Below are 55149 nucleotides of genomic sequence, written 5' to 3'. Positions count from 1 at the left end.
TTGTTGATGACGATCCCCATCGCGTGGTCCGGGCTGTGATCGCACATCACGATGACGGTGCGGTCAAAGCGCGGATCGCCAATGCTCGGCGTTGCAATCAAAAGCTTGCCGCCGAGGAAGGTCTCGTCCACATCTGTCGAACTAGCAGGGGCCATGGCTGCCATGTTCCCCCCAAATGGGGGATGCGTCCAGCCGGGTTCCCGCTATCTTGCCGTGCGGATACCCGCCATTACTGATCCACAGGAGAATTGCCATGACCATTTCGGTCGGAGATCGCCTTCCCGCCGCCACCTTCATGACCATGACGGCGGACGGCCCGAACAAGCTGAGCACGGATGACGTGTTTGCCGGCAAGACCGTCGCCCTGTTCGCGGTGCCGGGTGCCTTCACGCCGACCTGTTCGGCCAAACACCTGCCGGGCTTTGTCGAGAAGGCCGCTGAAATCCGCGCCAAGGGCGTCGACACGATCGCCTGCCTGTCGGTCAATGATGTCTTCGTCATGGACGCCTGGGGCAAGTCCCAGAATGCCGGTGATGATGTCGTGATGTTGGCAGACGGCAATGGTGAGTTCGCCAAGGCGGTCGGCCTGGAAATGGACGGCACCGGCTTTGGCATGGGCGTGCGGGCACAGCGTTTTTCCATCCTGGTGAAGGATGGCGTGGTGGCCGAGCTCAATGTCGAGGCGCCGGGTGAATTCAAGGTATCGTCGGCCGACCACATTCTCGGCCAGCTCTAGGCCTTTCCGGCCGCCTCCCTGCGGGAGGTTCAACATAAAAACTGGGGGTTCGCATGGACTTTGGATTGATCGGTATTGGTGTCCTTTTCCTGCTGGCACTGTTCATCATCGCGTCGGTGATCAAAACGGTGCCGCAGGGCAAGGAATTTACCGTCGAGCGTTTCGGACGCTTCACGCGAACCCTCAAACCCGGCCTCCACTTCCTGATGCCATTTGTCGACACGGTCGGCTACAAGATGAACATGCGCGAGCGCGTGCTCGACGTGCCCAATCAGGACGTCATCACCAAGGACAATGCGACGGTTTCGGTCGACGCGGTTGTCTTCATCCAGGTGCTGGACGCGCCGCGGGCGGCCTATGAGGTCGATAATCTCGACTTCGCGATCATCAACCTGTCGCTGACCAATGTGCGGACGGTGATCGGTGCGATGGACCTGGACGAGACCCTGTCCAAGCGTGACGAGATCAATGCGCGCCTGCTCAGCGTCATCGATGCGGCCACCAATCCCTGGGGCGCCAAGGTCACCCGCATGGAAATCCGCGACCTGTCGCCACCAGTCGACATCACCGAGGCCATGGCCCGGCAGATGAAGGCCGAGCGCCTGAAACGCGCCGAGATCCTGGAAGCGGAAGGCTCGAAACAGTCTGCCATCCTGCGCGCAGAGGGTGAGAAGGAAGCCGCCATCCGCGAGGCCGAGGGCCGCAAGGAAAGTGCTTTCCTGGACGCCGAGGCCCGTGAGCGGGAAGCCGAAGCCGAGGCCCGCGCGACCCAGATGGTGTCGGATGCCATCAGCAAGGGCGATGTGTCGGCCATCAACTACTTCCTCGGCCAGAAATACATCGAGGCCTTCGGAAAACTGGCAACCAGTGACCAACAACGCACGGTCATCATCCCGGCGGAGTTCTCCAACATCCTGTCGACGATCACGGGTGTCGGTGAACTCGGCAAGGCGGCCCATGACGCGGTCTCCGAAGCGACCCGCAAGGGCGAGGTCTGATTTGGTTGAGAAGGAGATGTCATGATGGATCTGTTGTTGTCGGTCTTTGACCGCATGAATCTCTGGGCCTGGTGGGCGATCTCCGGCGTGATCCTGATCGCCGAACTGCTCACCGGCACCACCTATCTCCTGTGGCCGGCGGCTGCGGCCTTCCTGACCGGTTTTGTGGCGCTCGAAGTGCTCGGCGTGAGCTGGCCGGTCCAGCTGGTGGTCTTCGCCATGCTGTCGGTGGTCCTGCTGTGGGCGGGCGATCGCTGGGTCCGTCCGGCGATGAAGGCCGGTGCCGGCAGCGGGCTGAACGACCGGTCCTCCCGCATGGTTGGCCAGCGGGTCGTCGTTGTTGCCGACTTCGCGGCCGGTCGAGGCCGGGTGAAATTTGGCGACAGCGAATGGGCCGCCGAGACGTCGGACGGGAGTGATCCGGCAAGCGGTGCGACGCTGACCATTGAAGCGATCAATGGCGTGGTACTGACGGTTGTTTCGTAAGTGAAGTAAAGGAGCGAGCTCTGTGCATATCATATGACAGGGTTCGTTCAATTTTTAGCGTTTCGAGAAAGCGCATCGCAATTTCATCGGCCTACACCCCGCTCGCAGTCGTAACCAACAACGCCCGAGTGAGCGCCATGAAAAACGAATTCCTCTCCGCCCTTGTCTGTCTGTCCGCCATTGCCGCCCCCGTCGCCCTGAGCGCCCCGGCCTCTGCCAATAACGGCCCCGAGCGCGAAAGCGTCGAGCTGGTTGCCCCGGAATACCCGCGTGGCGCCGAACGTCGCGGCATTGAGGGCTCAGTTCGCATTGCCTATTCGATCGACGCTGACGGCAATGTCGTGAACGCCCAGATCGTCGAAGCCAGCCCGGAAGGCGTTTTTGATCGCGCCGCGCTTGCCGCGATCGAAAACTGGCGTTACGCGCCGGCCGCCGCCCAGACCGATGGTCACTCCCGTGAACTGGAATTCCGCCTCGGCGAGTAAGCTTGCTTAACCCAGCCGTGACTGAAGAGCCGCCCCGGCCCGGGCGGCTCTTTACGTTTTCTTGCCCATTTCCGCCGAGGCTGAACGTTTCGATTGCCAGTAACGCCAGCCACGGACCCCGTCATGCCGGAAATCTGCGAAGAAGATCGCCTTGCAGCGCTGCATGCGCTGGGTCTGCTCGACACCGGTGTTGAGGCGGGATACGAGGCGATTACCGATCTGGTGACAGCGGTGACCGGCGCCCGCATGGCGGCCGTCTCGCTGGTCGATCGTGACCGGCAATGGTTCAAGTCGGCCGTCAACCTGCCGGCCCGAGAGACACCGAGATCCTGGGCTTTTTGTCATCACGCGATCCAGCAGGATGATGTCTACGAAGTGCATGATGCACGGACCAATCCGTTGTTCGCGGACAATCCACTCGTTACCGGCGAACCCCATATCCGCGGGTATGCCGGCGTGCCGATCAGTCTCCCGACGGGGGAGAAACTGGGCACATTGTGTGCGATCCACGACGCTCCCCTGGCCCTGGATGAGAGCGCACGAAACCGCCTCATATCATTGGCGCGGATGATTGAGGAACTGATCCGGGAGCGCACGGATGCGCGTGAACACGAACGCCTCGCACTGGTTGCCCGTCACACCCACAATTCGGTCGTGATCACGGACCGTGATGGTGAGATTGACTGGGTGAACCCGGCCTTCGAACGCTTGTCCGGCTATGAGCTTGCTGAGGTCCGCGGTCGCTTGCCTGGCACGTTCCTCCTGTGCCCGAACTCCGATCCCGGCGCCATAAAGACGCTGGCTGAGGCGGTCCGGGACGGCACGGAATGCCAAGTGGAACTCGTCAACCGCGCCAAGACGGGTGCCGAGTATACCATTCTCATCGAGCTGACACCCATTCGGGACGAGGGCGGGCATTGTACCGGCTTCATGTCAGTCCAGACGGATATCACCGCGCAGATCGAGACGCGGGAACGGCTGAGCCGGGCGCTGCGCGAAACCCAGTCCCTGATGGACGTCATCCGGCAACACACTGTGTTCAGTGTGACCGACCCGGCCGGTGTCGTCACTGATGTCAATGACGCGTTCTGCCGACAAAGCGGGTACTCGAAGGAAGAAATTCTCGGCAAGACGCATCAGTCCCTGCTGAGCTCAGGCATGCATTCGGACGCGTTCTGGGCGGAGATGCGATCGACGATCAAGGCCGGCCGACCCTGGCGCGGGGAAATCTGCAATCGCAACAAGTCCGGCGAGCTGTTCTGGGTCGATTCAATCGTCGCGCCGCAGATGAATGCGGACGGCGAAATCGAGCGCTACATATTCATCCGCTTTGACATCACGAACCGCAAACACGTTGAAGCCGGTCTGGCCGCCAGCCAAAGGCAGCTTGAGGCATCGCTGGAACGACTCTCGGCGGTCACCGAATTGGGCGGGATCGGGAGTTGGGAAGTCGATCTCGACACGATGACGCCGATCTGGGACGACATCACTCGCAAAATCCACGAAGTCGATACGGACTATGTTCCGAACATGGACACCGCGATCGATTTCTATGCACCGGAGAGCCGCGGGCCGATCTCGGAAGCGGTTGCACATTGCATTGAAACCGGTGAGCCGTGGGACTTGGAGCTTCCGCTGATTACAGCGAAAAACAGGCGAGTCTGGGTTCGCGCGGTCGGTCGCCGGGTCCTCCGGGACGGGAAGCCGATCCGCTTGGTCGGCTCGTTCCAGGACGTGTCTGAACGTCGCGAACGCGAGGAAGAAGTGCGTCTCATATCGACGAGACTCGAAGTCGCGCTTGAGAGCTCCGGCATTGGCGTCTGGGACGTCTGCCCGCCAACCGGCGAATATCATTGGGATGATGGCAGTCGCCGCTTGTTCGGCATCGCCGACGATTCGCCCAATCCTGCGCCGGATGACTGGGTCAACGGGATACACCCGGATGATCGTGAGGGCGTATCGGCAGCCTTGGCGAACGCCTACGCATCCAAAACCCATGTCCGACGTGAGTATCGCTATCGCCGGTCCGATGGCGGTTACCGGCACATCCGCTCCTTCGGGGTCTATCGGGAGCGCCTTGATGCGCCGCCGATCATCACCGGCGTTCATATGGACGTGACGGCCGATATCGAGCAGGCCGCCGCCCTGGAACTCGCCCGCGAACGCGCTGAGAGCGCCAGCCATGCGAAGTCCCAATTCCTTGCGAATATGAGCCATGAAATCCGGACGCCGCTCAATGGCGTTCTGGGCATGACACAGGTCCTCCACATGACCGAGCTGACCGAACAGCAGTCACGGCATGTCGAAACCATTCGCAGTTCCGGCCAGGCATTGGCTGATCTCATCGACGACATCCTGGATATCTCGAAGATCGAGTCCGGCATGATCGAGCTTGAGCAGCGGGCGTTCGAGATGCCGGAACTGGTCGCGATGGTCAGCGATATCACGCGGTTGCGCGCGCAGGAGAAACAGCTCGCGCTGGATACGTCCCTGGCGCCGGACGTCGCGAAAGTTGTCGTGGGTGACGAAAAACGGTTGCGGCAAATCCTGATCAATATCGTCGGCAATGCCGTGAAGTTCACCGATAGCGGCCGGGTCAGCATCGATATTCGTGCCGGGGACGGCGATCTGGTCCAGTTTCGGATCAGTGATACCGGGCCGGGAATTGAACCGGGCCATCTCGCCAGTATTTTTGACCGCTTTGCCCAGGCCGATAATTCAATCACGCGCCAATATGGCGGCACCGGCCTGGGACTCGCCATTTGCCACGAACTGGTGACCTTGATGGGCGGTGAGATCGGGGTCGAGAGCGTGCCCGGCGAAGGCTCGACCTTCTGGTTCAATCTTCCCCTTCCGGCCGCCGACGATCAAGACTTGTCCAAGACGCCGGTCATGACTTCGCGTCAGACCGGCGACGACAATACGGGACGCCGGATTTTGGTGGTCGACGATGTGCAGGCCAACCTGATGGTGCTCACAGCCCTGCTGCAGAGCAATCAGTACGAGATCATGACGGCGGGCAATGGGCGTGAGGCCCTCGACCTGCTCGATGCCAACCGTTTCGACGCCGTGTTGATGGATATCCAGATGCCCGTGATGGCGGGAGATGAGGCGATCCGGCGTATTCGCGCGTCCGGGACCAGCCATGCCGACATCCCGATTTTTGCCCTCACCGCCGACGCGACCCGGGCAACACGGGAATTGTGCGCGCGTATCGGCGCAACCGGCTATTTCACCAAGCCGCTGAACTTGCCGGATGTGCTGGACGCCTTGCGGCGCGAGACCGCGGACGCGCCTGGCGCGGGGACAGGTGGCGGACAGTCGCGCTACGGCTAGCGCCCGCGCGCTTCGGCGAGGCCTTCGCGGGCGAGTTCGTCGGCGCGCTCATTGCCGGGATCTCCGGCATGGCCTTTCACCCAGCGCCAGTCGATCGTGTGCGTCCTGGTAAGATCGTCGAGCCGCTGCCACAAATCGACATTCTTGACCGGTTTCTTGTCGGCGGTTTTCCAGCCCCGCTTCTTCCAGCCATGGATCCATTTGGTGATGCCGTCGCGCAGATAGACGCTGTCGGTGATCAGGATGACGGAGCGGTCGGCTTTCTTGAGCGCTTCCAGGGCCTGGATGGCCGCCATCATTTCCATGCGGTTATTGGTGGTGTCGGCCTCGCCGCCCTTTAATTCCTTGCGGTGGCCATTCCATTCCAGGATCGCCCCCCAGCCGCCGGGGCCGGGATTGCCGGAACAGGCGCCGTCCGTGTGGATGGTGATGGTGCTCACAACGGGTATTTCCTCGCCATGTCATCAAGACCGGCCTCAATGATTTCTTCAAGGACGGCCATGTCGACATCGGCCAGCTTGTTGATGTAGAGGCATGATTTGCCGATCTTGTGCTTGCCGAGGCGGGCGAGCTTGTCGGAATAGTCGGCATAGCCGGGCATGATGTAGAGGACGAGATTGGCTTTGCGCGGCGAAAAGCCCGTGCGCATGAAATCGCCTTCGCGTCCACTTTCATATTGGTAGTGATACTCACCGAAACCGATGATGGACGGTCCCCACATGCGCGGCTGCCAACCGGTTATCCGTTGCATCACGGCCAGCATGGTTTCGGCGTCGGCGCGGCGGGTCGGGTTCTCGATGCTGGCAATAAATTCAGACGCTGATGTCGCGCTCGGCTGGGTCTTGTTCTCGGCCATGATGCCCTCCTCAGGCGACGACGCGGGGAAGTTTGAAAACAACATCCTCATCAGTGACGCGGATGTCTTCGAGGCTGATATCATAGCGCGTCCGGAAGGCTTCGATCAGCCCTTCGACGAGGTCTTCCGGCGCCGAGGCGCCAGCGGTGATGCCGACGGTGCGGATGGCGCCGAGACTGTCCCAATCGACATCGGCGGCGCATGAAACCAGGGCCGCCCGACGGGCGCCGGCACGCTGGGCGACTTCGACAAGGCGGACCGAGTTGGAGGAATTGGGCGATCCGATCACGAAGACAATATCGCTGCGCGGCGCCATCGCCTTGACCGCAGCCTGACGATTGGTGGTGGCGTAACAGATGTCTTCCTTGTGCGGCGCCTTCATGTCGGGAAAGCGCGCGTGCAGGGCCTCGACAATGGCCGAGGTGTCGTCGACCGATAGCGTGGTCTGGGTGACAAAGGCGATCCGCGCCGGGTCCTTCGGCTCGAAACGGCCGGCATCTTCGACGGTCTCGACCAGGCTGATGGCGCCATCAGGCAATTGACCCATCGTGCCGACCACTTCCGGGTGACCGGCATGGCCGATCAGGATGATTTCATCCCCATTGGCAAAATGGCGTTGGGCTTCAACATGGACCTTGGAGACCAGCGGGCAGGTGGCGTCGACATAGATCATTTCGCGACGTTCCGCTTCGGCCGGCACGGTCTTGGGCACGCCATGGGCCGAGAAGACGACCGGGCGGTCGGTCGGGCATTCATCCAGCTCTTCCACGAAAACGGCGCCCAAGGCCTCCAGCCGTTCGACGACATGGCGGTTGTGAACGATCTCGTGGCGGACATAGACCGGCGCGCCGAAGCGTTCGATCGCGCGCTCGACGATCTGGATTGCCCGGTCGACACCGGCGCAGAAGCCGCGCGGAGCAGCACGCAATATGGTCAGCGGGGGGCGGGGTGTCGCGGTCACGCTCATCTCTCCTTCAGCGATGGCGTTGCGGAAGCGGCATCTCCATCGTATGACCGTCCTAACAAAGTGCCCGGGTCCAAGCCAGCGGCCGGGTCTGTTTCCAGGACAGGTAGTACATAATGTCGTTCAAATCCGCGCGTTCTCTTGCCCTCATTGCCGCGATGTCCGGCTTGCTGTCCTCGTGCCAGAGCGTCACGAACGTGCTGGCGGACCCGGAACCGAATGCCGGCCCGTGCCCGTCAGCCCTGTCGCTTTACGATGCCCATCGTATCGTCGAGCTGCGTGATGGCGAAGTGGCATATGAGAATGTCGGATTTACCGGCGAAGTGCTCGCGGTGCGCTCCTTGTGCAGCTATTACGGGGAACGACCGATCCTGGCCAATCTGGAGATCGACTTCGGTTTTGGACGTGGTCCCGCAGCCCAGGGTCGCGAGCGCACCTATGAGTTTTTTGTCGCCATCACCCGACGCGACATGGCTGTGATTGAAAAGGAAATCTTCCCGATCCGGGTCCGTTTCGATGCGGATGAAGATCGGGTATTCCTGACCGAGACCATTGATGCCATCTCCATCCCGCGTGCCGATGAGGGCACGTCGGGGACCAATTTCGAGATCCTGGTCGGCTTTGAGCTGACCGATGAACAACTCGCATTCAACCGCTCCGGCCAGCGTTTCCGCGTGGCAGCCGGCCAGGACTAAACTCATGCCGTCTATTGCCGATCAGCTCAGCAGCGTGCTGGGCGACGCGTTTGCTTCCCTCGAGCTTCCGCGTGAGCTGGGCCGTGTGACGCCGTCCAAGCAGAACCCGGAAGTCTTTCCTTTCCAGTGCAATGGCGCCATGCCGGCGGCCAAGCAGGCGAAGACCAATCCGCGCGAACTGGCCACCAAGCTGATCGAGGCGCTGCACGGCATCCCGCAGATCGGCGCTGCCGAGATTGCCGGCCCCGGCTTCATCAATTTGCGTCCCGCCGATCATCTCTACGGTGAGCGCGCCGCCGAGATCGCTGCCGATGAGCGCGCGGGCGCGCCGCTGACTGATGCGCCGAAGACGGTGATGATCGATTTCGGTGGCCCCAATGTCGCCAAGCCGATGCATGTCGGCCATCTGCGGTCCTCGGTGCTCGGCGACAGCCTGCAACGTCTGTTCCGCTTCCGCGGTGACAAGGTCGTGTCCGACATCCATCTCGGCGATTGGGGCCTGCAGATGGGTCATCTGATCACCGAGCTGCGCCAGGAACAGCCGGACCTGGTCTATTTCAATGCCGATCATGCGGGCGACTACCCGTCTGAGCCACCGGTCAATATCGAGGACCTGGCGCGCCTTTACCCCCAGGCCTCCGCTGCTGCCAAGGCCGATCCGGCGCGGCTGGAAATCTCCCGCACCGCGACCGCCGAACTGCAGGCCGGTCGGGCCGGTTACCGCGCCTTGCTGCGTCATTTCATCGAGGTCTCTGTTGCCGCCCTGAAGCGCGATTTCGGAGCGTTGGGTGTGCATTTCGACCTGTGGAAGGGCGAGAGCGATGTCGATCCCCTGATCCCCGGCCTGGTCGAGGATTTCAAGGCCCGCGGCGTGGCCGAACAGAGCGAGGGCGCCTGGGTTGTCCGTGTGGCCCGCGACGGTGACAAGAAGGAGCTGGCGCCGCTCATCCTCGTCACATCCGGTGGTGCATCGCTTTATGGAACCACCGATCTGGCAACCATTCTCGACCGCAAGCAATCGGTCGGTCCGGACCTGACCCTCTATGTCGTCGATTTGGCCCAATCTGACCATTTCGAGCAGGTTTTCCGCGCGGCTGAAAAAGCCGGTCTGGCCGCCGAAGGCGCACTGGAGCATGTGAAATTCGGTACCGTCAACGGCACCGACGGCAAGCGCTTGCGGACCCGCGATGGCGGCACCTTCCGTCTCGCCGACCTGATTTCCAGCGCCATCGAACGCGCCGATGAACGCCTCAAGGAGGCGGGTCTTGCTGCCGATGTCGGCGCCGAAGAGCATGATCGGGTCGCCCGGATGGTCGGACTGGCGGCGATCAAGTTTGCCGATCTGCAGAATTACCGGACCACGAATTACGTCTTCGATCTCGACCGCTTCACCAGTTTCGAAGGCAAGACCGGCCCCTACCTTCTCTACGCCGCCGTGCGCGTGAAATCCCTGATGCGCCGGGCTGAAGAGGCCGGCGTGAAGCCGGGCAGGATCGCGATTGACGCCCAGGAAGAGCGCGATCTCCTGCTGGCGCTCGACGCCTTTGGTGCCGCCCTCGACCAGGCGATCGACAACCGCGCGCCCAACGCCATCTGCGACCATGCTTTCACGCTGGCCCAGGCCTTCTCGAAATTCTACGCCGCCTGCCCGGTCCTGGTCGCCGAAGACGACGCCGTGAAGGCCTCCCGCCTGGCGTTGTCGCAAGCCACGCTGAAACAGCTCGAGCTGTGTTTGCACCTGGTGGGACTCGAGGCGCCGGAGCGGATGTAACTCCACCCTTCCTTCTCCCTTGGGAGAAGGTGTCGCGCAGCGACGGATGAGGGGGATAAGCGACCTGTCCTGCGGACCTTCCTCCCCCGATCAGGGGAGGGCAGGCGGCGGATGATCGGCTAGACTTCCCGTCAACCCGGGAGGAGAAATGCCATGTTCGTCAGCCTGATTGTCGGCCTCGCCGGCCTCGCAGCAACCGAGTTTCCGGATGATCCGGAGCAGTATTCAGTCTGGATGCAGCAGGCCTGCCGGATCCAGCAGGTTGGACATTCCGGCGGCGAACCGGTTGATCACACGGAGTTTTGTGCCTGTTTCGACACCGCTCTGCGTGAAGCGGCCAGTCCGGCTATCTACAGGGTTTTCGCGCTGGGGTCGCAGGGTGCGGTCCGTGAGCAGGGCATGATCGAGGACTGGGAGGCGGCACGCGATACCGCTGCGGTCGAGGCGGCCGCCTTGCCGCCAACTGACCAGGCCCAGTTTACCTCACTGCTCCAGGGCGGGCTCGGTCGCTGCATGCACCTGTCCCATCAGGGCGAATAAACCGTTTTGTGACATTGACTCTCGGTCCCGGATTCATAGAGTCCGGCGCAATAGCAAAACCCGCCTGAAACCGGGTGATGCAAGACCAAACTCCCCGCGGGAGAGACCGGCGAATATGCCGGCGCCGAAGGCGCAACCGCCCCGGAAACGCTCAGGCCAAGGGACCGCGGGAGAGTAAAACGCTGGAAAGCGGGTGAGGGATCAGTCCCTTGCCCCACCGACGGAGCAAGTGCGGCCGGTCCCGATCGGGGGGCGTCCACGGCGCGCACGGAATCTCTCAGGTATTCGGGACAGCGGGGGCGATCAGCTTGCAGGCCTTGCCGGGCGTGCAGGATCGCACCCTTGCAAGGACCCGACATGACCGAAACCCTCCACAAGACACCGCTCCACGCCCTCCATGTCGAGCTTGGCGGCAAGATGGTGCCCTTTGCCGGCTATGACATGCCGGTCCAATACCCGCTCGGCATCATGGGCGAGCACAAGCATTGCCGCGAACAGGCCGGCCTGTTCGACGTCTCGCATATGGGCCAGGCGCGCTATGTTGGTGATGAGGCGGCGCTGGAAGCGCTGTTGACCTGCGACCTGTCCGAGATCGGGGCCGGTGAACAGAAATACACGCTGCTGCCCAATGAGCGTGGCGGGATACGCGACGATTTGATGGTCTCGCGTCCGGACGGCAATGGTATCTATCTGGTCGTGAACGCCGCGACCAAGGACGCCGATTTCGCCCATATCGAAGCGGCGACGGCTGGCAAGGGCATACTGACCCGCATCCCCGAGCGCGCGCTTCTCGCGCTGCAGGGGCCAGCCGCCAAGGACGTCATGGCACGGCTGTGCCCTCAGGCCTGCAAGATGGTCTTCATGCAGTGCGGCGTGTTCACGCTGGACGGTGTCGACGTGATGATGTCGCGCTCGGGCTATACCGGCGAGGACGGGTTCGAGATTTCCATTCCGGAGGCTGATGCCGACCGCATTGCTCGCCTGCTGCTGGCCCAGGATGAAGTCGCAGCCATCGGACTTGGTGCGCGCGACAGCCTGCGTCTGGAAGCCGGGCTTTGCCTTTACGGCCATGACATGGACGAGAACCGTACCGCAGTCGAAGCCTCGCTGATCTGGGCCCTGGCCAAATCGCGCCGCGAACGCGGCGATTTCCCCGGCGCCGACGTGATCGCAAAGCAGATCGAGGACAAGACCTGCCAGAAGCGGGTCGGCCTGACGCTGACCGGTGCTCCGGCCCGTGAAAGCGCCGAGATCGCCGACAAGTCCGGCAAGATCATAGGCATCGTGACCTCCGGCGGCTTCGGTCCGAGCGTGAATGGTCCGGTCGCCATGGGATATGTGGATCGCGATTTCATGGCGTCGGGCACCGAAGTCGACATCCTCGTGCGCGGCAAGCCGCGCGCCGCCACCATCACCAAATTGCCGTTCGTACCGGCGAATTTCTATCGGGGCTGAGGCCCGATCATCTTTCTGGGGCAGGAGATAAACCCATGACCACGCGTTACACCGAAGACCATGAATGGATCACCGTTGACGGCGATATCGCCACTGTCGGCATCACCGCTTTCGCCGCCGGCCAGCTGGGCGATGTCGTCTTCGTCGAGCTTCCCGAAATCGGCAAGACCCTCGCCAAGGGCGACGAGTTCGCGGTCGTCGAATCGGTGAAAGCCGCCTCCGAGGTCTATGCCCCGGTCGATGGCGAGATCACCGCCATCAATGACGCGCTCGAAGGCGAGCCGGCCAAGGTCAATGAAGACGCCACCGGCGAGGGCTGGTTCGTCAAGATCAAGCTGTCCGACGCCGCCCAGCTCGACGGCCTGATGGACGAAGCCGCGTACAGCGCTCATACGGCGTAAAGGATGACTGGATGGGGAAGCTCCGTCAGTTCAGCAAGCAGGTCCTGCCTTATGCATTGATGCTCTTCCTGTCGATCCGCTGGATCTGGGACGAGGACGCAACGCGTTTCCAATTGGTCTTTGCTGGCGCCGCATCGGCGATGCTGGCTTATATCGTGTTGAACGCAGCGATCGACGTGTTTGGACAGGAGCGCCTCGGGCGGGCCGGCCGGGCAGTCAAACGGGCGACCCAATTGAGTGTGGTGACGGCTTTCTTCGCTGCTGCTGCCGTCGGCGTCTATCTGTTCGGGGCCATGACAGTCGAGGCTGGCTGGTATGGTCTCGCGCTAACGACCGCAATCCTCATTCCCGTCATTACCATCACCATCGTCCTAGGCGGTCACAAGCCGATCCTTGATTGGTTCAACTCTCTGCGCAGGAAAACCTGATGCGATACCTCCCCCACACAGATACCGACCGCAAGGCCATGCTCGATGCGATCGGCGTGGCCTCCATCGACGAGCTGTTCACCGATGTGCCGGAAGCGGCACGGCTGGATGGTCTGGTCGACCTTCCGACCAAGCAGGGCGAAATGGCGGTCGAGCGCGCCATGTCGGCCATGGCGTCGCGCAATCTTGCGGCCAGCCAGGCGCCGTTCTTTGTGGGGGCGGGCGCTTACAAGCACCATATCCCGTCGACCGTGGACCATCTGATCCAGCGTTCGGAATTCCTGACCGCCTATACGCCCTACCAGCCGGAAATCTCGCAGGGGACGCTGCAGACCCTGTTTGAATTCCAGACCCAGGTGGCGCTCCTGACCGGCATGGATGTGGCCAATGCCTCCATGTATGACGGCTCCACGGCCTGCGCCGAGGCGGTCATGATGGCGGCTCGCGTGACGCGGCGGAACAAGGCTGTGATGGCCGGTTCGGTGCATCCGCATTATGTCGAGGCGTCCCAGACACTGGCCAAGTATTCCGACGTCTCGATCTCGGTGACGGACGCGGCCCCGGCCGATCTCGACGCCGTGATCGCCGAGATCGACGACACCACCGCCTGCGTGGTCATCCAGACGCCGGACATTTTCGGCCGCCTGCACGATCTGCGGGAAGTCTCGCGCATCGCCCATGAAAAGGGTGCGCTGGTCATTGCCGTCTTCACCGAAGCGGTGTCGCTGGGCCTGGTTGAAGCGCCGGGGAATATGGGTGCGGATATTGCCGTGGGTGAGGGCCAGTCGATCGGCGTCGGCCTCAATTTCGGCGGACCCTATGTCGGCCTGTTTGCCTGCAAGGATGATCGCCGCTTTATCCGCCAGATGCCGGGTCGCCTCGCCGGCGAGACCATCGATGCCGATGGCCGCCGCGGTTATGTGCTGACCCTGTCGACCCGCGAGCAGCATATCCGCCGCGACAAGGCGACCTCGAATATCTGCACCAATGCCGGCCTGTGTTCACTGGCCTGGACCATTCACATGACGCTCTTGGGCGAAAAGGGGCTGACCCAGCTCGCCCGTCTCAATCACGAGACTGCCTGTGAGCTGGCCGATGCGCTGGCCTCGATCCCGGGTGTCGAACTGGTCAACGAGACCTTCTTCAACGAGTTCACCCTGCTGTTGCCGAAGAATGCCGACCAGGTCGTCAACGAATTGGCGCGCTTTGGTGTGCTCGGTGGTGTGCCGGCCAGCCGCCTCTATCCGGGCCGGTTCGAGAATTACCTGATCGTCGCCGCCACTGAAACCAACACGCCGGAAGACATCGCCGTCTTCGCCAAGGCCCTCGCGGGAGTGCTCTGATCATGTCGATGAACACCCAAGGACGTCCCACCCGCATGGCCGAGAACATCGCCACCGGTGGATACGCTGACACCATTTCCGGCAGTCGCGGCCTCGACCAGGCCGAACCGCTGATTTTCGAGCGCGGCGCGCTGGATCGCTGCGGTGTTGACCTGCCGGAACCCAAGGGGCTCAAGCCGCGTCTGGGCGGTCTCGAGCGCAAGGATGCGATCGGCCTGCCCGGTCTCGCCGAGCCGGAAACGATGCGCCACTATGTGCGCTTGAGCCGGAAGAATTACGCCATTGATCTGGGCCTTTACCCGCTTGGCTCGTGCACGATGAAGCATAATCCGCGTCTCAATGAGAAGGTCGCGCGCATGCCCGGCTTTGCCGATGTGCACCCGCTGCAGCCGGCCTCGACGGTGCAGGGCGCCTATCAGGTGATGGGCGAGCTGGCCCATTGGCTGATGACGCTGACCAACATGCCCGCCGTCGCCCTGTCGCCGAAAGCCGGCGCCCATGGCGAGTTCTGCGGCATGATGGCGATCCGCGCCAAGCTGGACGCCGATGGCCAGACCGGCCGTCGCCGCATCCTCGTTCCCGAGAGCGCCCACGGCACCAATCCCGCAACCGCCGTGCAGTGTGGCTTCACGGTCGACGAGATTCCGGCGGACAAGACCGGCCGCGTCGACATGGAAGCCTTCAAGGCCAAGCTCGGCGATGATGTCGCCGGCATCATGCTGACCAATCCCAACACGTGCGGGCTGTTCGAGCGGGATATTCGCGAGATTGCCGATTTGATCCACGAGGCGGGCGGCTATTTCTACTGCGACGGCGCCAATTTCAACGCCATTGTCGGCCGGGTCCGCCCGGGTGATCTCGGCGTCGATGCCATGCATATCAACCTGCACAAGACTTTCTCCACCCCGCATGGCGGCGGTGGTCCCGGTTCCGGCCCGACCGTGCTCTCCGACGCGCTGGCGCCCTTCGCGCCTGTGCCTTACGTGGTTGCGACCGAGAAGGGCGGCTGGGATTTGGTCGAGCACATGGACGAGGCCGAGGGCACGCCCTTTGGCCGCATGGCCGCCTTCCACGGCCAGATGGGCATGTTCACCCGCGCCCTGACCTACATGATGAGCCATGGCTCGGATGGTCTCAAACAGGTCGCCGAGGATGCCGTCCTCAACGCCAACTATATCCAGGCCCGCCTCAGCCATGTCATGACTGTGGCCTTTGAAGGCACCTGCATGCACGAGGCCCTGTTTGACGATCGTTTCCTGAAGGATACCGGCGTCACCACACTCGATTTCGCCAAGGCGATGATCGATGAGGGCTATCATCCGATGACCATGTATTTCCCGCTGGTCGTCCATGGCGCCATGCTGATCGAGCCGACCGAGACCGAGTCGATGAGCGGTCTCGACCGCTTCATCGAAGTGCTCGAAGCGCTCGCGACTGCGGCCAAGGCCGGTGACACCGCCCGCTTCCTGGCGGCTCCGGTGCATGCGCCGACCAAACGCCTCGACGAAACCCGCGCCGCCCGCCAGCCGGTGCTGCGCTGGACGCCGTTGGAACAAGCGGCCGAGTAACGATTCCGGCATCCGGGACTGCGACCTGTGCGGTCCCGGATGACAGGGCGCTGCGAAACCGATTAATTTATGCGCATCGTCTGAGCCGCAGTCGGTTCCGGCGATCAGGGTGGGGTGGACAGTCCTGTCCTGTAAAGCCGGTTCACGAAACCGGTGCGCAGATGCAACATCTTGCCGCCGACTGATGAGCGCGCCTGAATTTCGGCGCTTTTGTCTCGCATTGGGGTGATGTTTACGCGTTTATGGTTGTCTGTTCGTCCGCGCGCCCCATATCGGTGGTGCGCCCCGACGAACGGGGTTGGAGATGGTCGCAGCGATGAATGAGAGCCTCAATGGCTGGGCCAGGAGCCACCCGATCGGTGCGTTTGTCGTGCTGATCATCCGTGGCATCTGCATCGCGATCGGCCTCTTGCTGATGGTGATCTCGGTTCCCGTCGCGATCCTGACACCCTTCCCGCTGGTGCCGATCGGCGCGTTTGTCGGCTTGCTGGGCCTTGTCCTGGTGGCAGGCGCGTCCAAGACGCTGCACACCAAGATCACTGAACTCCTGCGCCGGGTTCCCTGGCTGTGGAAGCGCGTGCGCTGGGCCTTTGGTGAAAAGGAAGCCGATCCGGCCGAATAGCCGGTTCGCACTCAGTTCCAGTCCATCCGGAAGAAGGAATGTGCGGTGCGGGCCAATCGCTCCGGCACCTCTGCTGTGGCGACATGGCGCGACCAGTTTTGCGCGGCCGCCAGGATGTCATCGAGCATGGCTTTCAGGCGCGCCGGCTTGATGTCGCCGAAGCGGCCAAAGCGCAGCAGATCGTCCAGCTCAAATCCGTCCGTCTTGCCCGACAGGGACATCTGGTGCTGTGAGGTCCAGTCGCCGGACGGGTTATAGGCGTAGACCACGTCATAAGCCGGCGCGAGGGACCATTGCCCGGCCCGGTCCATCAGGAAGGCGATGTTTTTCACATGGTCGTCCTGGTTGCGGATGACGATGTTGAGCAAGGCGCGGCGAACCATTTCCTCGCGCGTCTGATGGCCAAGCCCGAGCATGCGGATCGTTTCGATCGCCTGTTCATAGCTGTAGGCGCGCGGCTGGTTGAAATCGAAATGGCGCATCGCGGCGAGTGTCTGCATGTGCAGTTTTCCGCCCGTCTTTGTGCGGTCGAAGCGGCGGGTCATGAAATGGGCGCGGCCACCTTCCTCATGCAAGCGGCAGTCCGACATCGTGATGCCGGCCTCGCGCGCCAGGAGATGGCAGGCATATTCCAGCCGGCCATAGCCGAGTGGATCGGCGATCTCCTTGTCGGCATTTTCGCTGACCCCGTCGAATTTCAGAAGCCAGGGCTCAAAGCCCGCCTGCGCGTCGAGTTGGCCGGAGCGGAACTCCCCGGTGGCCGGCTTCCAGGCGAGCACGGCCTTGGCGCGGGCGCCGCCTGCGGACGTGCCGACGCGCAGGATGTCCTCGAGGACGAGCTGGTCGTCATTGCCGGCGAGGCGCCCCTTGAGCTCCAGCCGGTCCTTGACGATATGATCGGCGAGTTCGACCAACCCGCTTATATCGACGGTCGCGCCTTCGCTGGTCGGTCCGGCGCGCGTCGAGGGTTCGAATTCAAGCGCGCCCATGCCGCGACGCCCGGTATAGCAGAGCCGTTCCACCGGATTGAAACTGCCCGGCGCCCGGCCCTGTTCGGCGAGCCAGCGATTGATGAGAAGATGGCCGAACTTGTCCGGCAGGCTGTCGGCGAGCAATCCTGGCAGGCCCTTGAAGGCCGCACGGGGCAGGTCCGGGAACTCAAACACACCGGGACGCAACGGCATGGCGAGCGGGGCGGGTTCGATGCCGGAGCGGGTAAACTCCGGCACGTATTCGAAGGCCCCAATATCGCGGCTGTCATCCCACAGGGCCGCGCCGATCCGGCGCCCCCACAGGATGACATCGGCACGGGTCATGCTCCGTCCTCGTCACCCCATTGCCAGGGCTGTTCCGATACGGAGACGCTGTTTCGGACGCGCTGGCGGGGCTGTTTACGGTCGCTGCGCGGATCGAGCGGGCTGACCGTCGCGTCCGGTACGAGAGCGAGCAGGCGATCATCCATGTCCAACGCGCGGAGAACCCGCGCGACCGTGTCCAGCGTGCCGTTTCCCCCGGCCTCGAGCCGCCGCAGGGTCCGACTGGATATGCCGGCCTGTCGGGCGAGATCTTCCTGCTTGATGCGGCGAGCGATCCGATAGCGCTCGATGCGCGCGCCGACCTGTTCAAGCAGGGAATCGACCGGCATCAGATCATCTGGAATATAATCGGCCATATAAGTCCGTTTAGGCAGAAATTTTACGATTACCGGACGTTTATGTCACATCTGTCCCGTTGTCAAATAGGCCGTTTACGTCCTCTTATAGGAGAAAACGGGCGTTAACCGGACGTATTTGTCCATTTATATGCAGGCGTGCAAGAAAAAAGCCCGCGGCAATTACCGCGGGCTTTTGGCTTTCAGGGGTGAGGGGAGCCTAGTTCAGGCGTTCACCCACCGATTTGATGTCGGCATCGACGAGCTTGTTGAGATCGGTCTTCTTCAGCTTCGTCTTGAGGATTTCCTCGGCGGCCTGGACAGCGAGCTCGGCGGCAGCGGCTTTGACTTCCGCGGCAGCCTGGGCTTCGGCCTGGGCGATGCGCTGCTCAGCCATGGCGGTGCGGCGTTCCAGACGCTCAGTCATTTCCTTGCGGGCTTCCGCCTTCAGCGATTTCGCCTCGGTCTTGGCCTGGGCGATGATGGCTTCGGCCTCGGCTTCCGCCTCGCGCTGCTTGCGCTGATAAGAGGCCAGCATTTCGGCAGCGTCCTCGCGCAGGCGTTTCGCTTCATCCAGCTCCGAGGAGATGGCGTCGGCGCGGTCGTCCAGCGTCTTGGCGATCGTCTTGTGCACGCCCATGCGCAGCAGCAGGCCGAAAAAGGCGATCAGGGCCAGGAAGGCGTAGAAGGATGGATCCGCAGGCTGTGCCACGATCCAGTCCATCAGGCTCTGGCTTTCGCCATGTCCGGTTTCTTCAGCACGGATCATCATGGCTTACGCCTCCTTCGCCTTGATCAGACCGTCGACGGTCTTGCCGGCATCGGCCTCGGAGACCTCGACGCCGGACAGGGCGGCCACGACGGCAGATGTCGCGGTGGCGGCAATACCGCGGACTTCGGCAAACGCCTTGTCCTTGGCCTTGCGGATGGCGGCTTCCGACGCTTCCTGCTTGGCAGAGAGCTCAGCTTCCACGCCAGCGGTTTCCTTGGCGATCTCGGCGTCTAGCGCCTTGCGGGTATCGGCCGCGATGCCATGCGCCTTGGCGCGGGCTTCAGCGAGCGATTTTTCATACGCTTCGCCGGCAGCCTCGGCATCAGCCTTGGCTTGGGCGGCAGCGTCCAGATCGTCCGCGATGCGGTCGCGGCGGTCCTCGATCGTCGTCTTGATCTTCGGCAGGATGAAACGATCCAGCGCGACGTACAAAATCACGAAGAAGATCGCCAGCCAGAAGAGCTGCGACGCAAAATATGTCGGGTCGAAGGGCGGGAACACACCCGAGTCTGCATGATCGGCAGCAGCGTCGGCGACGTGTTGGGCCACTTCTGAATGCGGTGCGTGCGTCATGGGACGCCGGCTCCTCTAGTCAGGTGGAGCAAAGGAGTGAGGCCGCGCCGGGTGACGCGGCCACAACTCAATGATCAAGCAACGAAGAGCAGGATCAGAGCGATGAGCAGCGAGAAGATGCCCAGGGCTTCGGTCACGGCAAAGCCGAAGATCAGGTTGCCGAACTGCGACTGGGCAGCCGACGGGTTGCGCATGGCGCCCTGAAGGAAGGAACCGAAGATGTTACCAACGCCGATAGCTGCGCCGAGCATGCCGAGGCAAGCGAGGCCGGCACCGATGTATTTGCCCATTTCTTCCATATCAAAAACTCCTTTGAGGGGGCTGTATCAGTTGTTGTGGTTGTGACGCCTGCGGATCAGTGACCCGGATGCAGGGCGTCGTTGAGATAAATGCAGGTCAGGATCGCGAAGACATAGGCCTGCAGGAAAGCGACCAGGAATTCCAGCGCCGTCAGACCCAGCGTCATCGCGAAGGGGAATACGCCGGCCAGATAGCCCGGCAACTCACCCATGCCCATGGACGCCGAACCGGCGGCCAGCATGACGATGAAACCGGCGAAGACCTTCAGCAGGATGTGGCCGGCCAGCATGTTGGCGAACAGACGTACCGAGTGGCTGATCGGACGCGAGACGAAGGAGATGATTTCGATCAGCGTCACGAAGGGCAAGATGAAGATCGGCACGCCTGATGGCACGAAGATCTTGAGGAATTTCGCACCATTCTTGAACACGCCATAAACAATGACGGTCAGCCAGACCAGCATCGCCAGGGCGACGGTCACGATCAGATGGCTGGTGATGGTGAAGGAGTGGGCACCCGGCGCCGGGAAATAGGGGAACATGCCGAGCATGTTGGCGACCAGGATGAAGATGAAGAGCGTGAAGACAAACGGGAAGAAGCGCAGGCCTTCCTGACCGGCCGTCGATCGGACCATGTCGGCGACGAAGCCGTAAATGATCTCCGCCACCGACTGGGCCCGGTTCGGCACCAGGGCCCGGCTCGACATGGCGACGGCGAAGAGAACGATGGTCAGCCCCGTCGTCAGCATCATGAAGTAGCTGGAGTTCGTGAACGCCAGATTCAGACCAAAGGCCTCGAAGGGGAAGACTTCGTGGACTTCGAACTGCTTGATCGGGTTGGTGTCTGCCACGCCCGGCCTCTTTCATGTCTTGCGGCGATTGCCGCCTTGAACCCTGTGAAACCCTCAGGCCTTGTCGCCGTCGGACTCCGAACTTATCTCGCGAGCGGCGCGCACCACATTAAGAGTGCCTGCCGCAAAACCCAGCATCGTACCGATGATCAGTCCGAAAGGACTGATTCCGGCGAACACGTCGAGCACATAGCCCAGCACGCCGCCGACCAGAACACCGCCGAAGAATTCTGACCCGTAGCGCATCCCCAAGGCCCAGGCGGAACTGGGTGGTTTTCCGGCCGGTTGCTGGTGCTTGCCGCGCGTCGCGTCAATGCGCAGCTGCAGCTCGTCCAGTTCGGCTCGGGATTGGTTGCGTGGGTTGTCGTCTTCGCCTGACATGTTGGACCGGTCTGCCTACGGAAGAACAGCCCCCCACAGGCGCGCGCACACTATCCACGGCCCCCCGGCAAGTCAAGCAAGGGTGGCCTTGATATAAGTATCTGAAAAATAAGCCAGTATAGGCTATTCTGCGGCGATTAGCTGTTCGGCGCCCACCAGGTCAACCGAGACCAGCTGGGAAACGCCACGCTCGGCCATCGTCACACCATACAAGCGGTCCATGCGCGACATGGTCAGGGCATTATGGGTGATGACCAGGAAACGGGTCTCGGTCAGGCGGCGCATTTCATTGAGCATGCGGCAATAACGGTCGACATTGGCATCATCGAGCGGCGCATCGACCTCGTCCAGCACACAGACCGGTGCCGGATTGGACAGGAAGACCGCGAAGATCAGGGCCGAGGCGGTCAGTGCCTGCTCGCCGCCGGACATCAGCGCCATATTGTCCAGCTTCTTGCCCGGCGGGCAGGCGAAAATTTCCAGACCGGCTTCCAGCGGATCATCATGTTCGGTCAGGCGCAGTTCGGCATGGCCGCCTTCGAACAGGGTTTCGAACAGGGTCTGGAAGTGGTTGTTGACGATGTCGAAGGCTTCCAGAAGCCGCATCCGCCCCTCGCGCGACAGTTCGTCGACCGCCTTGCGCAGGCGGGCGATCGCCTCCACCAGGTCATCGCGCTCGCGGGTCATCTCCTCGATCTTGGCGGCGAGTTCCTCGGCTTCATCATCGGCGCGCAGATTGACCGCGCCAAGACGCTCGCGTGACTGGCGTGCCTCGTCGAGCCGACGCTCCAGCTCGGCGGGAGTCAATTCGGACATTTCGTCCTCGTCGAAGCGTGTGCTCAGCGTGCCGGGCGCCTCGCCGGTGGCGTCCTGCAGGCGTTCCGTGGTCTCCGCCAAGCGCGCGCGGGCCGCATTCAGCGTCGCCTCGGCCGCAGCGCGGCCTTCGCGAGCCGCCGAGGCGGCGGCTTCTGCCTGGCGGGCGGCGCTGTCGGCCTGTTTGACCTCACCCTCATTGGCCGATGCGGCCTGGCGTGCTTCTTCAGCCTTGGCTTCGGCGGCGCGCAGCTTGCCGGCGAGTTCGAAGAGTTGGTCCTCGATCACCTCGGGGCGGGCGCGGGCGGTCTCCAGGCGTTCTTCGGCCTCGCTGCGTTGGGCGGCGATTTCTTCCAGTCGCGCTTCAGCGGATTTGCAACGTTCGGCCCAGGCGTCGTGATCGCGTTTGAAGCCCATGCGGCGCTGCCGGCGTTGTTCGCGCTCGCGCTTGAGGCTTTCCAGTGCCGCGCGGGCATCGGCGGCGGCACTGCGGGCCTTGTCGGCGGCTTCGCGGGCGGTGTCGAGGGCATCGGTATCACCTTCCGCGGTCTCCGCTTCGACAAGGACGGCGCGGGCCTGGTCGATGGCGGCGCGATTGTCGGCCTGTTCGGCCGTGAGCCGGTCAAGGCGTTCTTCCAGTGCGGTCGCGCGGGCGGCGTCCTTGGCGGCATTTTCGCGCAGGTCGGAAATGCGCGCCAGGATCTCGCGCGAGCGCCGTTCCGCCGGTCCGACCGCGGTGCGGGCTTCGGCTTCGGCGTCGCGCGTCAGCCGTGCCTGTTCCCGGGCCGCCGCTTCGGCGTCACGGGCCTTGTCATGGCTGACGAGCGTCTCGTCGAGTTCGGCGCGGATCGCATCGAGACGGTTTTTCTGTTCCAGGCGGGCCACCGCAGCGGAGGGTGCATCGGCGCGGGCCACCAGCCCGTCCCAGCGCCACAGATCGCCCTCGCGGGTGACCAGGCGTTGGCCGGGCTTCAACTTGGCCGCGGCTTCCAAGGCCTTGTCGGCCTTGATGACACCGACCGCATCGAGCCGCGCCTTGAGCGCCGGCGGTGCCTGGACATGGTCGGACAGGGGGACGCAGCCACCCGGCAAATTATCGGCATGGCAGGTCGTTTGCGCCCAGTGGCGCGCCGCGGCCGCATCCAGTGAGGCCTCGAGATCATCGCCCAGGGCCGCCGCAAGCGCGTGTTCATAGCCCGGCCGGGCCCGTACCGCTTCGATGGCGGGTGACAGGGTCTCCGCCTGGGACCCGGCGAGCAAGCGCTCCAATGCCTTGGCTTCGCGCTCCAGCGTTTCGCGCTGGGCAGAGGCTTCGCGCCAGGCGTCGGCGGCGGCCTCCAGCGCCTGGGCTGAGGCCTGTCGTTCATTCTCTGCCTTGTCCAATGCCGCGCGGGCCGCGAGCAGCGCGGCTTCGGTGGCGCCGGCTTCGCCTTCGGCGGTTTCCAGTTCGGTGAGCGCAGTGGAATTGCGGACCCGGTCGAATTCGGCGCGGGCCGCGTCAATCTCGCGATCAATCTGGGCCAGACGGGATTCGTGGCGCGCCAGGTCGCGGCGGGCGCTGTCGATCGAGGCGCGTTTGTCGGCGGCTTCGGAGGCGCGGCGGTCGAGGTCTTCCTCAGCCGTCTGACGCGCTGTTTCGGCGTCGCCTGATGCGAGTTCGGCAGCGTCCAGCGCCGCTTGCTCGTCCTGCGTCTCACTGTCGAGCCGGGCGATCTGCGCTTCGGCTTCGACACGGCTGGTGCGGGCGTCCTCGAGAATATCGGTCTCGCGCCGCGCGCCATTGGCGAGATCATCGAGCCGGCGTTCCAGCCCGTGGATTGACCGCTGGACGTCTTCTGCATCGCGTTGCAGCCGGTCGCGTTCGCGTTCCAGTAGGCGCAGGGCGGCAGCGGCTTCCGCCTCGGCCTGGCGGGCCGGTTCGCGCGACGCGGCCAGGACTTCGGCCTTGGTGCGGGCTTCGGCGGCGGCGAGGCTGGTATCTTCGGTCGCGGTGCGCTTTTCGGTCAGGGCGGCTTCAGCGGTTTCCACGGCGCGGGCCGCGTCGCGCCAGCGATTGAGCCAGACGGCGGCTTCCAGAGCGCGGATCGAGGATGACAGTTTGCGATAGCGCGAGGCTTGTCGCGCCTGCCGTTGCAGCGATCCGTGACGGGCGGTGATTTCGTCGACGACTTCCTGCAGGCGGTCGAGATTGGTCTCGGCCCCTTTCAGGCGCAGCTCGGCCTCGTGGCGGCGGGCGCGCAGGCCGGACACGCCGGCGGCCTCTTCCAGAACGCGGCGGCGGTTTTGCGGTTTGGATGCAATCAGTTCGGAAATCTGGCCCTGGCGGACGAGGGCCGGCGAATTGGCGCCGGTGCCGGCATCCATGAAGAGGAGCTGGACATCCTTGGCCCGGACTTCCTCGCCATTGATCTTGTAGGCCGAGCCGGCGCCGCGGGTGATGCGGCGGGTGACATCGAGCACGTCGGCATCGTTGAACCGCGCGGGGGCGAGCTTTTCGGCATTATCGACGGAGAGGACGACTTCGGCGTAATTGCGGGAGGGACGGGCGTCGGTGCCAGCGAAGATCACGTCTTCCATGCCGTCGCCGCGCAGGGACTTGGCTGATGTCGCGCCCATCACCCAGCGCAGGGCTTCAAGCAGATTCGACTTGCCGCAACCGTTGGGTCCGATCACGCCTGTAAGGCCCGGATCAATCCGTAATTCCGTCGGATCGACGAATGATTTGAATCCGGCCAGCCTCAGCTGTGTGAACTTCACCCGGTCTCCCTTGCGCCGCAAATACCCTGCCAGGCAGCCAACTGCCTGGCTCGCATCAGTTTGGCATCCAATTGCGGCGCTGGCGTGAAGGTCTGTCTAGTCAGCCGAATCGGACCCTTCGAGGAAGTGAAGAATGATTCGGCGGAAAGAGTCTTCGTCCAAACGGCCTGGCACCGTCTCACCATCGATCAGCAGCGGTTCTCCGCCATGCAGGAACACGGTCGGGCCGGCCGCCGCATGATTGTGCCCCGCTGTGCCGTCGCCCGGATGGCCGATCGCCAGCAGTGCGCCGGCGATGATGAAGCTCGGCGTTGACGTGATCCCGTCTTCCGAGGCCTGCATTGCCACGGCGTTGACATGCTCGTTGGCGACCGGGTCCTGGAAGCAGGCCAGCAGGCCCTCGGGTGAAGTCCCGGTCGCCGAGGCAATGCGGTTATAGACGGCCAGCACATCGCCACCATCGCGGGCGGTCTGGAAAATGGTCGCCTGTTCGTGGAACAGCAGGTCGACGGCATCGAAATAGCGGTCTTCCGGGACGCATTCGCTGAGGATGACACCGGCGCCGGCGATCTGTGGCGGCGAGGTCAGCATCGGCCGCACCGAATAGCGGACCAGGCCCGTATCCACGAATTCCGAGCGGACCATCGGCCAGATATCGGTCTGGAAGCTGGCGCAATGCGGGCAGGCGAAGGAGGCGTATTCGATGATCACCAGATCCGCATCCGGCGCCCCGAGCACCCGGTCTGTCGGTCGCAACGCGGCCGCGCCGTCGGCCAGTTGTGCTGATGCGGCGCCGGATGGAAGCGTAATCGCGGCGGCCACAATTGACAGGGTGGTCAGGAAACGCAGGACAGACATGATGGACTACTCGTCTCCGGCTTCGGACGTTTCGGCGGGCATTTCCTCGGCCATGGCCGTCTCACCGGAGTTTTCGGCGACAAGATGGTCGAGAATGCGGCGGAAGGTTTCGGCATCCGAGAAATTCGGCACCGGCTCGCCGTCGATGATGAGTTGGCGATTGCCCAGGAAGTAGGTGTAGGCGCTCTCGCCCGGGGCGCGGCGCGAATCGAGCAATTCGCCGTTGAAGATGAAGCGCGGCGTGCCCGTAATACCTTCGGCGCCAGCGCGATCATTGGCGTCGAGAATGTCCTGGGTGATGGTTTCGTCGGACAGGCATTGGGTGAAATCGGCTTCGCTCATGCCCATGGAGCGGGCAATGGCGAGATACTGGCTGCGCGCGCTGCCTTGGGTCTGGGCGGCCTGGAAGACGGCGTTCTGCTGTTGGAACAACAAATCGACCATGTCGTAATAGCGCTCTTCCGGCACACAATGGGCCAGCGAGAAGCCGGCAATGGCGAATTGCGCCGGGCCGGTAATCATCTCGCGCAGGACGAAACGGACCTTGCCGGTCTCGATATATTCGCTTTCCAGCATCGGCCAGACTTCATTGTGGAAGGTGGCGCAATGGCCGCAGGCGACCGAGGCGTATTCGATCATGGTGACCGGCGCCGTCGCGCTGCCCAATCCGCGATCGCCGGCGCGTTCGAAGCTCGACTGGCCATCAACCGGCGCCTCGCTGTTGCCACAGGCGGACAGGGCCAGAACAGCGGTCATGGCCGCAGCGGAGAAAAGTCGTCGGGTCAGGCTCATTTGGGCTCCCCTTGCCAAGTGGTCACGATCCCTCACGGGTTTTGACCGAATTTTCGAACCGGTTGAGCGCGGACAATAGACGCGCCTCGGGTGTTTGCTCCACCCCCTCGCTCACTTGTGACGCCGAATTCATCGGCTTCACAACCGCTTGATCGCTGGCGCCCGGCGCAGAACGACGGGCCTGGCCCTGCAGGATGCGCAGCCGGGTCGGTGCCCGATCACCGGCAAAGGTACGGACCCGTTCGAGAATCCGGCGGCTTTCGGCCTGCAGGATCGCGGCGGCGGCACCGCGTGCGCGGATCACCAGCGTGCTGACACCGCCGCCGCCGCGCTGGATGGTTTCCGGCTCACTCCATTTGGCGAGGCGTTCGCCGACGATCTCGGTCCAGTGTTCGCGCAATTGCTCGACCCCGACCCCGAACTGGCGGGCGAGGGGGCGCAATACCCGTTCGGCCGCGCGCGCTGCCGAGGGCGGCGGCTTGGCGGCCGGACGGCCGCGGCGACTGCGAATGAAGTCGCTGGCAGCCTGTTCCAGCATTGACGGGGGCGGTTTGCGCATCATGCTCGCAGTGTCGCTTTGATCCGTCCTGCCTGCAACCGGCTCCTGCCTTGTCCAAGACATCTCCCATTGCCCGCCTCCGCCGCGAACTGCTCGCCTGGTACGACCGCGAAGGCCGCAGCCTGCCCTGGCGCATCCGTCCGGAGGACCGGGCCGCCGGTGCTGTGGCCGACCCGTATGCGATCTGGCTGTCGGAAATCATGCTGCAGCAAACCACCGTGCCGCACGCGACGCCCTATTGGCACCGCTTCCTGGCCCTTTGGCCGCGCGTGCAGGACCTGGCTGCCGCACCGCGTGATGATGTGCTGCGCGAGTGGGCCGGGCTGGGCTACTACGCCCGTGCCCGCAACCTGCATGCCTGTGCGATCGAGGTCGCGACCAAGCATGGCGGCAAATTCCCCGACACGATGGAGGGTTTGCGGGCTCTGCCGGGTATTGGAGACTACACGGCCAATGCGATCCTGGCGGCGGCGTTTGGCAAGCCGGCCAGCGTTGTTGACGGCAATGTCGAGCGGGTCATCACCCGCCTGTACCGGGTCGCGACCGCGATGCCGAAAGCCAAGCCGGAAATCCGCAAGCGCGCCGCCGCCATCGCCGATCCGGTGCGATCGGGCGACTATGCCCAGGCGATCATGGATCTCGGGGCGACGGTGTGCACGCCGCGGGCCCCGGATTGTGCCGCCTGTTGCTGGAATTTTGCCTGCGCCGCTGCCACCGCCGGCGATATGGAACGCTATCCGGTCAAGCCGCCGAAAAAGCGCAAACCCGTGCGTCGCGGCACCGCCTGGCTGGTCCGTCGTGGCGGGCGGATCTGGTTGCGTCGGCGGGCCGAGAGCGGGTTGCTGGGCGGGATGACGGAGATTCCCTCGACCGACTGGATCGAGAGCGCCGGACTTGAGACCCGGGTCGGTGCCGAGCCCCCGTTTGATGCCGACTGGATCGCGCGCGGCGAGGTCCGCCACGTCTTCACCCATTTCGAATTGCGGCTCGAAGTGCGTGAGGGCGAGGCAGGCATGGCGTGGGAGCCGGACAGCGGTTACTGGGCCCACGTCGATGCCCTGGATGCGGAAGCCCTGCCGAGTGTGATGCGCAAGGTCCTGATGATGCGGGGCGGTTAGCTGCCGTGCCCGGCGGCTGGATAGGGGCGGCGTTGCCGGGCCTCCAGCAGGGCTGCAAACAGGGCGTCGGGCCGGAAGGGTTTGGCAAGATGCGTGTCCATGCCGGCGTCATGGCATTCGTCGATTTCGGCGGCTGACACATTGCCGGTCATGGCGACGACCGGAATGTCACGCCAGGCGGCTGTGCTGGCACGAATGCGGCGCGTGGCGTCCAGCCCGTCCATCACCGGCATGCGGACATCCATCAGGATGGCGTCGAAGGCACCGGATTGCAGGCATTCGAGAGCCTGAAGACCGGTCTCCGCCTCGCGGATATCCAGCTGCAGCGGCTTGAGGAAGGCGCGGGCGACCTCCCGATTGATCAGATTGTCTTCAACCAGGAGCAGGCGCAGATTGTGCAGGCTGGCAAACCGGCTATCAGCGGCCAGTATGTCTGGGTCGGGAAAGGCGTCGCCTGGATGGGGCATCTGTGACGGCTCAGTTCTCGAGCGTGGCCCGGATTTCTGCCCGCATGATGTCAATCGGGGCCAGGCCCTGCTTGGTGCGGATATGCCAATAGGTCCAGCCATTGCACGATGGCGCGCTCTGGATCTGGGCCCCGACCTGGTGGATCGAGCCAGCGCGGTCGCCGGCGATCAGCGTGCCGTCGGCGCGTACCCGGGCGGTATGCCGGCCCTTGGGGCAATACAGTGTGTCGCCGGGCTTCAGCATGCCGCGCTCGACAAGGGCGCCGAAGGGAATGCGCGGCTGGGCGCGCTTGGACTGGGTGACGTCGAGCGTATCGCCGGTCGCGCGGGTGATGGCGGCAAGGCGATTGCGGGCGACCTCGAGATAGGCCGCGTCGCGTTCAATGCCGATGAAATGGCGTCCCAGACGCTTGGCCGCAGCGCCGGTTGTTCCGGTGCCGAAGAAGGGGTCGAGCACGACATCGCCGGGATTGGTGGTCGACAGCAGGACGCGGTGAAGCAGGGCCTCGGGCTTTTGCGTCGGATGCGCCTTCTTGCCGTCGGCATCCTTCAGGCGCTCGCCGCCGGTGCAGATCGGCAGCGTCCAGTCGGAGCGCATCTGCACGCCGTCATTGAGTGCTTTCATGGCGGCATAGTTGAAGGTCGGGCGCGCATCCTTGGTCTTGGCGGCCCAGATCAGGGTCTCGTGCGCATTGGTAAAGCGCGTGCCCTTGAAGTTCGGCATCGGATTGGACTTGCGCCAGATGATGTCGTTGAGCACCCAGAAGCCGGCATCCTGGAGAATGCCGCCGACCCGGAAAATATTGTGATAGCTGCCGATGACCCAGATGCCGCCGTTTGGCTTCAGGACGCGGCGCGCTTCTTCCATCCATTTCCAGGTGAACAGGTCGTACTCGTCAAAGCCGCCGATCTGGTCCCAGTCATTATCGACCGCGGACACCTTGGAATTGTCGGGCCGGTGCAGGTCGCCACCGAGTTGGAGATTGTAGGGCGGGTCGGCGAAAACCAGGTCAACACTTTCGTCGGGAAGTGATTTCATCACTTCCACGCATTCACCCTCAAGGATCTGGTCGATCTTTGTGTTGGCCATCACGCGCCACTCCACTCCCGCTACAGAAGCAAGTTTTTCGGCTCTTAGGGCTAACGGGCCGTTAACCCTGAATCAAGTTATCCACAGCGATTCGCATCGGTGGAAAACCGGGATTCAAGCGCCGCGCGGACCGGTGCATAGGATCGGCGATGGATCGGCGTCGCGCCAAGCTCGTTGAGCGCCGCGCGATGGGCGGGGCTGGGATAGCCCTTGTGGCCGGCAAGTCCGTAGCCGGGAAACCGTTGTGCGGCGTTGGTCATCAACGCGTCGCGGATGGTCTTGGCGATGATTGAGGCGGCCCCGATGCTGGCATCGGTGGCGTCGCCCTTGATGATCGCCTCGGCGGGGCAGGGAAGTCCGGGCGGGACGCGATTGCCGTCGACACGAACAAGGGCCGGGCTGACGGCCAGGCGCCCGACGGCCCGCGCCATCGCCGCCATCGTTGCGTGGAGAATGTTGAGCCGGTCGATCTCCGCCGGTTCGGCAATGCCGACCCCAACCCATGCCCGCTCGCGGATCAGCGCGTACAAGGCCAGGCGACGCGGCTCGGACAAGGCTTTGGAATCTCCCAACCCGTCGATCGGCCGCGCCGGATCGAGAATGACGGCCGCCGCCACGACCGGACCTGCGAGCGGGCCACGGCCGGCCTCATCAACGCCGGCAATCCGCGGGCTTGAACGCCGGGCAGCGGCGTTAAGGCTATGATTGCCTTTTTGTGGGACGGTCGCGTTCAAGGCAGTTCCTCTGGGGCATTTGGTGTATCGCGTATACTACTGTTTGACGGTCGAACACGATCTGGGTCTCGTCGCCGTGGCCGCTTTGCTGTGCGCGCTTTCTGCGCTGGCTGCGGTATCGATCGTGCGCCGCGCCAAGGCCGCGGAAGCAGCGCGTCAGCCTGCTTGGCTCCTGTTTGCCGGATTTGTCACCGGGACCGGGATATGGGGCACGCATTTTGTGTCCATGCTCGCCTATGAAAGCGCGATTCCCGTGTCGTTCGGCCTGTTCGAAACAGTCACGTCCTTTTTGCTCGCTGTCATCATCTCCTCTTGCGGCTGGGCCTTCGCGGTCCGTTCGGACTATCGCTACGCGTCGGCGATTGGCGGCGGTCTGGTCGGTGGCGGTGTCGCGGCGATGCATTTCGTGGGCGTTGCCGCCATGCGTGTCGGTGCGAGCGTGGTCTGGGATGCCGGACTGGTGATCGCCGCGCTGGCCCTGGGCGTCCAGTTCGCCGCTGCGGCGGGTGCGGTTGCGACGGGCGGCACCAGCCGCCGTGGCCTGTTTGGCGGCGCTGCCCTGCTGGTCGGCGGCGTGGTCAGCCTGCACTTCCTGTCGATGTCGGCGATGGAATTGGTGCCTGATTTCAGCGTGCCGGCACAGGATGGCGGTCTGTCGCCGAAACTGCTTGCGATCACCATTGCCCTCGGCGCGGTGTTTGTCGTCAGCATCGGCCTCGCCGCGGCTGCGATCGACCAGCATCTCGGCCTGCGCCGGGCTGCGGAAGGTCACCGCATCCGGGCCCTTGCGGAAGCCACGTTTGAGGGTATCGCCGTCGTTCGCGACGGTTTGATGCATGACATGAACGGGCGTTTCTGCGAGATGCTCAAGCTCGAGCGCGGAGACCTTGTCGGCATGCCGGTGGCCAAGCTGGCCCTGGATGCCGAAGCCATCGAAGTCTTGCAGAATGTCCGCGAGACCGACCCGATGACATGCCGCCTGCGCTGCCGGGACGGTGCCCCGATCACGGTACAGGTGCGGGCACGCGAGATGGATTTTGACGGGCTGACCGCCCGCATTTTCGCCTTCCGGGATGTGTCCTCGGAAGAGCGGGCGCGGGCGCGCATGGTCCATCTGGCCCACCATGATACGCTGACCGGCTTGCCGAACCGGTTGAAATTCCGCGAGGCTTTTGAAGCCGAACTTCGCAATGCCTGGGATGATGATACCCAGGTCGCCCTGATGTTCTTCGATCTCGACCGCTTCAAGGAAGTCAATGATGTGCACGGTCACGCCGTCGGTGACCGCTTGCTTGTAGCGGTCTCGGAACGCCTGCTTGACGCCCTGCCACGCAATGCAGTTGCGGCCCGGTTGAGCGGCGATGAATTCGCTGTCGTCCTGCCGGATGTCGAAAATCGCGAGGACGTGCTGCTGACCGCCCAGCGCGTGGTCAACAATGTCGGCTCACCGCTGACCATCGGACAATTGCATCTCAAGGTCTCGGCGTCGGGGGGTGTGACGATGTTCCCGATGGACGGCGAGGACCCCGACAGGCTCATGAACCAGGCCGACCTGGCTCTCTATCGCGCCAAGGGGCAGGGCCGGAACCAGGTGTGTGACTTTGATCCCAAGCTCGGCCTGATGATGCAGGAACGGCGCATGCTGGAGGCGGACCTCGCCCTGGCCATTGATGACGACCTGCTGACCCTCAATTTCCAGCCCCAGGTCCGGCTCGGCGATGGCCGGGTGTCCGGGTTTGAGGCGTTGGTGCGCTGGCATGACGAGCGTCGCGGCAATGTCCCGCCGTCGGAATTCGTGCAGATCGCCGAGGAAACCGGCCTGATCCTGAAAATGGGTGAATGGGTGCTGGAAACGGCCTGTCGCGAAGCGGTCAACTGGCCGGACGAGCGCCGGATCGCGGTCAATGTCAGCCCGGCCCAGTTCAAACAGGGCAATCTAGTTTATTCGGTTCAGCGCGCCCTGGCCAAGTCCGGCCTGGCCCCGCAGCGGCTCGAGATCGAGATCACTGAAGGCGTGCTGATTGACGATGAGGCCCGGGCCCTGAAAGTGCTGCGCGGACTCAAGGATCTCGGTGTCGGCCTGGCAATTGATGATTTCGGTACCGGCTATTCCTCACTGAGCTATCTGCGCGCCTTCCCCTTCGACAAGATCAAGATCGACCGCTCCTTCATGACCGGTCTGCAGAATGATCCCGAGGCCCAGATCATTGTGCGGGCCACGATCGACCTGGCGCGCGAGCTGAACATCAATGTCGTGGTCGAGGGCATCGAGGAGTTCGACGAGTTGGGCGCGCTCGGATTCCAGCCCGACCTGGTGCTGCAGGGCTATCTCCTGTCGCGACCGTTGACGCGCGGCCAGATTGCCGGTTTCGACGAGGCGTCCAAAGCGGTCCGGGCGGAGATCGCGACCCTTGTGGGGTCGGCAAAGCCGCTGCGCCAATACCGCGCCGGCTGACCGTCATTTTTCATCAAACAGTCCGGGCTGTTCAGCCGAACCGAGCGGGCGTTCGAAGCGGTTCATGTCCAGGGCAGTCCGCGGTGCGTCCAGCTTGAAACGCTTGATGGCACTGCGGAAGCGACTGGCAATCAGCTGGGCGTAGGGGCCGGTGCCGCGACCCCGTGTCGCCCACGCTGCATCATAATCCTTGCCGCCGCGCATCTGCCGGATCAGTGACATGACCCGGCCGGCAGAGTCGGGGCGTTTGTCCGCCAGCCATTCGCGGAACAGGTCGCGGATCTCCAGCGGCAGTCTGAGCAGGACATAGGCGGCATTGTCGGCGCCGGCCTCCGCGGCCGCCTGCAGCAGCGGTTCGATCTCGTGATCGGTGAGGGCAGGGATGATCGGCGCCATCATCACGGTGACCGGGATGCCAGCGGCCTTGAGGGCCGAGATGGTTTCCAGGCGCCGGTGCGGCGCCGCCGCCCGGGGCTCCATGTCGCGTGTCAGGCGACGGTCGAGCGTGGTGATGGAAATCGCCGCCTTGACCAGCCCGTCGGCCGCCATCGGTCCCAATATGTCGAGATCGCGCCGGATCAGCGCCGATTTGGTGATGACGCTGATCGGATGCTTGTAGCGGGCGCAGATTTTCAGGATGTCGCGGGTATGCTGACGCTCGCGCTCCAACGGCTGCCAGGCATCGGTATTGGCGCCGATCATGATCGGTTTGGGTTGATAGCCGGGCTTGTTGAAATGGGCTTCGAGCAGCTTCGGCCCGTCGGGCTTGGCGAAAATCACGCTTTCGAAGTCGAGGCCGGGCGAATAGCCCCAATAGGCGTGACTGGGCCGGGCATAGCAATAGATGCAGCCATGTTCGCAGCCACGATAGGGATTGATCGACTGGTCGAAGGATATGTCCGGCGATTTATTGGTCGAGATGATGGACTTCGACGCATCCCTCAGCACTGTCATGCCGAGCTTGGGCGCTTGGCCGTCCGCTTCGGTCCAGCCATCGTCGAAGGCTTCCCGGGTCTCGCTTTCATAGCGGCCCGTAATGTTTGACCGAGCGCCCCGACCTCTCGCTCCGGGGCGGTGGAGCAGGGAGGCCTCCTGAGGGGCATTAAGGGCGTAGCCACCAGGGCGCTCGGTCATGTCCGCATCATGACTCAAAAATGGAACAAATCAAGAACAAATTTCAGACCGACATCGGTGACCCGGATTGAGGTGGCGATCATCCGGGCGGTGCCGATATTGTCCTGGGGATGACGGCCCGGCCTGGCTCAGCGGTGTCCGGCCAACCGTTCGGCGAGTGTCTGCAAGTCCTGCCAGGCCAGCCGCTTTTCGCTTGGACGGGCGATCAGATAGCTCGGCGGAAAGATTGGCAGCGCCGGTATGGTCGTTCCGGTCGGCTGACCTGCAGCATCCCGCAACGCATAGTCCACCCAGCGGCCGCGCAGCCGTGTGATGGCTGTGTCGCTGCGCAGCAGGGCCTGCGCTCCGAGGCCGCCGGCAAGCAACAGGACGTCCGGCTTCTTCAACGCGATATGGCGTTCGATGAAGGGCAGGCAGAGGGTGACCTCCTCCTGGGTTGGCGCCCGATTGCCCGGCGGCCGCCAATTCAGGACGTGGGTGAGATAGGCCTGGTCCGGCTCGACCCCGATGGCGGCCAGCATGCGGTCGATCAATCGCCCGGTCGGACCGAGGAAGGGTTCGCCGCGATCATCTTCCTCACGGCCGGGGGCTTCGCCGACCACCATCAGCCGGGCGCTGCGGTCACCACGCGCGAACACGGTGTTGCGGGCGGTGCGTTTCAGGGCGCATCCCTCAAACGCATCAATGGCGGATCGCAGGGCGTCCAGCGTGGTGGCGTCGCCTGCCAGCGTCTGTGCGCTTGGTCCGGTCGCCACGGCGTCGCCGAAACCGGCGGCACGGGCGGCTTGTGGCGTTGCCGCCCGGACCGGCTCGGCAGGCGGTACCCGACGGGATTCCCGGCGCGGTTCCGGGCTGGTCGACGGCGCTCCCGCCGCTGCGGGCCGCGGCGTGATGACAGGCTCGTCCATCTCGATGCCGGCATCCTCCCACCAGGCGATGAGAGCCTTCAGCGCCTTCTCGTCATGGGCGGTCAGTGTGGGGCCGGTATCGGTCATGATTGACGTGCACGTTAACGTAATAGCTTTGATCCCGACGGCGGGACGCGCTAGATGGGTGTTCGATCCTAGGGTATGACCGAAGACCTGCAAGCCGAACACCGCATTAAACAGACAGCGACCACGAAACGGGAAGGGTGCCAACGAGATGACCGACGCCGCAATCGAACGCGAATCCATGGAATATGACGTCATCATCGTTGGCGGTGGCCCGGCTGGCCTGTCTGCCGCGATCCGCCTGAAACAGATGGCTGCCGAGGCCGGATCGGAGATTTCCATCGCGCTGCTGGAAAAAGGCGCCGAGGTCGGTGCCCATATCCTGTCCGGCGCCGTGGTCGATCCCAAAGCCCTCAACGAGCTTTTCCCGGACTGGAAAGAGCGGGGCGCGCCGCTCGAGGACGAGGTCAAGACTGACATCTTCGAAGTGCTCGGCGCCGCCGGGTCGATCAGCCTGCCGACGCTTTTCTTCCCGCCGCTGATGAGCAATCATGGCTGCTACATCGTGTCGCTGGCGAATGTCTGCCGCTGGTTGGCCGAGCAGGCCGAGGCGCTGGGGGTCGAGATCTATCCCGGTTTCCCGGCTGCCGAGCTGATCGAGGAAGATGGCGCCATCAAGGGTGTGATCACCGGTGATTTCGGCCTTGCCCGCGATGGCGGCCACAAGGACGGCTACCAGCCCGGCATGGAGCTGCGCGGCAAATACACGCTGATCGGCGAGGGCGTGCGCGGTTCGCTGGCCAAGAAGCTGATCAGCCGCTTCAACCTGTCCGAAGGCAGGGAGCCGCAGAAATTCGGTATCGGCATCAAGGAATTATGGCGCGTGAAGCCGGAGAACCACAAGCCGGGCATGGTCAAGCACACCATGGGGTGGCCGCTCGACGGCCAGACTGGTGGCGGCTCCTTCATGTACCATTTCGGCGATAATCTGGTCTCGGTCGGTTATGTCGTCCACCTCAACTACAAGAACCCCTACTTGTCGCCCTTCGAGGAATTCCAGCGCCTGAAAACCCACCCGGTCATGGAGGCGGTGTTTGAGGGTGGCGAGCGGATTTCCTACGGCGCCCGCGCCATCACCGAGGGCGGCTATCAGTCGGTGCCCAAGCTGGCCTTCCCGGGCGGTGGCCTGATCGGCTGTTCAGCCGGCTTCGTGAATGTGCCGCGGATCAAAGGCAGCCACAACGCCATGAAGACCGGCATGCTGGCCGCTGAAAGCGTGTTCGCCGCCATCGCTGATGGTCGTCAGCATGACGAATTGTCGGACTACCAGACTGCTTACGAGACATCCTGGGTCGCCAAGGACCTCAAGCGTGTGCGCAATGCCAAACCGCTCTGGTCCAAATTCGGCACCTTCTGGGGCGTTGCCCTGGGCGGGGTCGACATGTGGTGCACCACGATTTTCGGCGGTTGGTCGCCGTTTGGCACGATGGGGCACGGCAAGACCGACGCGGAGAGTCTGGAGCCGGCGTCCAAGCACAAACCGATCAATTATCCCAAGCCGGATGGCGTTTTGACCTTTGACCGCCTGTCCTCGGTCTTCATCTCCAACACCAATCACGAGGAGGATCAGCCGATCCACCTCAAACTCTCCGATGCCGAGTTGCAAAAACTCTCTGAACTGGGTGAGTTCGCCGGTCCGTCGACCCGCTATTGCCCGGCCGGGGTTTATGAGTGGGTCGAGGACGAGACCTCTGGTGACAAGCGCTTCCAGATCAACGCCCAGAACTGCGTTCACTGCAAGACCTGCGATATCAAGGACCCGAACCAGAACATCAACTGGACGACGCCGGAAGGCGGCGGCGGTCCGATGTACGCAAACATGTAGGCCCAACCGCCTCCGGCCCTTGCGCCGGAAGGCCAGCAGAGCGAGCATGCGGGCATGAGTTTTCCTGTCCGCATCCTCCCGCTTGTTGCCGCCGCAATGGTCCTGTCATCCTGCGCCACCTCGACCGACCCGGTCGATGAGGGGACGACAGTTTATGGCGCCTTCCTCGCGGCCCGCTATGCCGGCGTGAACCGCGATGTTGCCGGCGCGGCCGCCGGTTATGCCCGGGCCTTGGATCAGGCGCCGGGCAATGCCACCCTGGCCGACCGGGCTTTCATCACGACATTGCTGGCGGGGGACAATCAACTCGCCGCCGAACTGGCGCGCACCACTGTTGCAGCGGGCGATCCCAGCCGCCTGGCCACGCTCTATGTTGCTGCTGACCAGATCGCCGGACGCGATTATCGCGCTGCCATCACCAGCCTGGAAGCCGCGCCGGACTATGGCCCGTTCAACGCCTTGATGCGTGACCTCCTGCTGCAATGGGCACTGATGGGAGACGGCCAGGCGCTGGCCGCGATGGACGCTGCCAATGCCACGGTGTCGCCGGGCTTCCTGTCCTCGCACCTGTGGCTGCACAAGGCGATGCTGGCGGATGTGGCGGGAGAGACGGCGGCGGCGGACAATGCCTATCGCACCGCAGTCTATTCGGCCGTCTTCCCGCGGCTTGCCACGGAAATGTACGGCAATTTCCTCGAGCGCGAAGGCCGTGCCGAGGAGGCCGGCACCCTCTATCAGACCTATCTCGAGGCCAATCCGGCGGACCCGTTTGTCAATGCAGCGATAGGTCGGCTTGAGGCCGGCAACCGTCCGGCCCGCCGCCTGCCGGTGCCGCAAATGGCGTCGCGAGCCCTGTTCGGCCCGGCCTTCGATCTCGCCGAGCAGGCCGATATGGACCTTTCGGTCATCTATCTGCGACTGGTCCAGCGGCTCGACCCGGCCTACGCCCCGACCCGGATGAGCCTGGCGGGAGTCTTGGAGCGCATCAGCTTGCCGGACGCTGCGCTGGCTGAATACGCCGCTGTCGCCGATGGGCCGTATCGCTTTGTCGCCGATATCGAGCGGAGCTGGTTGCTGGTGCAGACCGACCGGGCGGCAGAAGCCACGGTTCTGGCCGAGCGTCTCTTGGCCGAGACAGGCGCCCGCGAGGCGCGCGCCCTGCTGGCCAATCTCTTGCGGGTGCAGGACCGCTGCCCTGAAGCTGTCGGGCTGTATGAACAGGTGATCGCGGAACTCGCCGCCGCCGATGCATCGGGGGATTGGCGCTATCATTATTTTGCCGCCGCCTGTCACTATGACGCCGACAATTGGCCGGCGGCGGAAGCGCATTACCTGGCGGCCCTCGAACTGGCGCCGCGCGAGAGCACGCTGCTCAATGATCTCGGCTATTTCTGGATTGATCGTGGTGAGCGCGTCGAGGAAGCGTTCGAAATGATCCTGCAGGCCTCGGAGCTTACCCCGGAAAACGGCAATGTGATCGACAGTCTCGGCTGGGCGCATTACCGGCTCGGGCACTACGAGGCCGCTGTTGAAGCCCTGGAGCGGGCGGCCGAGCTCGAACCGGGCAGCGCGACCGCGAACTATCATCTGGGTGATGCCTATTGGCAGGTTGGTCGTGAGCTGGAGGCCGGATTCCAGTGGCGCCGTGCCCTGGATCTCGATCCGCGCCCGGAGCAGCGAGACGGGCTGGAATACCGTCTCGAACACGGTCATCCGCCGGGTGAGGAACAGCATCTGGCGGCCGACACGACGCGCGCCGATGATGAGGGCGGCGAACCGTGAGCGACACGCCCGTCACCGAACTCGCCGCCGCCAAGGTCAATTTGACCTTGCGGGTCGGCCCGGCCCGGGCTGATGGCTATCATCCGCTCGACAGTCTCGTCGTCTTCGCCGACTGGGGTGATCGGATCGAGGTGCGCCCGGCACCGGGCCTCTTGCTGACCATGTCGGGTGAAGCGTCGCGCGCCCTGGCACCCGACGGTTCCAATCTCGTGCTAAAGGCGGCCCGGGCGCTGCAGGCTGAAAGCGGCGTCACGGACGGCGCCATGATCCGGCTCCACAAGCAGATCCCGGTCGAGGCCGGGCTGGGTGGTGGTTCCGCCGATGCGGCAGCGACGCTGCGGGCCCTGAACAGGCTCTGGGGGTTGAACTGGCCACTCGACCGGCTGGCCGAGATCGGCCTGGCACTGGGCGCTGACGTGCCGGCCTGTCTCTACTCGCGCCCGCTGCGCATGCGCGGGATCGGTGAATGGATCGATATCCTGCCAGGCTTCGATGCCTTTGACGCTGTGATCCTCAATCCCGGCGTCCGTGTCCCGACCGGGCCGATTTTCAAGGCCTTTGACGCTGCCGACCCGGCCCCGCTGGCCGATAGCTGGCCGATGGGCGATAACCGGCTCGACTGGCTGCGCGGCGAGCGCAATGATCTGGAAGCCCCTGCCATGGCACGTCACACCGCGATCGCGGCGGCGCTCGACTGGCTGCGTGGGCGCGACGGCGTGGCGCTGGCGCGCATGTCCGGCTCGGGAGCCAGCTGCTACGCGCTCTGCCAGGACCGCGCGGCGGCCGAGGCGATCGCTGCGGACTATGACGGTTTCGCCATCGCCGTGCGTCTGGAGGGCGGCGCGCGATGAGCGGCGCGCTATTGCCGCTTGCGCTTGCCTTCCTGGTCTCGCTGGCAACGGCCGGCCTTGTGCTGCGCCTTGGCATTCTCGACCACCCCAATGCCCGCTCCAATCACGTCAATCCGACGCCGCGCGGCGGCGGGCTGGGCATTGTTCTCGGTTTTCTGGTGGCGCTCTTCTTTATCCCGGTCGCGGCGCCGCACGATCTCGCGGCCCTGACCGGGCTGGCGTTGTGCACCGTGCTGGCGGCAGGGCTGGGCTTCCTTGATGACTTGGTGACCCTGTCGGAGCGATTGAAATTCGTCTGTCTGGCCCTGATCAGCCTGGCGCTGGCCGGCATGGCCGGACCGGTCACCGAGCTGGGCCTTGCCTTGCCCTGGCTGGTCGGCTGGCTGGGCTCGGCGCTGTTCGTCTTCACCCTCGCCAATACCGTCAATTTCATGGACGGGTCAGACGGGTTGATGACAGCCGCGCTGATCCCGGCCGCGCTGACGCTGGCCTGGCTGGCCCCGGGCGCGACCGGGCTGGCGGCGCTTGCCCTGGCGGCCGCACTGGCCGGCTTTGCGGTGTGGAATGCGCCGCTGATGGCCGCGCGCGGCAAGCTGTTCAGCGGCGATGTCGGCTCGCTTGGCGCCGCGGTGATCCTGGCCGGGCTGGCCCTGATGTGGGCCTCCAATGGCCCCGCGACATCCGTCTGGTTGGTGCCGCTACTTGTCCTGCCTCTGCTCGGTGATGTCCTGTTGACGATGGCGGCGCGGGTCAAGGCTGGCGCCTCGCCCTTCGTCGCGCACCGCTCACATGCCTATCAGTTGCTGATTGCCATGGGGGCGAGCCATCGCAAGGTGGCCGTGATCTGGGGGGCGATGAGCCTGGTCTGCGGCGCCCTGGCGCTGCTGGCTGCCGGCCTGCCGCCGATCGCTGCACCTTTTGTGCTGCTTGTCGCCGTGCTGGTCTTTGCCGTCCTGCATCAGCGCTGGCGGCGCCTGGCGCGCGCAGCCGGGGTTGAAACCCGTCAGTGATGCCGGTTGATCAATAGGCCCGTTCGACCACGAAATCGGCGAGGTCTTCCAAGGCGTTGCGCCATTTATTGGCGGGGAAGACCGCCAGCGCCTCGCGGGCCCGCCGGGCATGGGCGCGGGCCTGGTTGACGGTGGCGTCCAAGGCGCCATGTGCCTTGATCAGCCGCACCGCCTGGTCGAAATCCCCGTCGACCTGCTCGCCACCGGCAATGACCCGGGTCCAGAAATCTGTTTCTTTTCCAGATGATGCCGCGATTGCGAGGGCAACCGGCAGGGTCACCTTGCCTTCGCGGAAATCATCGCCGGTCGATTTGCCGAGCTTGGCCGACGCGCCACCATAATCCAGCGCATCATCGACCAGCTGGAAGGCCAGGCCGAGCTCGCGGCCATAGGTCTCCAGCGCCGCTTCCTCGTCTGCCGAGCGACCGGCAACAATGCCCGAAACCTGCGCCGCGGCGGCAAACAGGGCGGCCGTCTTGGCGTCGATGATCTGCATGTAAGTGTCCACCGACACGCCGATATCCTTGACCGAGGACAGCTGTCGGACCTCGCCCTCGGCGATCGTCGAGGCGGCCGCAGAGAGCACGCCCAGCGCCCGCATCGATCCCGCTTCGACCATCAGGGAGAAGGAGCGCGCGAACAGGAAATCGCCGACCAGGACCGAGGAGGCATTGCCCCAGACCAGATTGGCCGCGACCTTGCCGCGCCGCATGCCGCTCTCATCGACGACGTCGTCATGCAACAGGGTCGCGGTGTGGATGAATTCGACAGCGGCCGCGAGTTTCAGCGGCGCAATGTCAGAATGGCCGATCATGTTGGCGGCCGCGACGGTGATCATCGGGCGGACGCGCTTGCCGCCGGCCTCGATCAGGTAACGGGCGAGTTCGGGAATCAGGTCGACATGGCTGTCGAGGCGTTCCAGGATCAAGGCATCGACCCGGCGCATGTCATCATAGGCCAGCGCTGCCAGCGCTTCGGCGGCATTGGGGATGTCGGCCTGCTTGGCCGTCGCTGCCGCTTTGACATTCACCATGCTGTCCACGCCAGCTGTCCTCTTGATGCAGGCTCGATTGCTCTGGACAATAGAAATCGCGGGACCGCCCGGCAAGCACAAGGGGCGGTGACGAAACAGCACAGGTCAGTGAGGGCGGCTCGCCCTGGCCCAACAGCCCGGAGGCGGCATCACGTGAAAGAAGTTCTGCGGACCAATGATCCGGTCAAACTCTCCTACGCCCAGTCACTGCTGCGCGATGCCGACATCGAACCCATCGTGCTCGATCAGGGCATGTCGTCGATGTATGGCGGCGGGCTTCCGGTCATCAGGACACGTATCATGGTGATCGATGAGGACGCGGCCGAGGCGGCAACCATCCTGGCGGAGCTGCAGGAGGACAAGGCGTGACCACGACGCTGGACCGCTTGCTCGATGGTCATGTTGTCTTGCGCCAGGGCAAGGACGGCTATCGTGCCGGCATGGATGCCGGTCTGCTCGCCGCTGCGCTGGATGCCGGCGAGGGCGAGACCCTGGCCGAGTTCGGTTGCGGAGCCGGGGCTGCCCTGATGTGCGCTGCCTGGCGTCTGAAGGGGGCCAGTTTCGTCGGCGTTGAACGCGACCCCGAAGCGGCCAAGCTGGCGGCGGAGAATGCGGCGAGCAATGGCATGGGCGCCCGGGTGCGCACCCAGAATGCCGACATCATGCAGCTGGGCACCTCGCTGAAGGTCGACCAGGTTTTCTTCAATCCGCCCTTCTTCGACGACCCCAACGCCCTGCGGGCGCCCAAGGATGAAAAGCGCGCCGCCTGGCTGACCGGTGATGTGCCCTTTGCCGACTGGGTGCGCTGTGCTGCCCGGGCGCTGAAGGCCAAGGGCAAGCTCACCCTGATCCACCGCGCCGACCGGCTCGCCGACATCCTGACCGCGCTCGACCGCTCCTTCGGCTCGGTGGTGATCAAGCCGATCCATCCGCGCAGCGGTGAACCGGCCAAGCGGGTCATCGTGCAGGCGACGATTGGCGGCAAGGCGCCGCTGGTCCTGCTTGCGCCGTTGATCCTGCACGAAGGCGAGCGGCATTCGCCTGAAGCCGAGGCGATCCTGCGCGGGCAGGCGGTGCTGGCGATGGGGTGATCCGAGCGCCTGTCGTTTAGCCAATGTCATCCCGACGAAAGCCGGGATCCAGTCCGGGCTGTCGCGCCTGGATAGAGGATTTCGGGCGAAAACCGGTCAGGCGGTGCCAGGCTGGGTCCTGACTTTCGTCAGGATGACGGTATGAAGGGGGCGCCGGATTGATTTTGTGAGATCGCAGCCATGACCATAACGATCATCCTCGTCGTTCTCGCCTTCGTCCTGCTTGTGGTGCTCGGTGCACGCGGGCGCAAGCAGCGTGACAATGCGGCCGAGGCCGCGCGGCGGGCTGTCGAGGCGCGTTTCGAAACGCCGGACGAGGATGCTGCGTCGCACAAAGACGAGGACTCGCGTGCTTGATTACACGGGCCGGCTTGCCTAGTGTCCGCGCGATTTCTTGATCTCGATTTATCCAGCGGGAATTAAAGCCATGGCGGCCGAAAACGCGCCCTCCTTCCAGGAGCTGATCCTCCGTTTGCAGAGCTATTGGGCGAGCAAGGGCTGCGCCATCCTGCAGCCCTATGATGTCGAGGTCGGGGCGGGAACGCTGCATCCCGCGACGACACTGCGCTCGCTCGGCCCGCGTCCCTGGCGGGCGGCCTACGTCCAGCCTTCGCGGCGTCCCGGCGATGGCCGCTATGGCGAGAACCCGAACCGCCTGCAGCATTACTACCAGTTCCAGGTCCTCCTGAAGCCGTGCCCGGCTGATCTGCAGGACCTCTATCTCGGCTCGCTGGATGCCATCGGCATTGACCGCGACCTGCATGATGTCCGCTTCGTGGAAGACGATTGGGAGAACCCCACCGTCGGCGCCTGGGGGCTGGGCTGGGAAGTCTGGTGTGACGGCATGGAAGTCAGCCAGTTCACCTATTTCCAGCAGGTCGGCGGACAGGATGTCGAGCTGGTCTCGGGCGAGCTGACCTATGGCCTGGAACGCCTGGCGATGTATGTGCAGGGCGTCGAGAATGTCTATGATCTCGACTTCAACGGCGCCGGCCTTTCCTATGGCGACGTCTTCCTGGAAGCGGAAAAACAGTATTCCGAATTCAATTTCGAGCATGCCGATGTCGATATGCTGATCGAATGGTTCAAGGGCGCGGAAAACCAGTGCATGGCGCTGCTCAATCTCGACAAGCCGCTGCCTCTGCCAGCCTATGATTTCTGCCTGAAAGCCTCCCATCTCTTCAACCTGGTCGACGCCCGCGGCGCCATCTCCGTCGCCGAACGCGCCAGCTGGATCGCCCGCGTCCGCGAACTCGCCAAGGGCTGTGCGGATGCCTGGGTGAAGAGCGAGCGCGCGCTGGCGGAGGCGGCCGAGTGATGAACTCGCTCACCTCATCACTTGTCATCCCGGCCGGATGCCCCGCGCAGGCGGGGCGCAGAGCCGGGACCCATAGGCGTCAGTCTGGCAAGCGTTCAGCGTGGTCGTCCGTTACAGCGCGCCGCACACCGGGGATCTGGGTCCCGGATCTTCGCCCGGCTCAGGGCCGGGCCTGCGTCCGGGATGACAATGTGCGTTTACCGGCCAGCGGCATGAGGACTTCGTCATGAAACTCCCCCTACGCGGTGGCTGTCAGTGTGGCGCGGTGCGGTATGAGATCAGCGAGAATCCGCTGACGCTGTATTGTTGTCATTGCACGACCTGCCAGCAGCAATCCTCCTCGGCCTTCGGCCTGTCCATGCTGGTGCCGCGTGACGGGTTCAAATATCTCAAGGGCGCGGTTGCGGCCTTTGAAATCCCGACCGAGAGCAAGTCGAAAAAGCTCGGCTATTTCTGCGGCGACTGCGGCACGCGTATCGCCAACGACACGGCGGGGCGTCCGGCCCTGTCGCTGAAAGCCGGGACGCTGGATGACCGCGCCAAGCTGAAACCGGTCGGTCATATCTGGGTCAAATCGGCCCAGGACTGGATGATCTTCCATGAAGGCGCGCTGATCTATGAAGGTCCGCCCGATGACGGTTATTTCGCGCTGATGCAGCGTTATGCCGACCAAGAATACGCCTCCTGAGCGGAAAGCCTGACCCGATGTCCGAACTCCTGTTTGAAATCTTCTGCGAGGAAATCCCGGCCCGCATGCAACCGCGCGCCGAGACCGATCTGGAAAAACTTCTGGGCGACAAGCTCAAGGCGGCGGGTCTGGTGTGGACATCGTTGAAGACCTTTGCCGGTGCGCGCCGCCTGGGCCTGGTGATTGAGGGCCTGCCGGTCAAAACCGCTGATGTCAGCGAAGAGCGCAAGGGGCCGCGCGTCGGCGCGCCGGACAAGGCCGTGGAAGGCTTTTTGCGCGGGGCGGGCGTGGCCTCGCTCGACCAGTGCGAGAAGCGCGAGGACAAGAAGGGCGAATTCTGGGTCGCGCGGATTGAAAAGCCCGGCCGGGCCACGACCGAGGTCATCGCCGAGGCGATCCCCGAGGTGATGAAGCCCTTTCCCTGGCCCAAATCGATGAAGTTCGGCGAGGGCGAGACGGCCCAGCGCTGGGTGCGTCCGATCCAGCGTCTGGTGTGCGTGTTTGATGGCGATGTCGTGCCGGTCGAGGTGTTCGGCCTTGTCGCGTCCAACATCACCGAAGGCCATCGCCGCATGGGCCGCGGGCCGTTCACCGTGTCGAACTTCGCCGGCTACAAGTCCGTGCTGGAAGGCGAGGGGCATGTCCTGCTGGACCGTGGCGCCCGCGAAACGCTGATCCTCGATGGCGCTCGCAAGGTGTGCAGCGACGCCGGGTTTGAACTGGTCGAAGATGCCGGTCTCCTGACCGAGGTCGCCGGCCTGGTGGAATGGCCGGTGCCGGTGCTGGGCGAGATGGATCCGGATTTCCTCGATCTGCCGCCCGAAGTCATCACCCTGACCATGAAGACGCACCAGAAATATTTCGCGGTGCGCGATCCCAAGACCGGCAAGCTGGTTTCCAAATTCGTCACCATTGCCAACCAGGTCGCGCCCGATGGCGGAAAGGCGATCGCCGCCGGCAATGCCCGCGTCCTCTCGGCGCGCCTCTCGGATGCCCGCCATTTCTGGGACAATGACCGCAAGACGCCGCTCTCCGACATGGCCGCACAGCTGTCGAAAGTGACCTTCCACGAGAAGCTCGGCACGGTGGCCGACAAGGTCGAACGCGTCGCCGCCCTGGCTCGCGAACTGGCACCGGTGGTCGGTGCCGATCCGGACCTGGCCGAAAAGGCCGCCCGCCTGGCCAAGGCCGATCTCGTCTCCGAAATGGTTTATGAATTCCCCGAGCTGCAAGGCGCGATGGGGCGGTATTACGCGCTCGATCAGGGCGAGGATGCCGCTGTCGCGGATGCGATCAAGGATCATTACAAGCCGCAAGGGCCTTCGGATGAAGTGCCGACTGCGCCGGTTTCGGCGGCTGTCGCACTGGCGGACAAGCTGGATACGCTGGTTGGCTTCTGGGCGATCGACGAAAAGCCGACCGGGTCGAAGGACCCGTTTGCGTTAAGGCGGGCTGCGCTGGGGGTGATCCGGATTTTGCTCGCGGGAAGCTACAGCATCGATTTGACCGCCACCCCATCCTACTATGACGGAAAAAGCGGAATCGGCGAGCTTATCGAGACCATGGTCAGAGATCATGGATGGTATCCGGTATCACTTCGCGACGACGCAAAACATGCGAATCCCGACGCGCACCAAATGGCGATTGACATCGCAATACGCTACGAATTGGTCGCCTTCTTCGCCGACCGCCTCAAAGTCCATCTCCGCGACGAGGGCATCCGCCACGATGTCATCGACGCTGTCTTCGCGCTCGGCGATGACGACCTCGTTCGCGTCACCCACAAGGCCCGCGCGCTGCAGGCCTTCCTCGATACCGAGGATGGCGCGGCGCTGCTGGCGGGGAATAAGCGGGCCTCGAACATTCTCGCCAAGTCAGAGGATGACCTGGCCGGTGAGCCGGACGCGGACTATCTCGCAAACGCGCCCGAATCGGCCGAGCGCGATCTGATCGCGGCCCTCGCTGCGGCCGGTCCGGCAGCGGAAAAGGCGCTGGCAGAGGAAGACTTCGCGGCCGCGATGACAGCCTTGGCGCAATTGCGGGCACCGATTGATGCATTTTTCGAGCATGTGACCGTCAACACGGAATTGGTCAGCTTGCGCCGCAATCGTCTTCTCTTATTGTCCGCCATTCGCACGGCCATTCGCGCCGTCGCCGATTTCGACAAGATTTCAGGCTAGGCTGGATGTATCCGATGGCAGGCATGATCGTCCCGACACACCCTCCCTCTCCCCGGGGAGAGGGATCGAGGGAGAGGGGGGAGACACCGCCATTGCCAGGATGGTTTACCACCGGGATTTTCCCCTCATCCGCCTTTCAGGCACCTTCTCCCAAGGGAGAGGGAGGGCTTGCATGTATAGACGCCGCACCAGGCCAGACTTTGACTTCCGGAGTTCGATAGCATGAGCGCAGATACAAAATGGGTTTACGCCTTTGGCGGCGGCGACAGCGAAGGCGAAGCCGGGATGCGTGAGCTGCTGGGTGGCAAGGGGGCCAATCTGGCCGAGATGGCCAAGCTGGGCCTGCCGGTCCCGCCCGGTTTCACCCTGACGACCCAGGTCTGCACGGCGTATTACGAAAACAATCAAGCCTATCCCGACACGCTGAACGCGCAGGTCGAGGCCGCCCTGACCAAGCTGGAAAAGGCGGTCGGCAAGGCGTTTGGCGATCCGGCCAATCCGCTTCTGGTCTCGGTCCGTTCGGGCGCCCGCGCCTCGATGCCGGGCATGATGGATACGGTCTTGAATCTCGGTCTCAATGACGAGACGGCGGAAGGGCTGGCCGAACTTTCCGGTGATCGCCGCTTTGCCTATGACAGCTATCGCCGCTTCATCCAGATGTATTCCGACGTTGTGCTGGGTGTTGATCACAGCGTGTTCGAGGACATTCTGGACGGCTTCAAGGATGATAATGACTATTCGCTCGACACCGAGTTGAGCGCCGATGACTGGGTCAATATCGTCGCCGAGTACAAGGCCGCCGCCGCGCGCGAGCTGGGCCGTGACTTCCCGGCCGATCCGCGCGAACAGCTGTGGGGCGCCATCGGTGCCGTGTTCGGCTCGTGGATGACCGATCGCGCCAAAACCTATCGCCGCCTGCACGACATTCCGGCCAGCTGGGGCACGGCGGTCAATGTCCAGGCCATGGTGTTCGGCAATATGGGCGAGACCTCGGCCACCGGTGTGGCGTTTACGCGCGACCCCTCGACCGGCGAGAGCGGTTATTACGGCGAATACCTGGTCAACGCCCAGGGCGAGGACGTCGTGGCCGGCATCCGCACGCCGCAATGCCTGACCGAGGCGATGCGCGAGAAGATGGGTGACGACAATCCGTCCATGGAAACGGCCATGCCGGAGAGCTATGCCGAGCTGGCCGCTGTCTTCGACAAGCTGGAACGCCATTATACCGACATGCAGGACATCGAGTTCACGGTTGAACGCGGCCGACTGTGGATGTTGCAGACCCGCAATGGTAAGCGCACCGCCAAGGCGGCGCTGAAGATCGCCGTCGACATGGCGACCGAAGGCCTGATCTCGACCGATGAGGCGGTGATGCGGGTCGATCCGGCCCAGCTCGACCAGCTCCTCCACCCGACCCTCGACCCCGATGCCGAGCGTGACGTCCTCACCTCCGGCCTGCCGGCCTCGCCGGGTGCTGCGTCGGGCACGGTGGTGTTCGACAGTGACGAGGCGGAGGAATTGTCGAAGGCCGGCCATAAGGTCATTCTCGTGCGCATCGAGACGTCACCGGAAGACATTCACGGCATGCACGCCGCTGAAGGCATCATCACCGCGCGCGGTGGCATGACCTCGCACGCTGCCGTGGTGGCGCGGGGCATGGGGCGGCCTTGCGTCTCCGGGGCTGGTCAGATCAAGATCGACTATGCCGCCAAGCAGTTCGCGGTCGGTCGCCGCATCGTCAAGCATGGCGAGATGGTGACGATTGACGGCGCGTCGGGCCAGGTCCTGATGGGCGAAGCCAAGATGATCAAGCCCGAGCTGACCGGCGATTTCGGCAAGCTGATGGTGTGGGCCGACAAGGCCCGCCGGATGAAGATCCGCACCAATGCCGAAACGCCGGCCGATTGCGAGACGGCCGTCGAGTTCGGCGCCGAAGGCATCGGCCTGTGCCGCACCGAGCACATGTTCTTTGATGCCGACCGGATCGCCGCCGTGCGCGAGATGATCCTGTCGAACGACCAGGACGGCCGTGTGACCGCGCTCGACAAGATCCTGCCGATGCAGCGCGATGACTTCGCCCAGATCTTCCGCATCATGGGCGAGCGTCCCTGCACGATCCGCCTGCTCGACCCGCCGCTGCACGAATTCCTGCCGCACACCGAGGAAGACGTGATCGATGTTGCCAAGGCGACCGGCCTGCCGGCCGACCAGCTGATGGCGCGGGCGCGTGACTTGGCCGAGAGCAATCCGATGCTGGGCCATCGTGGTTGCCGTCTGGGCATCACCTATCCGGAAATCTACGAGATGCAGGCGCGGGCGATTTTCGAAGCCCAGGTGGCGGTCGAGAAGGAGACCGGCTTCCAGCCGCTCGCCGAAGTGATGATTCCGCTGGTCGCAGCGCCGGCCGAGTTGCGCATTCTCAAGGCCCGTGTCGCCGGGGTCGCCAAGGCGGTGGCCGAGGAGACCGGTGGCAAGCCGAAATACCTGATCGGCACCATGATCGAACTGCCGCGCGCCGCCCTGATGGCGGGCCAGATCGCCGAGGATGCCGAATTCTTCTCCTTTGGCACCAATGATCTGACCCAGACCACGTTCGGCCTGTCACGCGATGATGCCGGCAAATTCCTCAGCGAGTACATCGAGGCCGGCATTTTCGAGAAAGATCCCTTCGTCACCCTCGACCGTGATGGCGTCGGGGATCTGGTGCGAATCGCCGCTGAACGCGGCCGTGCGACACGTGATTCGCTCAAGCTGGGCATTTGCGGCGAGCATGGCGGCGACCCGCTTTCGATAGATTTCTGTGAAGAAACCGGGCTCGATTATGTGTCCTGTTCGCCATACCGGGTGCCGATTGCACGCCTGGCAGCGGCCCAGGCCCGCCTGCGTCGCCAGTAACACGACGTTGAAATCGTGAATAAAATACCCGCCCTTCTGGTCGAGGGGCGGGTATTTTCTTATTTGTAACGAGGTGCCCGGCTTGACCGTTATGGTCGGCTCCCATAGAGAGGCGCGCTCGTTTCACGAAGGATTCAGGTCCGACGCGTCATGGTAATCTTGTCGTTACACGGCACGATTCGTGAAAGGTCGAATTTGACGCTGGACAGGAAATACGGAGACCGAATGGACCTCGACGCGGCTCGCAGCCAGCAAAAGCAGGTGGCGACAGCATTGCATATGCTGGCGACGCTGCTGCTGTGCGCGTTCACCGTCCTGCTCCTCAACCTGGCCTCCGCCCGTGCCCGCGAACAGGACGAGACCCTGGTCTGGCAGGCAATGGCCTTCCGCTATCTTCAGGCTGGTGATGTCGATGTCGCCTGGCAGGCGCCCGAGCAATTGCGCATCGCCTCGCTGATGCTGGAAGCTGATCGCGACGCTGGCGCCGTGTTGACCGCCCGTCCGCTCGACGATCTGCGCACCTTTGACAGCTCGCATTTCGAGAATGCCGCCGGGATATCGGCCCAGGTCGATTGCCTTGCCCAGGCCATCTATTACGAAGCGCGCAGCGAGGGCTTTGTCGGTCAGCTGGCCGTGGCCCAGGTCATCATGAACCGGGTCGACAGCCGACATTATCCCGACTCGATCTGCGGCGTGGTCTATGAAGGCTCCGAGCGCACGACGGGTTGCCAGTTCACCTTCACCTGTGACGGTTCGATGGTCCGCGAAGCCCGCGGCCGTTCCTGGCGGCGCTCGCAACTGGTCGCCCAGCATGCCTATATGGGCTTTGGCCGGGACGTGACCCGGCGCGCGACGCACTACCACACCGTGGCGGTTGATCCGTATTGGAACGACAATCTCGTGCGCACGCGCCGGATTGGCACGCACATCTTTTATCGCTTCCCGACCCGCCGCGAACGCGCGGCCGGCATTGTCCGCGAACGCGACGCGTAAGCGGCTTGCGCCTCAGGCCGGCGCCAGGAAGGCGAGCCTGTCGTCGAACCGGGACGGTTCAAACTCCACGATCTGTGAAGTAACAACGCCTGACGTGACAAATGGATCCGTGGCGATGCGCGCTTCGATCGCCGCCCGACCGGCATTGTGGGCCAGGACCGCGCCGCCGCCGCCCTGTCCCTGAGCTGGCGTAAGGCTGCCCGAAGCCAGGAAGACACCGTCATCAAAACCGCGTTGCAGCCAGGCCTTGTGCCCGTCCATGTGGGCGGGCGCGGCTGCCTTGTCGGCGAATTTGAGCAGGATGAGATACATCGTCCTGCCTCCCTCAGACCGCTTCCAGCTCGACCGGCAGCGTGTCGGCGAAGGCTTTCATTTCGCACAGGCGGGCGTACCAGGCCTTGATCCGACCCCCGGACGGGCGCCAGCCGGCCAGGCCGAGCTGGGTGATATTGGAGCCGAGGACCAGATCAGCGATGGTTGGCTCGGGCGTGCCGGCGATCCAGTTGGCTTCGCCCAAAGCTGTTTCCATCAGCGGGACCAGTTCGCCGAGCACTGTCTTGCCATGGGCGATGGCGGTCAGGCTGCGTTCGGCCTCGGCGGCGAAGACGGAGTTGTAGACAATGTCGCGCACCGCCGGTGCCATGCGGGACTGACCCCAATCGGTCCACTGATCGACAATGGCCCGCCGTGCCAGCCCGGTCGGGTACCAGTCGTCGAGCCGGTGGCGATTGCACAGATAACGCAGGATCGCGGTCGATTCGTGCAGGACAAGATCGCCATCGACCAGGGTCGGGACCTGGTGGTTGGGGTTGATCGCCAGATAGGCATCGGACATGTGCTCGCCGGTCTCCAGCGAGACGAGGCGCGGTTCATAGGGCAGGCGGCAAGCATCGAGCAGGGTGACGACCCGGCGGGAATGCTGGGAGTAGGGATGAAAATAGAGCGTGTACATCGCGGGAGCTCCGGAAGGCCGGGCCGCCCTCCGCGACCCGTTCGCCCAATGTTCTACGCCAGGCCTGCTGACAGCCTTGTGGCAGGAGTGTCGCGCCTGATGTCGCTTGGCGCGGCCAAATTCATTGTTAATGTGTTGTTTCTAGTGTGCGTGTTCTGACCGAGTGCTTTTCAGGTTCCCGTGGAGACCGCATGGCGATCGCCCAATCCGACACCATTCCCGACCGACTCTGGCTGTGCATGGCCGACAGCAACCGCACGCGGGTGCTGTCGCGGGCACTGGCCAAGGGATTGGGCATGACGGTCTATATGGGGCCGACCATGGACGATGAAGGGCCCGTCGCGATCATTGTCGCCGATGATGCCCACGCCGCCCGTATCGCCGAAGCCCGCCGCAATGCGGCGCCGAAGCAGCGTTCCTTGCTGGTCACCGCCAATGCCCGCCGTGCCGGTGCCGACATATTCCTCGACCATGATGCCGATGCCGGCACGGTCACCAATGCCATTGACGGGCTGCGGGCCTATCGTGCCCACGAGATGACAATTCCCGAAGAGGCCGCCATCGGGCTCGGCGCGACCCAGTCCCTGGAGGTCGGCGAGTTCTCGATCCAGACCCGAGAGCAGGCGCGCGATGTCGCGATCATGCTGGGGCGCGCCACACCGCGCCCCTGCGCCACCGCCGTCGGCCTTTACGTCCTCCTCGCCAATGCCATCGAGCACGGCAATCTCGGTTTTGATGCCACCGAGAAAGCCAAAGGGCTCGCCGAGGGCAATTGGCAGCGCAAGCTCGCCAAACGCATGACCGAGAGCCTCTATGAAGGCCGCCGGGTCCGGCTGCGCTTCCAGCGCGGCGGCCGTATCCTCTCCTTCCTCATCCAGGATGATGGTGAGGGGATTGATGCGGAAACTGCGGAAATGGCCGATCCGTCGCGGGCCGGTTATCGCGGCAAGGGCATCAAGCTCGCGAAATCGATGGGTTTCGGCCAGATCAACTATCTCGGCATCGGCAATACGGTTGAGGCGTCGGTCCTCCTGCCGCAGCCGGTTGATACCGCCAGCGCCCAGCCTGCCGCCGTTGCCCGCTGAGCTGCCAGCCTGATGAATGGCGGTTGAACCGACCGCTCAGGATTGCCTCATTTCCGAACCTTTAGACATGAGTTCTCGCTTACGAGTTTCAGGAGAACCTGCCATGTCTATTCGCGCCACCACGCTCAAACTGGCCGCCGCTCTGGCAGGCCTGCTTACCCTGTCGCAACCCGCTCACGCAGTCGTCGGATTGAACGGCGTCGCCCTGCCAGCCGGTCAGGACTGCGCGATGCAGTATTATCAGCACAACATGAATGGCCCGATGTTGGTGAAGGCTGCTGGCGCGCTTGCCGGTCGCTATGAGTTGCGGGTCGCGCGCCACAATGCTGCCAACCAGGTGCTCGCAGACCTCAGCGGCTCATTCTCCGGTGGTCATTGGCAAGACACGGTGCTGACACGTGCCAGCTTCCTGTCGACGGATTTCGTGCGTGGCCGCATTGGCGGCGTCGATGAATACCTGATTGATGCGGAGCTTCGGGTGTATGACACGCGCGGGCGATTGGTCTGCCGCTCGACCGAGGTCGAAATCCGGCCATTGTCCCAGATTGCCGGCAGCGTCTCGCCGACACGGCTTGAACTGGTTCCCGAGCACGAGGCTGAAGTCGAGCCTGATCGTCGTGCGCCGCAGCTCTTGCCGCAATACCGCAATCGCCAGCCCCTGAGCTGGGGCCGCCGCCACTGAGATCTGTATATTCCCTGCGTTGTGAAACTCGGCCCGGTGCACCCGCACCGGGCCTTTTTCATGGCTCTCCGGCCTCTGACAGAATTCGTTCATCTACCTGTTTTGACTATGAATACAGCACTCAGCATTCGCTCATCGCCGGGTCTTTAAAACAGGTGACAGGCTTCGATGCATCGGGCGTCGGCCAGCAAAATTGGAGTAGTCAAATGAAGACCCGCTTTCTCATTGCCAGCGCCCTCGCGGCAGTTTCCATCCTCGGCACGGTCGGTGCAGCTGACGCGCAATCGCGTAACCGCGTTTCGGTCGCCCAGCAGGGCTACCAGAACGACATTGCCGGTCGCCAGACGGGCCACCGCCAGAGCATGGTGATCAATCAGCGCGGTGAGCGCCAGTATGTCACCGTCATCCAGGACGGCGCCCGCAACGGCACCACGGTTGGTCAGAACGGTCGCTACAACGAGGCCCATGTCGACCAGTTTGGCCGCAGCAATGACGCCGTTGTCGGCCAGCAGGGCTACAACAATTACACGCGCAACATCCAGACCGGCAATCGCAACATCGTTGGCGTGTCCCAAATGGGCCGCAACAACACCGCGGTCACGGACCAATACGGCAGCAACAATGCGGCCGGCGTGATCCAGGTCGGCAATGGCAATTCCGCCAATCTCCGCCAGACCGGTTCTGGCAATGTGACCCTGATCATCCAGGGCGACCACTAGGACGACCCCGCCGGGCGCAGCGGCTTGACGCCGCTGCGCCGACCGGGCCGCCCCAGCCAAGGAGGCTGATATGGGTATCAAACTGATTTCACTGAGTTCGCTGGCAGCCATGGCCAGTATCTGGTTTGCCGTTGAGGTGGACGAAGCGCCGCTCGAAGCCCGCCTGGCAGACATGGGCAATGGGTCGGCCTGCGGTATCGACCTGACCGAAACAGTCGACGGCCTGGTCGTCACCGCCTGGAGCGCGCCGGATGCCGGCGCGAGCTGGGACATGATCGTAACCCAGCGAACCGGCGGCGGTTCCTTCGATATCTACCAGGGCGGTGATATCGAACCCCGCGGTGAAGGCGCTGTCATCCTGTCTGACGTCACCTTGGACATGGAGACCGATTTCAACGCACGGCTCTCCACCTGGAGTGCGCAGGGCGAGTTGCTTTGTCGCTGGGGCAGCAACGCCTGACGACTAGGCACGTGCGGCGCGCGGCCGGAGGTTCCAGCCAGACTGATGAGCACGACCGGGATACCGCACGCGGGTCCCGGTCGGCTTGTGTTTGCGGCCAGCTGTCATGCCGGCGCGCCCTGTCTTGCCGTACAGCGCCGCACACCCCATTTCACCATCACTGATCAATGGGGAGAACAAGATCATGACGCTTACCCTGTCATCCGTGGCACGTACCCAACTCGACCAGGTTTACCGCGCGCTCGACGGCATTCTTGCCAAGGGCGAAGCCTTTGCACGCGACAAGGATGTCGAGGACAGTGTGTGGCTGAACTGGCGCCTGTCGCCGGACATGTTTTCCTTTGCCCGTCAGGTGCAGCTGGTCTCCGACTTCAGTGTGCGCGGCTTATCGCGCCTGGCCGGCGTCACCCCGGCCTCAATGCCGGATGATGAAACCAGTTTCGCCGAGCTGCGGACCCGCATCGAAAAGGCCCGTGAAGCGGTCTGGGCCTTGGACACCGCGGCGATCGACGCCGATCCGGAAGCCAACATCACATTTCCCGCGGGTCGTGATCGCGAATTGACCTTGCCGCGTCAGGCCTATCTGCAGAATTTCGTGATCGCCA

General features: G+C 63.7%; 56 protein-coding genes and 2 riboswitches (2 of these 58 running past the window's edge). Of the genes, 33 read left to right on the top strand and 23 right to left on the bottom strand.

What is annotated here, in order from left to right; translation table 11 throughout:
• Window positions 1-155, bottom strand: the beginning of a protein-coding gene (locus AWH62_RS03405) for a YqgE/AlgH family protein (RefSeq protein ID WP_143742899.1). 433 nt of this gene lie to the left of the window's left edge; only the first 155 of its 588 coding nucleotides appear in the window; its start codon is at window positions 153-155; its stop codon lies off the left edge, out of view.
• A 98-nt stretch (window positions 156-253) separates the two neighbouring features.
• Between AWH62_RS03405 and AWH62_RS03400 the strand changes: the two genes are divergently transcribed.
• The 5 genes from AWH62_RS03400 to AWH62_RS03380 all read left to right on the top strand — a co-directional run bounded on the left by AWH62_RS03400 (window position 254) and on the right by AWH62_RS03380 (window position 6041).
• Window positions 254-736 carry a peroxiredoxin gene (locus tag AWH62_RS03400; protein WP_075189075.1) on the top strand — a complete coding sequence of 161 codons (483 nt, stop codon included), beginning with the start codon at window positions 254-256 and terminating at the stop codon, window positions 734-736.
• 53 nt (window positions 737-789) lie between these two features.
• A complete protein-coding gene (locus AWH62_RS03395; RefSeq protein ID WP_075189074.1) occupies window positions 790-1734 on the top strand; it encodes an SPFH domain-containing protein in 945 nt (314 codons plus the stop codon).
• Between the two features lie 21 nt (window positions 1735-1755).
• On the top strand, window positions 1756-2220 hold the full coding sequence (locus AWH62_RS03390) for an NfeD family protein (protein ID WP_233128247.1): 465 nt from the start codon (window positions 1756-1758) through the stop codon (window positions 2218-2220).
• A gap of 137 nt (window positions 2221-2357) precedes the next feature.
• A complete protein-coding gene (locus tag AWH62_RS03385) occupies window positions 2358-2705 on the top strand; it encodes an energy transducer TonB (protein ID WP_075189073.1) in 348 nt (115 codons plus the stop codon).
• A gap of 123 nt (window positions 2706-2828) precedes the next feature.
• Window positions 2829-6041, top strand: coding sequence for a PAS domain-containing protein (locus AWH62_RS03380; protein WP_075189072.1), 3213 nt, complete (start codon window positions 2829-2831; stop codon window positions 6039-6041).
• On the opposite strand, the gene rnhA is transcribed toward AWH62_RS03380, so the two are convergent.
• Genes rnhA through ispH form a run of 3 tightly spaced genes read right to left on the bottom strand, consistent with a single transcriptional unit; the run spans window position 6038 to window position 7864 of the window.
• Window positions 6038-6481 (bottom strand): ribonuclease HI, encoded by a 444-nt coding sequence (gene rnhA, locus AWH62_RS03375; RefSeq protein WP_083634969.1) that lies wholly within the window; start codon window positions 6479-6481, stop codon window positions 6038-6040. The genes AWH62_RS03380 and rnhA overlap by 4 nt on opposite strands.
• The gene (locus tag AWH62_RS03370) at window positions 6478-6897 is read right to left on the bottom strand and encodes a DUF1801 domain-containing protein (protein WP_075189070.1); all 420 of its coding nucleotides are present in this window, start codon (window positions 6895-6897) and stop codon (window positions 6478-6480) included. Before AWH62_RS03370 ends, rnhA begins: the two co-directional genes overlap by 4 nt.
• A 10-nt stretch (window positions 6898-6907) precedes the next feature.
• Window positions 6908-7864: a 4-hydroxy-3-methylbut-2-enyl diphosphate reductase gene (gene ispH, locus AWH62_RS03365; protein WP_075189069.1), complete on the bottom strand. Its 957-nt coding sequence runs from the start codon at window positions 7862-7864 to the stop codon at window positions 6908-6910.
• Between the two features lie 113 nt (window positions 7865-7977).
• Between ispH and AWH62_RS03360 the strand changes: the two genes are divergently transcribed.
• The 9 genes from AWH62_RS03360 (at window position 7978) to AWH62_RS03320 (ending at window position 16684) form a co-directional block, all read left to right on the top strand.
• Window positions 7978-8556: a hypothetical protein gene (locus AWH62_RS03360; RefSeq protein ID WP_075189068.1), complete on the top strand. Its 579-nt coding sequence runs from the start codon at window positions 7978-7980 to the stop codon at window positions 8554-8556.
• Window positions 8557-8560: 4 nt separating this feature from the next.
• Complete coding sequence (argS, locus tag AWH62_RS03355) at window positions 8561-10327, top strand: arginine--tRNA ligase (RefSeq protein ID WP_075189067.1); 1767 nt, start codon at window positions 8561-8563, stop codon at window positions 10325-10327.
• Between the two features lie 153 nt (window positions 10328-10480).
• Window positions 10481-10867, top strand: coding sequence for a hypothetical protein (locus tag AWH62_RS03350; protein WP_075189066.1), 387 nt, complete (start codon window positions 10481-10483; stop codon window positions 10865-10867).
• A gap of 87 nt (window positions 10868-10954) precedes the next feature.
• Window positions 10955-11044: riboswitch (glycine riboswitch) on the top strand.
• Window positions 11045-11047: 3 nt separating this feature from the next.
• Window positions 11048-11163, top strand: a riboswitch (glycine riboswitch).
• A gap of 61 nt (window positions 11164-11224) precedes the next feature.
• The gene (gene gcvT, locus AWH62_RS03345) at window positions 11225-12322 is read left to right on the top strand and encodes a glycine cleavage system aminomethyltransferase GcvT (RefSeq protein ID WP_075189065.1); all 1098 of its coding nucleotides are present in this window, start codon (window positions 11225-11227) and stop codon (window positions 12320-12322) included.
• A gap of 35 nt (window positions 12323-12357) precedes the next feature.
• On the top strand, window positions 12358-12723 hold the full coding sequence (gcvH, locus tag AWH62_RS03340) for a glycine cleavage system protein GcvH (protein WP_075189064.1): 366 nt from the start codon (window positions 12358-12360) through the stop codon (window positions 12721-12723).
• An 11-nt stretch (window positions 12724-12734) separates the two neighbouring features.
• On the top strand, window positions 12735-13151 hold the full coding sequence (locus AWH62_RS03335) for a hypothetical protein (RefSeq protein ID WP_075189063.1): 417 nt from the start codon (window positions 12735-12737) through the stop codon (window positions 13149-13151).
• On the top strand, window positions 13151-14494 hold the full coding sequence (gene gcvPA / locus AWH62_RS03330) for an aminomethyl-transferring glycine dehydrogenase subunit GcvPA (RefSeq protein ID WP_075189062.1): 1344 nt from the start codon (window positions 13151-13153) through the stop codon (window positions 14492-14494). Before AWH62_RS03335 ends, gcvPA begins: the two co-directional genes overlap by 1 nt.
• A 2-nt stretch (window positions 14495-14496) precedes the next feature.
• Window positions 14497-16062, top strand: a complete 1566-nt coding sequence (gene gcvPB / locus AWH62_RS03325) for an aminomethyl-transferring glycine dehydrogenase subunit GcvPB (protein WP_075189061.1) — start codon at window positions 14497-14499, stop codon at window positions 16060-16062.
• 316 nt (window positions 16063-16378) lie between these two features.
• Window positions 16379-16684, top strand: coding sequence for a hypothetical protein (locus AWH62_RS03320; protein WP_143742898.1), 306 nt, complete (start codon window positions 16379-16381; stop codon window positions 16682-16684).
• An 11-nt stretch (window positions 16685-16695) separates the two neighbouring features.
• Here the strand turns inward: AWH62_RS03320 and AWH62_RS03315 are convergent, their stop codons facing one another.
• From AWH62_RS03315 to AWH62_RS03265, 11 genes are all read right to left on the bottom strand, one after another.
• The gene (locus tag AWH62_RS03315) at window positions 16696-18000 is read right to left on the bottom strand and encodes a type II toxin-antitoxin system HipA family toxin (RefSeq protein ID WP_075189059.1); all 1305 of its coding nucleotides are present in this window, start codon (window positions 17998-18000) and stop codon (window positions 16696-16698) included.
• Window positions 17997-18329, bottom strand: a complete 333-nt coding sequence (locus AWH62_RS03310) for a helix-turn-helix domain-containing protein (RefSeq protein ID WP_198928858.1) — start codon at window positions 18327-18329, stop codon at window positions 17997-17999. Before AWH62_RS03310 ends, AWH62_RS03315 begins: the two co-directional genes overlap by 4 nt.
• A gap of 226 nt (window positions 18330-18555) precedes the next feature.
• Window positions 18556-19107 (bottom strand): F0F1 ATP synthase subunit B, encoded by a 552-nt coding sequence (locus AWH62_RS03305; protein ID WP_083634967.1) that lies wholly within the window; start codon window positions 19105-19107, stop codon window positions 18556-18558.
• 3 nt (window positions 19108-19110) lie between these two features.
• Window positions 19111-19680, bottom strand: a complete 570-nt coding sequence (locus AWH62_RS03300; protein WP_075189058.1) for a F0F1 ATP synthase subunit B' — start codon at window positions 19678-19680, stop codon at window positions 19111-19113.
• A gap of 74 nt (window positions 19681-19754) precedes the next feature.
• Window positions 19755-19979, bottom strand: a complete 225-nt coding sequence (locus AWH62_RS03295) for a F0F1 ATP synthase subunit C (protein WP_075189057.1) — start codon at window positions 19977-19979, stop codon at window positions 19755-19757.
• A gap of 56 nt (window positions 19980-20035) precedes the next feature.
• Window positions 20036-20830, bottom strand: coding sequence for a F0F1 ATP synthase subunit A (locus AWH62_RS03290; protein ID WP_075189056.1), 795 nt, complete (start codon window positions 20828-20830; stop codon window positions 20036-20038).
• A 54-nt stretch (window positions 20831-20884) separates the two neighbouring features.
• Complete coding sequence (locus tag AWH62_RS03285; RefSeq protein WP_075189055.1) at window positions 20885-21211, bottom strand: AtpZ/AtpI family protein; 327 nt, start codon at window positions 21209-21211, stop codon at window positions 20885-20887.
• Between the two features lie 123 nt (window positions 21212-21334).
• The gene (gene smc, locus AWH62_RS03280; RefSeq protein WP_075189054.1) at window positions 21335-24781 is read right to left on the bottom strand and encodes a chromosome segregation protein SMC; all 3447 of its coding nucleotides are present in this window, start codon (window positions 24779-24781) and stop codon (window positions 21335-21337) included.
• 96 nt (window positions 24782-24877) lie between these two features.
• Entirely contained in the window at window positions 24878-25639 is a 762-nt protein-coding gene (locus tag AWH62_RS03275) for a thioredoxin domain-containing protein (RefSeq protein ID WP_075189053.1), read from the bottom strand.
• A gap of 6 nt (window positions 25640-25645) precedes the next feature.
• Window positions 25646-26431, bottom strand: a complete 786-nt coding sequence (locus AWH62_RS03270) for a thioredoxin domain-containing protein (protein ID WP_083634966.1) — start codon at window positions 26429-26431, stop codon at window positions 25646-25648.
• Window positions 26432-26453: 22 nt separating this feature from the next.
• Entirely contained in the window at window positions 26454-26990 is a 537-nt protein-coding gene (locus AWH62_RS03265) for a DUF721 domain-containing protein (RefSeq protein WP_158025547.1), read from the bottom strand.
• A 50-nt stretch (window positions 26991-27040) separates the two neighbouring features.
• On the opposite strand from AWH62_RS03265, the gene mutY reads away from it, so the two are divergent.
• Window positions 27041-28108 (top strand): A/G-specific adenine glycosylase, encoded by a 1068-nt coding sequence (mutY, locus tag AWH62_RS03260; RefSeq protein ID WP_075189050.1) that lies wholly within the window; start codon window positions 27041-27043, stop codon window positions 28106-28108.
• On the opposite strand, the gene AWH62_RS03255 is transcribed toward mutY, so the two are convergent.
• From AWH62_RS03255 to AWH62_RS03245, 3 genes are all read right to left on the bottom strand, one after another.
• Window positions 28105-28575 (bottom strand): response regulator, encoded by a 471-nt coding sequence (locus AWH62_RS03255; RefSeq protein ID WP_075189049.1) that lies wholly within the window; start codon window positions 28573-28575, stop codon window positions 28105-28107. The genes mutY and AWH62_RS03255 overlap by 4 nt on opposite strands.
• Before the next feature lie 10 nt (window positions 28576-28585).
• Window positions 28586-29665 carry a site-specific DNA-methyltransferase gene (locus AWH62_RS03250; RefSeq protein WP_075189048.1) on the bottom strand — a complete coding sequence of 360 codons (1080 nt, stop codon included), beginning with the start codon at window positions 29663-29665 and terminating at the stop codon, window positions 28586-28588.
• 77 nt (window positions 29666-29742) lie between these two features.
• Window positions 29743-30399, bottom strand: a complete 657-nt coding sequence (locus AWH62_RS03245; protein ID WP_083634965.1) for a ribonuclease HII — start codon at window positions 30397-30399, stop codon at window positions 29743-29745.
• Window positions 30400-30421: 22 nt separating this feature from the next.
• On the opposite strand from AWH62_RS03245, the gene AWH62_RS03240 reads away from it, so the two are divergent.
• The gene (locus AWH62_RS03240; RefSeq protein WP_143742897.1) at window positions 30422-32854 is read left to right on the top strand and encodes an EAL domain-containing protein; all 2433 of its coding nucleotides are present in this window, start codon (window positions 30422-30424) and stop codon (window positions 32852-32854) included.
• Between the two features lie 3 nt (window positions 32855-32857).
• Here the strand turns inward: AWH62_RS03240 and AWH62_RS03235 are convergent, their stop codons facing one another.
• Together AWH62_RS03235 and AWH62_RS03230 are read right to left on the bottom strand one after the other, a co-directional pair.
• Window positions 32858-33988 (bottom strand): PA0069 family radical SAM protein, encoded by a 1131-nt coding sequence (locus AWH62_RS03235; protein ID WP_075189046.1) that lies wholly within the window; start codon window positions 33986-33988, stop codon window positions 32858-32860.
• A gap of 128 nt (window positions 33989-34116) precedes the next feature.
• Entirely contained in the window at window positions 34117-34983 is an 867-nt protein-coding gene (locus tag AWH62_RS03230; protein WP_075189045.1) for a uracil-DNA glycosylase family protein, read from the bottom strand.
• A gap of 148 nt (window positions 34984-35131) precedes the next feature.
• Here AWH62_RS03230 and AWH62_RS03225 point away from each other — a divergent pair, with 148 nt between their 5' ends.
• The 4 genes from AWH62_RS03225 to AWH62_RS03210 are packed head-to-tail and all read left to right on the top strand — an operon-like array spanning window position 35132 to window position 40448.
• A complete protein-coding gene (locus AWH62_RS03225) occupies window positions 35132-36805 on the top strand; it encodes an electron transfer flavoprotein-ubiquinone oxidoreductase (RefSeq protein WP_075189044.1) in 1674 nt (557 codons plus the stop codon).
• A 54-nt stretch (window positions 36806-36859) separates the two neighbouring features.
• Window positions 36860-38587, top strand: a complete 1728-nt coding sequence (locus AWH62_RS03220) for a tetratricopeptide repeat protein (RefSeq protein ID WP_083634964.1) — start codon at window positions 36860-36862, stop codon at window positions 38585-38587.
• Complete coding sequence (locus AWH62_RS03215) at window positions 38584-39438, top strand: 4-(cytidine 5'-diphospho)-2-C-methyl-D-erythritol kinase (protein WP_075189042.1); 855 nt, start codon at window positions 38584-38586, stop codon at window positions 39436-39438. Before AWH62_RS03220 ends, AWH62_RS03215 begins: the two co-directional genes overlap by 4 nt.
• Window positions 39435-40448, top strand: a complete 1014-nt coding sequence (locus AWH62_RS03210) for a hypothetical protein (RefSeq protein WP_075189041.1) — start codon at window positions 39435-39437, stop codon at window positions 40446-40448. Before AWH62_RS03215 ends, AWH62_RS03210 begins: the two co-directional genes overlap by 4 nt.
• Window positions 40449-40458: 10 nt before the next feature.
• Here the strand turns inward: AWH62_RS03210 and AWH62_RS03205 are convergent, their stop codons facing one another.
• Window positions 40459-41481, bottom strand: a complete 1023-nt coding sequence (locus AWH62_RS03205; RefSeq protein WP_075189112.1) for a polyprenyl synthetase family protein — start codon at window positions 41479-41481, stop codon at window positions 40459-40461.
• A 153-nt stretch (window positions 41482-41634) separates the two neighbouring features.
• Here AWH62_RS03205 and AWH62_RS03200 point away from each other — a divergent pair, with 153 nt between their 5' ends.
• The 8 genes from AWH62_RS03200 to AWH62_RS03170 all read left to right on the top strand — a co-directional run bounded on the left by AWH62_RS03200 (window position 41635) and on the right by AWH62_RS03170 (window position 50646).
• Window positions 41635-41850, top strand: a complete 216-nt coding sequence (locus tag AWH62_RS03200; RefSeq protein ID WP_075189040.1) for a DUF2007 domain-containing protein — start codon at window positions 41635-41637, stop codon at window positions 41848-41850.
• Window positions 41847-42572, top strand: a complete 726-nt coding sequence (locus AWH62_RS03195; RefSeq protein WP_075189039.1) for a tRNA1(Val) (adenine(37)-N6)-methyltransferase — start codon at window positions 41847-41849, stop codon at window positions 42570-42572. Before AWH62_RS03200 ends, AWH62_RS03195 begins: the two co-directional genes overlap by 4 nt.
• 180 nt (window positions 42573-42752) lie before the next feature.
• Window positions 42753-42929, top strand: coding sequence for a hypothetical protein (locus AWH62_RS16955; RefSeq protein WP_158025546.1), 177 nt, complete (start codon window positions 42753-42755; stop codon window positions 42927-42929).
• Between the two features lie 70 nt (window positions 42930-42999).
• Window positions 43000-43890 carry a glycine--tRNA ligase subunit alpha gene (locus AWH62_RS03190; RefSeq protein WP_075189038.1) on the top strand — a complete coding sequence of 297 codons (891 nt, stop codon included), beginning with the start codon at window positions 43000-43002 and terminating at the stop codon, window positions 43888-43890.
• Between the two features lie 226 nt (window positions 43891-44116).
• A complete protein-coding gene (locus tag AWH62_RS03185; RefSeq protein ID WP_075189037.1) occupies window positions 44117-44578 on the top strand; it encodes a GFA family protein in 462 nt (153 codons plus the stop codon).
• Window positions 44579-44595: 17 nt separating this feature from the next.
• Window positions 44596-46758: a glycine--tRNA ligase subunit beta gene (glyS, locus tag AWH62_RS03180; RefSeq protein WP_075189036.1), complete on the top strand. Its 2163-nt coding sequence runs from the start codon at window positions 44596-44598 to the stop codon at window positions 46756-46758.
• A gap of 222 nt (window positions 46759-46980) precedes the next feature.
• Window positions 46981-49653, top strand: coding sequence for a pyruvate, phosphate dikinase (gene ppdK / locus AWH62_RS03175; protein ID WP_075189035.1), 2673 nt, complete (start codon window positions 46981-46983; stop codon window positions 49651-49653).
• A gap of 225 nt (window positions 49654-49878) precedes the next feature.
• A complete protein-coding gene (locus AWH62_RS03170) occupies window positions 49879-50646 on the top strand; it encodes a cell wall hydrolase (protein WP_075189034.1) in 768 nt (255 codons plus the stop codon).
• Window positions 50647-50658: 12 nt separating this feature from the next.
• Here AWH62_RS03170 and AWH62_RS03165 read toward each other — a convergent pair whose 3' ends face one another.
• Together AWH62_RS03165 and AWH62_RS03160 are read right to left on the bottom strand one after the other, a co-directional pair.
• Window positions 50659-50958, bottom strand: coding sequence for a YciI family protein (locus tag AWH62_RS03165; RefSeq protein ID WP_075189033.1), 300 nt, complete (start codon window positions 50956-50958; stop codon window positions 50659-50661).
• Window positions 50959-50971: 13 nt separating this feature from the next.
• The gene (locus AWH62_RS03160) at window positions 50972-51598 is read right to left on the bottom strand and encodes a glutathione S-transferase family protein (RefSeq protein ID WP_075189032.1); all 627 of its coding nucleotides are present in this window, start codon (window positions 51596-51598) and stop codon (window positions 50972-50974) included.
• A 191-nt stretch (window positions 51599-51789) separates the two neighbouring features.
• Here AWH62_RS03160 and AWH62_RS03155 point away from each other — a divergent pair, with 191 nt between their 5' ends.
• From AWH62_RS03155 to AWH62_RS03135, 5 genes are all read left to right on the top strand, one after another.
• A complete protein-coding gene (locus AWH62_RS03155; RefSeq protein ID WP_075189031.1) occupies window positions 51790-52683 on the top strand; it encodes a hypothetical protein in 894 nt (297 codons plus the stop codon).
• A gap of 103 nt (window positions 52684-52786) precedes the next feature.
• Complete coding sequence (locus AWH62_RS03150) at window positions 52787-53365, top strand: hypothetical protein (RefSeq protein ID WP_075189030.1); 579 nt, start codon at window positions 52787-52789, stop codon at window positions 53363-53365.
• A 206-nt stretch (window positions 53366-53571) separates the two neighbouring features.
• Window positions 53572-54084 (top strand): curlin-associated protein, encoded by a 513-nt coding sequence (locus tag AWH62_RS03145; RefSeq protein WP_075189029.1) that lies wholly within the window; start codon window positions 53572-53574, stop codon window positions 54082-54084.
• A 70-nt stretch (window positions 54085-54154) separates the two neighbouring features.
• Window positions 54155-54544, top strand: coding sequence for a curli-like amyloid fiber formation chaperone CsgH (gene csgH, locus AWH62_RS03140; protein WP_075189028.1), 390 nt, complete (start codon window positions 54155-54157; stop codon window positions 54542-54544).
• Between the two features lie 184 nt (window positions 54545-54728).
• A protein-coding gene (locus AWH62_RS03135; protein WP_075189111.1) for a DUF1993 family protein crosses the window boundary here: on the top strand, window positions 54729-55149 show its 5' portion. Its footprint extends 92 nt past the window's final position; 421 of the gene's 513 nt are visible here — the first part of the coding sequence; the start codon lies at window positions 54729-54731; its stop codon lies off the right edge, out of view.

Origin of the sequence: Maricaulis sp. W15, from assembly GCF_001924955.1 — a bacterium.
GTDB lineage: Bacteria > Pseudomonadota > Alphaproteobacteria > Caulobacterales > Maricaulaceae > Maricaulis > Maricaulis maris.
This window is presented reverse-complemented; position numbering and strand designations above follow the sequence as displayed.

What these genes read in the sequence shown, in the direction of transcription:
- AWH62_RS03250 (WP_075189048.1), bottom strand. Translation starts at nt 29,665, where the DNA reads ATGGCCAACACAAAGATCGACCAGATCCTTGAGGGTGAATGCGTGGAA.
- AWH62_RS03300 (WP_075189058.1), bottom strand. Translation starts at nt 19,680, where the DNA reads ATGACGCACGCACCGCATTCAGAAGTGGCCCAACACGTCGCCGACGCT.
- gcvH (WP_075189064.1), top strand. Translation starts at nt 12,358, where the DNA reads ATGACCACGCGTTACACCGAAGACCATGAATGGATCACCGTTGACGGC.
- AWH62_RS03230 (WP_075189045.1), bottom strand. Translation starts at nt 34,983, where the DNA reads ATGACCGATACCGGCCCCACACTGACCGCCCATGACGAGAAGGCGCTG.
- AWH62_RS03220 (WP_083634964.1), top strand. Translation starts at nt 36,860, where the DNA reads ATGAGTTTTCCTGTCCGCATCCTCCCGCTTGTTGCCGCCGCAATGGTC.
- AWH62_RS03285 (WP_075189055.1), bottom strand. Translation starts at nt 21,211, where the DNA reads ATGTCAGGCGAAGACGACAACCCACGCAACCAATCCCGAGCCGAACTG.
- AWH62_RS03270 (WP_083634966.1), bottom strand. Translation starts at nt 26,431, where the DNA reads ATGAGCCTGACCCGACGACTTTTCTCCGCTGCGGCCATGACCGCTGTT.
- AWH62_RS03320 (WP_143742898.1), top strand. Translation starts at nt 16,379, where the DNA reads ATGAATGAGAGCCTCAATGGCTGGGCCAGGAGCCACCCGATCGGTGCG.
- ispH (WP_075189069.1), bottom strand. Translation starts at nt 7,864, where the DNA reads ATGAGCGTGACCGCGACACCCCGCCCCCCGCTGACCATATTGCGTGCT.
- glyS (WP_075189036.1), top strand. Translation starts at nt 44,596, where the DNA reads ATGTCCGAACTCCTGTTTGAAATCTTCTGCGAGGAAATCCCGGCCCGC.
- AWH62_RS03225 (WP_075189044.1), top strand. Translation starts at nt 35,132, where the DNA reads ATGACCGACGCCGCAATCGAACGCGAATCCATGGAATATGACGTCATC.
- AWH62_RS03145 (WP_075189029.1), top strand. Translation starts at nt 53,572, where the DNA reads ATGAAGACCCGCTTTCTCATTGCCAGCGCCCTCGCGGCAGTTTCCATC.
- AWH62_RS03160 (WP_075189032.1), bottom strand. Translation starts at nt 51,598, where the DNA reads ATGTACACGCTCTATTTTCATCCCTACTCCCAGCATTCCCGCCGGGTC.
- ppdK (WP_075189035.1), top strand. Translation starts at nt 46,981, where the DNA reads ATGAGCGCAGATACAAAATGGGTTTACGCCTTTGGCGGCGGCGACAGC.
- AWH62_RS03315 (WP_075189059.1), bottom strand. Translation starts at nt 18,000, where the DNA reads ATGACCCGTGCCGATGTCATCCTGTGGGGGCGCCGGATCGGCGCGGCC.
- AWH62_RS03395 (WP_075189074.1), top strand. Translation starts at nt 790, where the DNA reads ATGGACTTTGGATTGATCGGTATTGGTGTCCTTTTCCTGCTGGCACTG.
- AWH62_RS03275 (WP_075189053.1), bottom strand. Translation starts at nt 25,639, where the DNA reads ATGTCTGTCCTGCGTTTCCTGACCACCCTGTCAATTGTGGCCGCCGCG.
- AWH62_RS03335 (WP_075189063.1), top strand. Translation starts at nt 12,735, where the DNA reads ATGGGGAAGCTCCGTCAGTTCAGCAAGCAGGTCCTGCCTTATGCATTG.
- AWH62_RS03190 (WP_075189038.1), top strand. Translation starts at nt 43,000, where the DNA reads ATGGCGGCCGAAAACGCGCCCTCCTTCCAGGAGCTGATCCTCCGTTTG.
- AWH62_RS03235 (WP_075189046.1), bottom strand. Translation starts at nt 33,988, where the DNA reads ATGACCGAGCGCCCTGGTGGCTACGCCCTTAATGCCCCTCAGGAGGCC.
- AWH62_RS03210 (WP_075189041.1), top strand. Translation starts at nt 39,435, where the DNA reads ATGAGCGGCGCGCTATTGCCGCTTGCGCTTGCCTTCCTGGTCTCGCTG.
- AWH62_RS16955 (WP_158025546.1), top strand. Translation starts at nt 42,753, where the DNA reads ATGACCATAACGATCATCCTCGTCGTTCTCGCCTTCGTCCTGCTTGTG.
- csgH (WP_075189028.1), top strand. Translation starts at nt 54,155, where the DNA reads ATGGGTATCAAACTGATTTCACTGAGTTCGCTGGCAGCCATGGCCAGT.
- gcvPA (WP_075189062.1), top strand. Translation starts at nt 13,151, where the DNA reads ATGCGATACCTCCCCCACACAGATACCGACCGCAAGGCCATGCTCGAT.
- AWH62_RS03350 (WP_075189066.1), top strand. Translation starts at nt 10,481, where the DNA reads ATGTTCGTCAGCCTGATTGTCGGCCTCGCCGGCCTCGCAGCAACCGAG.
- AWH62_RS03170 (WP_075189034.1), top strand. Translation starts at nt 49,879, where the DNA reads ATGGACCTCGACGCGGCTCGCAGCCAGCAAAAGCAGGTGGCGACAGCA.
- AWH62_RS03390 (WP_233128247.1), top strand. Translation starts at nt 1,756, where the DNA reads ATGATGGATCTGTTGTTGTCGGTCTTTGACCGCATGAATCTCTGGGCC.
- AWH62_RS03310 (WP_198928858.1), bottom strand. Translation starts at nt 18,329, where the DNA reads ATGCCGGTCGATTCCCTGCTTGAACAGGTCGGCGCGCGCATCGAGCGC.
- AWH62_RS03155 (WP_075189031.1), top strand. Translation starts at nt 51,790, where the DNA reads ATGGCGATCGCCCAATCCGACACCATTCCCGACCGACTCTGGCTGTGC.
- gcvPB (WP_075189061.1), top strand. Translation starts at nt 14,497, where the DNA reads ATGTCGATGAACACCCAAGGACGTCCCACCCGCATGGCCGAGAACATC.
- AWH62_RS03400 (WP_075189075.1), top strand. Translation starts at nt 254, where the DNA reads ATGACCATTTCGGTCGGAGATCGCCTTCCCGCCGCCACCTTCATGACC.
- AWH62_RS03295 (WP_075189057.1), bottom strand. Translation starts at nt 19,979, where the DNA reads ATGGAAGAAATGGGCAAATACATCGGTGCCGGCCTCGCTTGCCTCGGC.
- AWH62_RS03150 (WP_075189030.1), top strand. Translation starts at nt 52,787, where the DNA reads ATGTCTATTCGCGCCACCACGCTCAAACTGGCCGCCGCTCTGGCAGGC.
- AWH62_RS03165 (WP_075189033.1), bottom strand. Translation starts at nt 50,958, where the DNA reads ATGTATCTCATCCTGCTCAAATTCGCCGACAAGGCAGCCGCGCCCGCC.
- AWH62_RS03360 (WP_075189068.1), top strand. Translation starts at nt 7,978, where the DNA reads ATGTCGTTCAAATCCGCGCGTTCTCTTGCCCTCATTGCCGCGATGTCC.
- gcvT (WP_075189065.1), top strand. Translation starts at nt 11,225, where the DNA reads ATGACCGAAACCCTCCACAAGACACCGCTCCACGCCCTCCATGTCGAG.
- argS (WP_075189067.1), top strand. Translation starts at nt 8,561, where the DNA reads ATGCCGTCTATTGCCGATCAGCTCAGCAGCGTGCTGGGCGACGCGTTT.
- AWH62_RS03370 (WP_075189070.1), bottom strand. Translation starts at nt 6,897, where the DNA reads ATGGCCGAGAACAAGACCCAGCCGAGCGCGACATCAGCGTCTGAATTT.
- AWH62_RS03205 (WP_075189112.1), bottom strand. Translation starts at nt 41,481, where the DNA reads ATGGTGAATGTCAAAGCGGCAGCGACGGCCAAGCAGGCCGACATCCCC.
- AWH62_RS03385 (WP_075189073.1), top strand. Translation starts at nt 2,358, where the DNA reads ATGAAAAACGAATTCCTCTCCGCCCTTGTCTGTCTGTCCGCCATTGCC.
- AWH62_RS03265 (WP_158025547.1), bottom strand. Translation starts at nt 26,990, where the DNA reads ATGCGCAAACCGCCCCCGTCAATGCTGGAACAGGCTGCCAGCGACTTC.
- AWH62_RS03305 (WP_083634967.1), bottom strand. Translation starts at nt 19,107, where the DNA reads ATGATGATCCGTGCTGAAGAAACCGGACATGGCGAAAGCCAGAGCCTG.
- AWH62_RS03185 (WP_075189037.1), top strand. Translation starts at nt 44,117, where the DNA reads ATGAAACTCCCCCTACGCGGTGGCTGTCAGTGTGGCGCGGTGCGGTAT.
- AWH62_RS03255 (WP_075189049.1), bottom strand. Translation starts at nt 28,575, where the DNA reads ATGCCCCATCCAGGCGACGCCTTTCCCGACCCAGACATACTGGCCGCT.
- AWH62_RS03380 (WP_075189072.1), top strand. Translation starts at nt 2,829, where the DNA reads ATGCCGGAAATCTGCGAAGAAGATCGCCTTGCAGCGCTGCATGCGCTG.